General features: G+C 44.3%; 50 protein-coding genes (1 of these 50 running past the window's edge). 34 read left to right on the top strand and 16 right to left on the bottom strand.

Translation table 11 applies throughout. From position 1 onward, the window contains the following. A protein-coding gene (locus tag FS628_RS00255; protein WP_145317389.1) for an ABC transporter substrate-binding protein crosses the window boundary here: on the bottom strand, positions 1-532 show its 5' portion. The gene continues 779 nt to the left of window position 1, outside the view; only the first 532 of its 1,311 coding nucleotides appear in the window; the start codon lies at positions 530-532; its stop codon lies beyond the left edge, outside the window. A 207-nt stretch (positions 533-739) separates the two neighbouring features. On the opposite strand from FS628_RS00255, the gene FS628_RS00250 reads away from it, so the two are divergent. The 3 genes from FS628_RS00250 to FS628_RS00240 all read left to right on the top strand — a co-directional run bounded on the left by FS628_RS00250 (position 740) and on the right by FS628_RS00240 (position 6,436). Then, positions 740-2,503 carry a sensor histidine kinase gene (locus tag FS628_RS00250; RefSeq protein WP_145317386.1) on the top strand — a complete coding sequence of 588 codons (1,764 nt, stop codon included), beginning with the start codon at positions 740-742 and terminating at the stop codon, positions 2,501-2,503. Between the two features lie 178 nt (positions 2,504-2,681). Next, complete coding sequence (locus tag FS628_RS00245) at positions 2,682-4,208, top strand: response regulator (protein ID WP_145317383.1); 1,527 nt, start codon at positions 2,682-2,684, stop codon at positions 4,206-4,208. 242 nt (positions 4,209-4,450) lie between these two features. Beyond that, positions 4,451-6,436, top strand: coding sequence for a methyl-accepting chemotaxis protein (locus FS628_RS00240; protein ID WP_260870885.1), 1,986 nt, complete (start codon positions 4,451-4,453; stop codon positions 6,434-6,436). A gap of 89 nt (positions 6,437-6,525) precedes the next feature. Here FS628_RS00240 and FS628_RS00235 read toward each other — a convergent pair whose 3' ends face one another. Further along, positions 6,526-7,398: a helix-turn-helix transcriptional regulator gene (locus FS628_RS00235; RefSeq protein WP_145317380.1), complete on the bottom strand. Its 873-nt coding sequence runs from the start codon at positions 7,396-7,398 to the stop codon at positions 6,526-6,528. 243 nt (positions 7,399-7,641) lie between these two features. Between FS628_RS00235 and FS628_RS00230 the strand changes: the two genes are divergently transcribed. Beyond that, positions 7,642-8,841 (top strand): MFS transporter, encoded by a 1,200-nt coding sequence (locus tag FS628_RS00230; RefSeq protein ID WP_145317377.1) that lies wholly within the window; start codon positions 7,642-7,644, stop codon positions 8,839-8,841. Positions 8,842-9,047: 206 nt separating this feature from the next. Further along, positions 9,048-9,803 (top strand): gamma-glutamyl-gamma-aminobutyrate hydrolase family protein, encoded by a 756-nt coding sequence (locus tag FS628_RS00225; RefSeq protein ID WP_145317374.1) that lies wholly within the window; start codon positions 9,048-9,050, stop codon positions 9,801-9,803. A 95-nt stretch (positions 9,804-9,898) separates the two neighbouring features. On the opposite strand, the gene FS628_RS00220 is transcribed toward FS628_RS00225, so the two are convergent. Both FS628_RS00220 and FS628_RS00215 read right to left on the bottom strand, forming a co-directional pair. Further along, a complete protein-coding gene (locus FS628_RS00220) occupies positions 9,899-12,223 on the bottom strand; it encodes an MMPL family transporter (protein WP_145317371.1) in 2,325 nt (774 codons plus the stop codon). Between the two features lie 20 nt (positions 12,224-12,243). Then, the gene (locus FS628_RS00215) at positions 12,244-12,867 is read right to left on the bottom strand and encodes a TetR/AcrR family transcriptional regulator (protein ID WP_260870884.1); all 624 of its coding nucleotides are present in this window, start codon (positions 12,865-12,867) and stop codon (positions 12,244-12,246) included. A 282-nt stretch (positions 12,868-13,149) separates the two neighbouring features. Between FS628_RS00215 and FS628_RS00210 the strand changes: the two genes are divergently transcribed. The 4 genes from FS628_RS00210 to nspC all read left to right on the top strand — a co-directional run bounded on the left by FS628_RS00210 (position 13,150) and on the right by nspC (position 18,710). After that, positions 13,150-14,019: a TetR/AcrR family transcriptional regulator gene (locus FS628_RS00210; protein ID WP_260870883.1), complete on the top strand. Its 870-nt coding sequence runs from the start codon at positions 13,150-13,152 to the stop codon at positions 14,017-14,019. Positions 14,020-14,225: 206 nt separating this feature from the next. Then, positions 14,226-15,485 carry a cytochrome P450 family protein gene (locus FS628_RS00205; protein WP_145317362.1) on the top strand — a complete coding sequence of 420 codons (1,260 nt, stop codon included), beginning with the start codon at positions 14,226-14,228 and terminating at the stop codon, positions 15,483-15,485. 857 nt (positions 15,486-16,342) lie between these two features. Next, positions 16,343-17,581: a saccharopine dehydrogenase family protein gene (locus FS628_RS00195; protein WP_145317360.1), complete on the top strand. Its 1,239-nt coding sequence runs from the start codon at positions 16,343-16,345 to the stop codon at positions 17,579-17,581. Position 17,582: 1 nt separating this feature from the next. Beyond that, positions 17,583-18,710: a carboxynorspermidine decarboxylase gene (nspC, locus tag FS628_RS00190; RefSeq protein WP_145317357.1), complete on the top strand. Its 1,128-nt coding sequence runs from the start codon at positions 17,583-17,585 to the stop codon at positions 18,708-18,710. Between the two features lie 168 nt (positions 18,711-18,878). On the opposite strand, the gene FS628_RS00185 is transcribed toward nspC, so the two are convergent. Further along, on the bottom strand, positions 18,879-19,652 hold the full coding sequence (locus FS628_RS00185; RefSeq protein ID WP_145317354.1) for an SDR family NAD(P)-dependent oxidoreductase: 774 nt from the start codon (positions 19,650-19,652) through the stop codon (positions 18,879-18,881). 112 nt (positions 19,653-19,764) lie between these two features. On the opposite strand from FS628_RS00185, the gene FS628_RS00180 reads away from it, so the two are divergent. From FS628_RS00180 to FS628_RS00155, 6 genes are all read left to right on the top strand, one after another. Then, complete coding sequence (locus FS628_RS00180; protein WP_145317351.1) at positions 19,765-20,121, top strand: MerR family transcriptional regulator; 357 nt, start codon at positions 19,765-19,767, stop codon at positions 20,119-20,121. Positions 20,122-20,211: 90 nt separating this feature from the next. Beyond that, a complete protein-coding gene (locus FS628_RS00175) occupies positions 20,212-21,084 on the top strand; it encodes a YitT family protein (RefSeq protein WP_145317348.1) in 873 nt (290 codons plus the stop codon). Between the two features lie 369 nt (positions 21,085-21,453). Next, positions 21,454-21,675 (top strand): small acid-soluble spore protein Tlp, encoded by a 222-nt coding sequence (gene tlp / locus FS628_RS00170; RefSeq protein ID WP_145317345.1) that lies wholly within the window; start codon positions 21,454-21,456, stop codon positions 21,673-21,675. Positions 21,676-21,712: 37 nt separating this feature from the next. After that, a complete protein-coding gene (locus tag FS628_RS00165; protein ID WP_145317342.1) occupies positions 21,713-21,901 on the top strand; it encodes a hypothetical protein in 189 nt (62 codons plus the stop codon). 188 nt (positions 21,902-22,089) lie between these two features. Then, entirely contained in the window at positions 22,090-23,223 is a 1,134-nt protein-coding gene (locus tag FS628_RS00160; RefSeq protein WP_145317339.1) for a serine hydrolase domain-containing protein, read from the top strand. Between the two features lie 297 nt (positions 23,224-23,520). Beyond that, positions 23,521-24,663, top strand: a complete 1,143-nt coding sequence (locus tag FS628_RS00155; protein ID WP_145317336.1) for a DUF4309 domain-containing protein — start codon at positions 23,521-23,523, stop codon at positions 24,661-24,663. Positions 24,664-24,763: 100 nt separating this feature from the next. Here the strand turns inward: FS628_RS00155 and FS628_RS00150 are convergent, their stop codons facing one another. Together FS628_RS00150 and FS628_RS00145 are read right to left on the bottom strand one after the other, a co-directional pair. Continuing rightward, entirely contained in the window at positions 24,764-25,732 is a 969-nt protein-coding gene (locus tag FS628_RS00150; RefSeq protein WP_145317334.1) for a DMT family transporter, read from the bottom strand. A 320-nt stretch (positions 25,733-26,052) separates the two neighbouring features. Further along, positions 26,053-26,532, bottom strand: coding sequence for a TetR/AcrR family transcriptional regulator (locus tag FS628_RS00145; RefSeq protein ID WP_260870882.1), 480 nt, complete (start codon positions 26,530-26,532; stop codon positions 26,053-26,055). 236 nt (positions 26,533-26,768) lie between these two features. On the opposite strand from FS628_RS00145, the gene FS628_RS00140 reads away from it, so the two are divergent. Continuing rightward, positions 26,769-27,188 carry a cupin domain-containing protein gene (locus FS628_RS00140; RefSeq protein ID WP_145317328.1) on the top strand — a complete coding sequence of 140 codons (420 nt, stop codon included), beginning with the start codon at positions 26,769-26,771 and terminating at the stop codon, positions 27,186-27,188. A 191-nt stretch (positions 27,189-27,379) separates the two neighbouring features. On the opposite strand, the gene FS628_RS00135 is transcribed toward FS628_RS00140, so the two are convergent. Further along, the gene (locus tag FS628_RS00135) at positions 27,380-28,240 is read right to left on the bottom strand and encodes an SDR family oxidoreductase (RefSeq protein WP_145317325.1); all 861 of its coding nucleotides are present in this window, start codon (positions 28,238-28,240) and stop codon (positions 27,380-27,382) included. A gap of 187 nt (positions 28,241-28,427) precedes the next feature. On the opposite strand from FS628_RS00135, the gene FS628_RS00130 reads away from it, so the two are divergent. Continuing rightward, on the top strand, positions 28,428-28,991 hold the full coding sequence (locus tag FS628_RS00130) for a TetR/AcrR family transcriptional regulator (RefSeq protein WP_145317322.1): 564 nt from the start codon (positions 28,428-28,430) through the stop codon (positions 28,989-28,991). Between the two features lie 71 nt (positions 28,992-29,062). Here FS628_RS00130 and FS628_RS00125 read toward each other — a convergent pair whose 3' ends face one another. Beyond that, entirely contained in the window at positions 29,063-29,920 is an 858-nt protein-coding gene (locus FS628_RS00125) for a helix-turn-helix domain-containing protein (RefSeq protein ID WP_145317319.1), read from the bottom strand. Positions 29,921-30,017: 97 nt separating this feature from the next. Here FS628_RS00125 and FS628_RS00120 point away from each other — a divergent pair, with 97 nt between their 5' ends. Further along, positions 30,018-33,197: a sugar-binding domain-containing protein gene (locus FS628_RS00120; RefSeq protein WP_145317317.1), complete on the top strand. Its 3,180-nt coding sequence runs from the start codon at positions 30,018-30,020 to the stop codon at positions 33,195-33,197. Positions 33,198-33,345: 148 nt separating this feature from the next. Here the strand turns inward: FS628_RS00120 and FS628_RS00115 are convergent, their stop codons facing one another. Continuing rightward, complete coding sequence (locus FS628_RS00115; RefSeq protein WP_145317314.1) at positions 33,346-33,915, bottom strand: TetR/AcrR family transcriptional regulator; 570 nt, start codon at positions 33,913-33,915, stop codon at positions 33,346-33,348. 186 nt (positions 33,916-34,101) lie between these two features. On the opposite strand from FS628_RS00115, the gene FS628_RS00110 reads away from it, so the two are divergent. From FS628_RS00110 to glyA, 10 genes are all read left to right on the top strand, one after another. Further along, positions 34,102-34,536, top strand: coding sequence for a nuclear transport factor 2 family protein (locus tag FS628_RS00110; RefSeq protein WP_145317311.1), 435 nt, complete (start codon positions 34,102-34,104; stop codon positions 34,534-34,536). Positions 34,537-34,783: 247 nt separating this feature from the next. Further along, complete coding sequence (locus tag FS628_RS00105; RefSeq protein ID WP_145317309.1) at positions 34,784-35,773, top strand: LacI family DNA-binding transcriptional regulator; 990 nt, start codon at positions 34,784-34,786, stop codon at positions 35,771-35,773. Continuing rightward, the gene (rbsK, locus tag FS628_RS00100) at positions 35,766-36,644 is read left to right on the top strand and encodes a ribokinase (RefSeq protein ID WP_145317306.1); all 879 of its coding nucleotides are present in this window, start codon (positions 35,766-35,768) and stop codon (positions 36,642-36,644) included. The genes FS628_RS00105 and rbsK overlap by 8 nt, the downstream gene beginning before the upstream one ends. Then, on the top strand, positions 36,644-37,045 hold the full coding sequence (gene rbsD, locus FS628_RS00095) for a D-ribose pyranase (RefSeq protein WP_145317303.1): 402 nt from the start codon (positions 36,644-36,646) through the stop codon (positions 37,043-37,045). Before rbsK ends, rbsD begins: the two co-directional genes overlap by 1 nt. Before the next feature lie 14 nt (positions 37,046-37,059). Next, complete coding sequence (locus FS628_RS00090) at positions 37,060-38,541, top strand: sugar ABC transporter ATP-binding protein (protein ID WP_145317300.1); 1,482 nt, start codon at positions 37,060-37,062, stop codon at positions 38,539-38,541. Between the two features lie 10 nt (positions 38,542-38,551). Beyond that, positions 38,552-39,514 (top strand): ABC transporter permease subunit, encoded by a 963-nt coding sequence (locus tag FS628_RS00085; RefSeq protein ID WP_440131255.1) that lies wholly within the window; start codon positions 38,552-38,554, stop codon positions 39,512-39,514. A 14-nt stretch (positions 39,515-39,528) separates the two neighbouring features. Continuing rightward, complete coding sequence (gene rbsB, locus FS628_RS00080; RefSeq protein ID WP_145317294.1) at positions 39,529-40,461, top strand: ribose ABC transporter substrate-binding protein RbsB; 933 nt, start codon at positions 39,529-39,531, stop codon at positions 40,459-40,461. A gap of 237 nt (positions 40,462-40,698) precedes the next feature. Next, on the top strand, positions 40,699-41,442 hold the full coding sequence (locus FS628_RS00075) for a YggS family pyridoxal phosphate-dependent enzyme (protein ID WP_145317291.1): 744 nt from the start codon (positions 40,699-40,701) through the stop codon (positions 41,440-41,442). Positions 41,443-41,461: 19 nt separating this feature from the next. Continuing rightward, complete coding sequence (locus FS628_RS00070; RefSeq protein WP_145317288.1) at positions 41,462-42,664, top strand: benzoate/H(+) symporter BenE family transporter; 1,203 nt, start codon at positions 41,462-41,464, stop codon at positions 42,662-42,664. Positions 42,665-42,692: 28 nt separating this feature from the next. Further along, positions 42,693-43,937: a serine hydroxymethyltransferase gene (glyA, locus tag FS628_RS00065; RefSeq protein WP_145317284.1), complete on the top strand. Its 1,245-nt coding sequence runs from the start codon at positions 42,693-42,695 to the stop codon at positions 43,935-43,937. 117 nt (positions 43,938-44,054) lie between these two features. Here the strand turns inward: glyA and FS628_RS00060 are convergent, their stop codons facing one another. Together FS628_RS00060 and pdxR are read right to left on the bottom strand one after the other, a co-directional pair. Next, positions 44,055-44,675 (bottom strand): NAD(P)-dependent oxidoreductase, encoded by a 621-nt coding sequence (locus FS628_RS00060; protein WP_145317281.1) that lies wholly within the window; start codon positions 44,673-44,675, stop codon positions 44,055-44,057. Positions 44,676-44,720: 45 nt separating this feature from the next. Beyond that, complete coding sequence (gene pdxR, locus FS628_RS00055; RefSeq protein ID WP_145317279.1) at positions 44,721-46,151, bottom strand: MocR-like pyridoxine biosynthesis transcription factor PdxR; 1,431 nt, start codon at positions 46,149-46,151, stop codon at positions 44,721-44,723. Positions 46,152-46,422: 271 nt separating this feature from the next. Here pdxR and FS628_RS00050 point away from each other — a divergent pair, with 271 nt between their 5' ends. The 3 genes from FS628_RS00050 (at position 46,423) to FS628_RS00040 (ending at position 51,044) form a co-directional block, all read left to right on the top strand. Next, positions 46,423-48,528 carry a serine hydrolase domain-containing protein gene (locus tag FS628_RS00050; protein WP_186327677.1) on the top strand — a complete coding sequence of 702 codons (2,106 nt, stop codon included), beginning with the start codon at positions 46,423-46,425 and terminating at the stop codon, positions 48,526-48,528. A gap of 346 nt (positions 48,529-48,874) precedes the next feature. Continuing rightward, a complete protein-coding gene (locus tag FS628_RS00045) occupies positions 48,875-50,323 on the top strand; it encodes an amino acid ABC transporter substrate-binding protein/permease (protein WP_145317273.1) in 1,449 nt (482 codons plus the stop codon). Beyond that, positions 50,316-51,044, top strand: coding sequence for an amino acid ABC transporter ATP-binding protein (locus FS628_RS00040; protein ID WP_145317270.1), 729 nt, complete (start codon positions 50,316-50,318; stop codon positions 51,042-51,044). Before FS628_RS00045 ends, FS628_RS00040 begins: the two co-directional genes overlap by 8 nt. A gap of 68 nt (positions 51,045-51,112) precedes the next feature. Here the strand turns inward: FS628_RS00040 and FS628_RS00035 are convergent, their stop codons facing one another. Next, positions 51,113-51,931: a MerR family transcriptional regulator gene (locus FS628_RS00035; protein ID WP_145317267.1), complete on the bottom strand. Its 819-nt coding sequence runs from the start codon at positions 51,929-51,931 to the stop codon at positions 51,113-51,115. Between the two features lie 221 nt (positions 51,932-52,152). Here FS628_RS00035 and FS628_RS00030 point away from each other — a divergent pair, with 221 nt between their 5' ends. Next, positions 52,153-52,515, top strand: a complete 363-nt coding sequence (locus FS628_RS00030; protein ID WP_145317264.1) for a hypothetical protein — start codon at positions 52,153-52,155, stop codon at positions 52,513-52,515. Between the two features lie 88 nt (positions 52,516-52,603). Continuing rightward, positions 52,604-53,641, top strand: coding sequence for an NAD(P)-dependent alcohol dehydrogenase (locus FS628_RS00025; protein WP_260870881.1), 1,038 nt, complete (start codon positions 52,604-52,606; stop codon positions 53,639-53,641). 96 nt (positions 53,642-53,737) lie between these two features. Here FS628_RS00025 and FS628_RS00020 read toward each other — a convergent pair whose 3' ends face one another. The 3 genes from FS628_RS00020 to FS628_RS00010 all read right to left on the bottom strand — a co-directional run bounded on the left by FS628_RS00020 (position 53,738) and on the right by FS628_RS00010 (position 56,647). Then, entirely contained in the window at positions 53,738-55,018 is a 1,281-nt protein-coding gene (locus FS628_RS00020) for a glycoside hydrolase family 27 protein (RefSeq protein WP_145317261.1), read from the bottom strand. A 108-nt stretch (positions 55,019-55,126) separates the two neighbouring features. Next, positions 55,127-56,008, bottom strand: a complete 882-nt coding sequence (locus FS628_RS00015) for an AraC family transcriptional regulator (protein ID WP_145317258.1) — start codon at positions 56,006-56,008, stop codon at positions 55,127-55,129. 27 nt (positions 56,009-56,035) lie between these two features. After that, positions 56,036-56,647: a TetR/AcrR family transcriptional regulator gene (locus FS628_RS00010; RefSeq protein WP_145317255.1), complete on the bottom strand. Its 612-nt coding sequence runs from the start codon at positions 56,645-56,647 to the stop codon at positions 56,036-56,038. Positions 56,648-56,785: 138 nt separating this feature from the next. Between FS628_RS00010 and FS628_RS00005 the strand changes: the two genes are divergently transcribed. Continuing rightward, positions 56,786-57,547, top strand: coding sequence for an alpha/beta fold hydrolase (locus tag FS628_RS00005; RefSeq protein WP_145317252.1), 762 nt, complete (start codon positions 56,786-56,788; stop codon positions 57,545-57,547). The last annotated feature ends 124 nt before the right edge of the window (positions 57,548-57,671 follow it).

The following is a 57,671-nucleotide window of genomic DNA, read 5'->3' as shown; positions in this document are numbered from 1 at the left end:
CTTTGTAGTTGGTTGGAAGCGACAATCCGAGCTCTTCAAAGATTTGTTTGTTATAAACGACCCCTTGCATGCCTGTATCTTGGCTAACATGGAAACTGTAGAGGTGACCACCAGAAGAGAGGACGTCTTTGTTCACGATTCTGCTCGCCCAAGGTTCGTTATCGAGAATCTCGAAGTTACGTTCAAGGTTCAGGTCCGTGACTGCGCTCGCCAGATTATATTGAATAATGTCAGGTGTTTCATCTACAGCCAGTTTGGTTTGCAATACCGTTGTTGTTTGTTCCGCTGGAATCAGCTGCAAATTCACGCGAATATTCGTTTGTTTTTCGAATTCATCGAGAATGTCTTGCTGAATGAAGGCAGAGTCCTGAGAACTTTTAGAGATCGCAAGTTCCAGTGTGACCTTACCACTCTTGTTGTCTCCGCCAGCAGCGCCGGAATCCGTACCTCCTGATCCACAAGCGGTTAACGAGATCGATAATAGACTAGCCAGAATAATGGATACAGCCTTTTTTCTTTTTATTGTCTTCAATGCAAATCCCCCTCTAAAACATTTGGTGAATCCGTTTACAAGTCCGATTATAGTTTCTTTTATCGCCCCGGTACATGTCTGTGCTTGAACGTTGATGTGTAAAATACTGAACTTGAAATCGCTATCATTTCATGGAGTACCGTGATACAGTAGGACATAAATCTAAGGGATTTCACATCATGTCAGAACAGGAGGGTAACTCTGAGAATGGCGAAGCTCATACATAAGGCAACTCAATTCAGTTTGCAGACGAAGGTGCTTTTGACCTTTCTGGCCCTGCTTTTGTTCGTGCTGGGCTGTTTTATCGTGTATGTCAATGTGATTGTTATTCGCCCGCTCAAACTGAAAACGGAGCAAGATACGCTAGTGACTGCTACGAAGGTGCGAGAGCAGGTTGATCTATACGTAGAACAACAGAACCAAATGTCACAGCGAATATTGTCCAGCAAGAATATTTTTGCAGCCATGGACAAGAGCTCCTCAGCTCATAGTAACTATGAAAGACTGAAGCAAATTAGGATTATCAAAGACATCATGTTTCAGGCGATCGGGCCCAGCATGAATATCAAGGACATGTCCATCTATGACAGGCAAGGTGTTCTTCTTACGTCATATCTGGGTTCAGGCAATCCTCCGGCGATTTTGAACACGATGATGGAGAGTAGCCAGATCGGGCGGGATTGGACGGAAAGCGGTTTTGTCTTGCTGCGACAAGTCGATACCATCTCCTTTGTGCGGACGATCAATGATCAGAACGGCAAGGTGTACGGTTATCTTAGCATTCAGATGGAACAGGCCTATATACAGAATCTTACGGAAGGCATTACCGCTGGAGATGTCTATATTCTGAATGAACAAGGGGAGCAGATGACAGGTTCCGAAGCGGGGGTGACATTTGCCAATTGGTCGAAGCCTGCATCAGACGAGGGATTAGTGGTCGACAAAGACGACAATTATATCACGCATTCCACATCACCCAGTACAGGTTGGATCACGTATATCATAACACCCAAAAAATCCGTTCTGGGCTCGATCCATTCGGTTCAGACCATGTCCATCCTGCTTATTACAGCGCTGATGCTGGTTTCTTTTGTGTATATCTTCCTGTCAACGCGTAACCTGCTGCTTCCAATCCGTAAGCTCCGCAGTCAAATCTGGCGTATGAACTACAGCAATATGAATCTGAAAGTGGATGAAACGCCGAAGAACAACGATCTGTTATTGCTTAACGAAGCCTTTCAGGATCTCATGGAGCGGCTGCAGCAATCCATTGACCGTGAAAAATCGGCACTTCATGAAGAAGTAAAGGCGCGTAATTCAGCGCTGCAAGCCCAGATCGCTCCACATTTTATTCATAACGTTCTGTATCTGATCAGTATTGCTGCACAAGAGGGGAAGACCAAAGTCGTATCGGATATGTGCAAGCATCTCTCGGACAGTCTGCGTTATATCGTCTCTTCACCCTACGCCCATGTGACCTTGGCTGATGAGCTTCAACATACGAGGCATTACCTGTCGCTTGTACAGCAAAAGTACGAAGAGGATCTGGAGTGGGACATCCGTGCGGACGAGCTGGCGAGCGAAATTAAGTTGCCGCGGTTGGTCATCCAGCCGTTTGTGGAAAACTGCATTGAACATGCCTTTGCCAACACTGTACCTCCTTGGCGTATCCGGATTACCGTGAAGCAATATAACGGATTATGGGCTCTGGAGATCAAGGATAACGGGGAAGGCTTTCCACCGGATAAGATCCAGGAGATTTTAGCCAATATCCAGTCATCCGGATCGGGAATGAATTCAACGTCCAATCGACCAACAGCCCTGGGTAACATGGGGATTCTCAACAGTGTCAATCGACTCAAACTCATGTATAACAACCGGCTTTTTATTAATATATTTAACAATCATGCGGAAGAGGAACATGGAGCAACGATTCAGATCATCGGCTCACTGACGAGAGATTTTTACTAGGGCGTGTCTGAAAACTCCGAAGGAAGCAGATTTTGCCGAATTTTCGTTCCAAGCAAGGAAGTTTTCCGCAGGCGTGCCGGGGCACGTCAAGGGAAAGTGACGTAGCAGGGGGCGAAAAGGCGGAAAAAGATGCACTTCAGTGAGTTTTGAGATACGACCTAACGAGGAGGGACAGACGATGTATAACGTTATGATCGTTGAGGATAGCAAACCGATATTACGCAATATTAAAATGCTCTTGGAAACGCTCAACTTACCGGTTCGCGTAGCGGCTACGGCAACCAATGGAGAGGAAGCCTTGGTAGCGATTAAGCAGGAACCGATTGATCTACTGTTGACAGATATTCGGATGCCGAAAATGGATGGCCTATCACTGATCGAGCAAGCCAAGCTTGCCAACCCAGATTTGAAGGTCATTCTGATTAGTGGTTATAGTGATTTTGAATATACGAGAAAAGCGTTGAACCTGAAAGTGTTTGACTATTTATTGAAACCTGTGGAGCGAGAAGCATTAGAGGAGGTTATGGGTCGGATAATTGAGCAACTCGATCAACAGATGTCCAAGGATCTGCTGGATTTGCAAGAATTCATTCATCCCCAATGTGACACTACACTGAAACAAGGGGGTGATTTTCCTCCTTTATTCAGCCAGATGATGATCATCATGAACAAACAACCCTTCACCGCAGGGCATGAACGATGGGTACAGGTGGAGCTTGAGGCTATCATGCAGGATTTTTTTACATCCCATGCATGTCGTGTGTACACAAGTCAAACCTCTTATCAATATGTCATTTTCGTCAACAAGAGTGCACTTGACTTGTACTCTTCCGTACATGAATGTCTTGAATCGTTGCGTCGGCATCTGCTTGCACATCACTATGATGCGATAATCGGAGGACAGTTACTTTACGCTGAATCCGGTAATCTGCCAGAACTCTATCACCGCATGTCGTCCATTGTGTCTGAGCAGCAACGGTTGAAACAAGGCTTAGCGCTCGATACCGGGAATCCGGTGTCGATGGCGAGATTCGAGACAGGCTGTCTGGATTCGGTGCTGGAGTCTACTTTTGTACAGATGATACAGGATCGGCGTAAAGAGCAGTTTGCTCTCAAGCTGTCTGAGCTGCTGGACCGATGGGCGGAGGACAATGTACTTATGACCGAGGTGGAGCGATTTATCGGACTGGTCGTAGACACGTTTGCACATCTGTACGAGGAACAAGGGTCGGGCATGAGATTGGGTCTGGAACTTCGGGCAAGACAATTAACTCAGGCACAGTCCTACGCTGATTTTTGCCGGGAACTGACGGAATGGACGGGGCAGTGCTTCGATATGCTGCAATCCCACGTTCGAAAAAGCAAGGCGATTCTGTTCGAGCAGATTGACGATTACGTAAAACTGAATAAATACTCTCAATTATCGATTAATGACATTGCAATAAAGTTTCACGTCAGCCCGTCGTATGTCAGCAGAGTTATCAAGAATGCCACACAAATAACGTTTGTTCAGTATTACACCCGGCTTCGCATTCAGGAAGCATGCAGACTGATGGAATGCCAACCGGACATGAAGTTCAAGGAAGTATCCGATTTGTTGTCGTTCAGCGATCAGCACTATTTCTCGAAGGTGTTCAAGGAATATACGGGTTTCAGTCCTACGGAATATAAACAACAGCTTCCTGGTATTATGACCCAATCATAGCTAACAACCCCTTTTTATTTATGGTATAATACAAAACAAATACGGCTTGTTACTGAATTCGTTCAGGCAATACCTATGTATATACATGCTCAAAGTCTCTTTGGGTGTGTGTATATATGGGTTTTTTTGCGTTTACTTGCCGATTGATTCCACCAAAAATGAATAAAGAGAGGGCGATTCATTTGAAAAAGGCAAAGAAAGAAAGTTCATTTTTGAAGAAAGGAGGAACCGTTTTACGTTTAATGAGTACCAGACTGATTGCAGCTTTCCTGACCGTACTTATTATCCCAACTGCACTTATTGGATATTTTTCTTATCATAGTGCCAAAGATCAGGTACAACAAAAAATGACAGATCCCATCAATACCATTTTAACGATGACTGGGCAGCACATTAACAATCTGGTGGGGGAAAAAGCAGAATTATTGAGTTATATCGATAGCATGTATGGCTCCTCTCCCAGTCAGGCGAACAACGAAGCACTACAACTAGGAATCGACCAGTTAGCTGATACATATCCTGATATTCTCTCCATAACCGTGGGTAATGACCAGGGCAGTGTTATTAGTTCCCCAGCAGTAGAGGACGCAACATTCGATCCTCGCAGCACAGAATGGTACACTCATGGTGTAAGTAACAATGGATCACTCTATTTTTCGAGTATTATGAAAGATCCGGTCTCCGGGAAGATATATGTAGAGATCTCCAAGGCTCTCACAGATGATCAAGGTGTGGCGAGTATTAAACTTGATCTGGAACGATTAGCAAATGAAATATCTTATGTGGATGTTGGAGGAAATGGAAGTCTGATTGTAGTTGACTCCAATCGAACGATCGCGGCTTGGTCGGGGGCAATTGTAAAAGGTGGAGGTGGAGAGCTCGGCGGAGCACTCATTGACGGAATTCCGGTCCATCCGAATACGGCGTCAAGTTCCGATGAACCGATGGCATTCTCCCAATTTGTCAGAACGGATCTGGCGTATGATCTGGAAGTGCATTCGGGTGTTAATGCTTTAACAGGCTGGAATGTCATTGCTTTGATGGGCCATGAAGACTTTATCGCCGCAGCGAAACCCATCCTAGTCACTAGCTTTACGGTAATTATTATTTCTGTATTGATCGCGGCAGTAATCATATTCTTTATTCTGAGATCCTTTATCGTACCTATGCAAAAACTGCGAAAGGCAACCCGCAGCGTAAGAGAAGGGAATCTGTCGGAACGAGTGAATCTTAAAACCGAAAACGAATTTGGTATATTGGCAAATGATTTCGACCAAATGACCATTTCTCTTCAATCGGTTGTTGCTGAACTTCATCAGACATCATCGTTGTTGAGCCACTCTTCCCAAATGATTCAGGAAAGTACAGAACAAACCACCCAATCGGTTCAACATGTGGCTGAAACCATGCAACAGACTGCTGAATCAGCTATTGTAGGGGCGGAGAATTCGGAACAAACCGCGAATGCCGTAGAAGAGATGGCCAGAGGCATCAGTACAATCGCAGAATCTGCCAGTGCGATTGTGGATTCGGCTGAAGAGACGGAGCGCGCTGTTGCTAACGGTGGAAAAACCATAAATCAGGTCGGAGAACAAATGGAACACATTCTGGGAGCCATTGAAGAGACTTCCGCATTGATTAACGAGCTGTCCAGTCTATCCGCCGAAGCCAATCGAATGAATGAAGCGATTGCGGATATCTCTCGGCAAACCAATCTTCTGTCACTGAACGCTTCTATTGAAGCATCCAGAGCAGGAGAACACGGAAAAGGTTTTGCTGTCGTTGCTGGTGAGGTACGCACGTTATCCATGCAATCCAAACAAAGTGCAGACGAGATTGGTGCTACCATTGGCAAAATGCTCGATCTGATTGCCAAATCCACATCCCTTATGAATGATAACGTTCGTCATCAAGTCGGCGAAGGAATGCGGATCAGCCAAGAAGCTTCTGCAACCATATCGAACATTGAACAATATACAACGCATATCGTGGATCAAATTCAGGATATTTCCGCTGTCTCAGAACAGTTGTCAGCAAGTACGGAAGAAGTCTCGGCTACGGTTGCCGCGATGAGTCATATCTCTAAAGTGTCGGCTGATAGTGCCCAGACGACTTCAGCAGCAGCCCAAGAGCAAATGGCGGCGATGCAAGAGATATCCGCTTCATCAGCACAACTATCCAAGACAGCTGAGAATATGCAAGAACTCGTTCGCCGGTTTAAGCTTTAGAGTAAGTTAGTATGTGTGTAAAGAAATATGTAAAGTACCAGGCGCTCCCCCAATGGAGCGCCTTTTTGCGTTTAGTGATATTAGTGAGATTAGTAAGAATGTGACGCCTCATCCCCGAACATATCCTTTTGATTCTTTTTTCGGAAACTTCGTGGTGATTCACCGACGGTTTTTGTAAATAAAATCGTAAAGTAATTGGGGTTATCGTACCCGACCAGTTTGGCTATTTCCCATATTTTTTTGTTGGTTGAGACTAATAATCGGGTAGCTTCACCCATTCTTCGTTGAATCAGGTAGTGATAAGGCGAAGTGCCATAGTGATTTTTGTACATATGAATTAAGTAATAAAAATCGATATGAAATTGATCTGCCAATTCCTTAAGTTTAATGTTCTGCCGATAGTGGGTATCCAGATAGTCCTTAATGCTCTCAGCAAGGGTATTGCTCCCAACGCTCTCCCCATTAGGAAGTTGTTGACGGGACTGTCGATCGATGATCAGAAGTATTGCTTTCAGCACATGCCCAGAGATCGACTCGTATCCATGTTCTCGGATTGAAAATTCATTGAAGAGAGTCTGCATCAACGAATGGAGTTCATCGGAATATCGGTTGGCTCGAATGATCGGTTTGTTATAGGGAGGGATGACCCAATCCTCAAGGGAGTGGGTACCTTCTGTAAAACGAAAGCCACAATAAAAGGTGGATAACGGGAATTCAGGGTTGGACTTCTCCTCGTGAAGAGTACCTTTGTTATAAATGAGCAAATCCCCTTTTTCAGCCCAGTGTTTGGTACCGTCAATGGTGAACAATCCTTTGCCTTCTGTTACGTAAATAATCTCATGCAGATCGTCATGTTTATGCGTCGGAAAACTCCAATGGGGATTGTCTGCCAGCTTTCCTACATAAATAATGGTGCAATCTCGATTTGGATACAGTTGGCCGGATTCGTGGTGTGTATTCATCTATGTCTTCCCTTCAGAATTCTAATGATAGTCTGTGCTGAAATGACAACATACATAATGTTTTGAAATAAAAGCACAACAACCTTGATTGTCGCCATGGCGTATCTGACAGTACAATTTCACTATCCAAAATGTACTATATATCGAAAGTGAAGGGATGGGAAAGCAGAAAATACATGATTACTGTTCGTAAAAAGAATTGAAGCGCTTGCAACAATAGAAAGGATTAGTGAGTATTGATTTATGACTAGAAATAGAGAGAACCTACTTATTTTAACGCTTACGCTTGTTAGCTTTGTGCTGGGAACAACCGAGTATGTCATCGTGGGTGTGTTGAAGGAAATTGAAAGTTACATGAAAGTATCGCTTGCTGCCGCAGGCATGCTCGTCTCCGGTTTTGCTATTGCATACGCAGTGGGTACCCCATTTGCCGTAGCCTTCTTGGCCAAAATATCCAGAAGAAGCTCCATATTGATTGGATTCGCGATCGTGTTGGCATTAAATCTATTGACCGTGTTCTCAACAACGTTCTCTTCTCTGATGGCCATTCGCATCGTTTCGGCCGTTGCTTGTGGACTTACGATATCGCTTTCGATCTCGATCGTAAGCGACGCAGTGAACCGGGAGCGAAGAGGGGAAGCTATCGCCTGGATTCTGGGTGGATTTTCAATCGCGAATGTACTGGGTGTTCCGCTCGGTACATTTATCGGACAACATCTGAGCTGGTCCATGACTTTTGTCGTTACGGCATGCATAGGTTTTGTGCCTTTGGTATTTATGTTCCGTATTCTGCCACGCCGAACAACAACGATTGCCGGTTCGTTCAGTGATCAGATGTCTCTCTTTTTGAAGCCGCGGATATTGCTCGCCTGTCTGATCCCGGTACTGGGAAACAGTTGTATTTTCGTCGTTTTTACGTACATTACGCCACTCCTAAGTGAGACAATGGGGGTGCCTGTACAGTGGATTAGTGCCATACTCCTGATCTATGGTGCCTGCAGCATCCTGAGTAACTGGATTGGTGCCAAAATAGCCAAGGGTGATTTCCTACCCAAGCTCAAGGGGCTTTTCGTAATCCAAGCGATCCTCTTCCTGGGCATGAGTTTTGCCGTTTCCAATCAGTGGATCGGCTTGGCATTCCTGTTTCTGATTGGATGTGTGTCATCCTCCATGAGTGCGGCTTCCCAGTTATATTTGTTTGATGTGTCTGGAGCGATCGCGCCGGGATCCAAAGCATTCGCATCTACACTGCTGCCTGTGGCGGCCAATGTGGGGATAGCGCTAGGCTCTGGTGTCGGGGGGATTGCCGTCAATATAGGTGGTGTACAGTGGGTACCTCCAGTTGCTGTAATGCTTGCCTTGCTGGCTTATGTCATTACCCGGATATGCCAACGTTCGATTCAATTGAATTCGGACGAAGTGACCACTGTGAACGCAGCCTAGATCAGATGTTTTTTAATAAATGGATGAATCCAAATAGATGGTAATAGAATTACAAGCAAAGTCGCTGTTCCAGCGGCTTTGTTTTTTTAGTTTCCAGCACTCCGGATGAAACGTCTTCGCAGATTAAAGAGGTAGGAAAATGCAACAATTTAGTGAGTTTATATATAAGGAGATCTGATAAAATGAATCCATTAGGAGGGAAAGCCATGAAAAAGCCCATGATCGGTGTACTGCCTTTATATGATACTGACAAAAAAAGTTACTGGATGCTTCCGGATTATATGAACGCAATCGAGGGTGCGGGTGGGATTCCAATCATGCTACCTCTGACAACGGATGTCGAGATCCTTGCTGCGTTGGCTCATGAGTTCGATGGGTTCCTGTTCACCGGGGGACATGATCTCAATCCTGAGCTGTATCATGAGCAGACAGAGGATACCTGTGGGGAGTTATGTATTGAACGCGATCTGATGGAGTCGATATTATTACAAAAGGTAATTGAGCTTGATAAGCCTGCCTTTGGCATATGCCGTGGATTACAACTATTTAACGTTATTTTGGGTGGTACGTTGTATCAAGATATTCCTACTAGCCTTCAACTTGATGTGAACGAGATCGTTAATCATAAGCAAAACCCGCCGTATACGAATCTTGTACATGATGTACATATTGAGAAAAATAATCTATTATACGATATCTTGGAAGCAGACACGATAAAAGTGAATAGTTATCATCATCAAGGGATCAAGATGTTATCCGATAAGTTAACTGCCGTGGCAGTTGCCGAAGATGGACTCGTTGAGTCGGTGGTTATGCCGAACCAGACATTTATTTTGGCGGTACAATGGCATCCGGAGTACAGTTACACTGTGGATCATTATAGTCAAAAGTTATTTGCGGCGTTTGTTCATGCTGCTCAATCCTCACGCTATAATGTCCATATTGAAGACATAACTGCATAAGATTTGGAGCAGAAAAAAAGACCTCCTGTATATACAAACAGAGGAGGTCTTTGTCGTGGTGAATGGAGTCATGATATCACCATGCTAGCGCAGTATTATTTTATCCCGGACTTGGTGTTGGCTTGATCTTTTGCATTAAGGGAAGCAATCAGTTTCTCGCCTTCAACATCCAGATTGGGTAGAATACGATCCAGCCATTTCGGGAGAGACCAAGCTTTGTCACCGAAAATAGCCATGATGGCTGGAACCAATCCCATCCGGATAATGAACGCATCAATCAGGATGCCTACCGCCAAGGTAAAGCCAATCTGCTTGATCATGACATCATCAGTGAAGATAAATCCTGCAAATACAGAAACCATGATCACTGCTGCGGCAACAACCACGCGACTTACCTGATTGTACCCATGAACAACGGATTCAGTTCCGCGATGACCATGAACATAGGATTCGCGCATGGAGCTGACCAGGAAGACCTGATAGTCCATCGCAAGGCCATACAGAATACCTGTCACGATGATCGGCATGAAGCTAAGCAGCGGACCGCCGGTATCGAAACCAAAGAGCGAATGCAGCCAGCCCCATTGGAATACAGCAGTAGTGATCCCGAATGTAGCGAGGATACTAAGCAGGAACCCGATGGTGGCTTTAATTGGAACGATGATCGAACGGAATACGAGTAACAGGATGATCAGCGAGAGCAGGATGATGATGCCTACATAAATAGGGAATACCTGCGCCAGTTTGGCTGACATATCAATGTTAACAGCTGTAAGTCCCGTAACTCCGAGTTTCACATCATAGCTCTGTGCGATGCTGGAATCAGCCGCGCGCAGATCAGTGACCAGTGTTTTAGTAAGATTATCGTTAGGACCTGTTTTTGGAATGAGACTGAAAATAGCCAAATCTTCTGTCATACCAAGCGGTGTGACTTGTGCAACGTTATTTTGACCTTGGAGTTCCATCACCAGACCGCCCAAGAGCTCCGGTGTAACTTTTGCAGAAGATTGATTAGGCTCTGCGACCAGAATAAGGGGTCCGTTAAATCCTTCTCCGAAGCCTTCGGAGATGGCGTCATAGCTTTGTCTTGCGGTTGTATCCAGATTCGCTGAGGAAGCGCCAGGGATACCCATTTCCATTTTGGTGATCGGCGTTGCGACGAACCCAAGAATGACGATGATGGCAATAATGGTAGCCCAACGATTTTTGATAACGAATTTCACCCATTTGTCTGCAAATCCACGATTAGCGGTTTTGGCATGTTGTGCGCCTTTCTCACGAGCTTTGGCGGAACAGATCCGTTCTCCTACCAATCCCAGCAAAGCTGGCAACAGGGTTAAAGCAACGAACACGTTGATGAGCACGGTAGCTGCTGCAACCAAAGCCATCGTGGACAAGAATGTAAGACCAATGACAAGCATACCGCACAGTGCAATAATGACGGTTAATCCGGCAAAAAATACTGCGCTGCCCGATGTGCCAATGGCTCTTGCCGTCGCTTCTTTTGCGCTCAAGCCCTGATCAATAATCATTCGGCGCTGGCGATTAACAATGAAGAGAGCATAATCGATTCCAACCGCCAATCCAACCATGAGAGCCAGGACGGAAGTGACACTAGGCATTTCGATAAATTTGGAGATGGAGAATGCTCCACCTACTCCGATCGCAACACCAAGGAGTGCAGTGAGGAGAGGAAGACCTGCGGCAACAACGGAGCCAAGAGTGATCAGCAATACTATGACAGCAATGACCAATCCGACAATCTCAGCCGAGCCGACCCCAATGGATACCGTTTTGAGCGTTTCGCCCGGCAATACCGTAATATGAGTTCCTTGCTCAACCGTCATAACGGATTGAATAACGGAATCAAACACATCTTGGGTTATGGCAGATTGCTCAACTGTAAATTGGAATTGGAACAGTGCAATGCTTCCATCCGAAGAGATCAGCATGCCTGGCACTGGAACACCATCCACCATCAAAGGTCCATAAGGTGGAGGAGTGGTTGTTGCAGATTGCGCCATATCGGTAGCCTTAGCATTCTGAGCCATCTCAGCGGCAGCACCCGAATTGCTTGCTTCAGTTGCATAGTCTGCAGGGTTAATGACTTTATCTAATCCGTAAACCTCAGTAACACCTTTCATCATAGCAGCCATATTTTCAGGTGTATCCAGACGTTCGTTGTCTGGTGCCTTGAACACGACACTTCCTTGACCCCCGGAAGCGGCTGGCAGTTCTTTTGCTAATTGATCCAGGACTTTCTGTGACTCGGTGCCTAAAATCTTCATTTCAGAACTGATGTGAATACCATTGATGCTGATCATGGAAATGACAATTCCCAGAATTAATACCCAGCCAATGATGAAGGTTGCAGGTTTGCTAAAAGCGGTTTTCCCCACTCTGTATAATAATGTAGACATTTCTCTATTTTACACTCCCTCTAAGATGAATGTGGATGGTTGGCATGTTCGAATCCTGCCCGCAAATGACCAAACGTAGTCTCCAAAAATTGATCGAAGGTGATAGCGCCGGGCTGGGTATCTTCAGTAATGACTTGTCCGGGCAGCAACACATTGAGTCTTCCATCAATTAATGGCAATATCGTTCCATATAGTGCGTTGATCAAAAGATAAGTATAGATCTCGTCATACTTCCCGTTAGATAGGTCTAATAAGGTGTCTTGTGCCTGCGTCTGCATTCTGTGCATGGCTCCAAGATAATGTGGTTCTAACACGGGATAGGTATGAGATAGTGATAATAGTTGGTGAAGCCTTCCTAAGAGTTCTGTTGTAAGCTGCATCTTGATCAGGCTATACAGTACGTCAAGCAAAGAGGCATTGTCGGGCATTTCGGTAAGTAAATCTTCGAGTTCCGTTGTATTCTGGACAGATATTGCGCCTCTGGCTACAGCCTCTTCCTTACATGTGAAATAGTTTGCAAATGTTCTGCGGGAACATCCCACTTGATGCACGATATCTTCGACGGTAAAACCATCGAGTCCGTGTTCAAGAGTCAGTTCAAATGCAGCACCAGCAAGTGCTTTTTCAGTCGCTTCTTTTTTCAAATGTCGCAAGTTTCGTTTGATCATTATTCTCCGCTTATGCGTTCACCTCCAGCACCAATGTCTATGGTCATAGTAGTTTAATAAAGAACATACTCGTAAGCATACAATCTGTGAGGTTTATCATAACAACAAGTTGCTCATTGTGCAAATTTACTCATTGTGCAATTATTTATAAGGCGGCCATACTGCGAATCAATGCTTCAACTGCAAAGGAATGAATGTTAAAATCAATAGAAAAACTTGGGGCGATGACGGGACATGAGTAGTCGGAAACAAAGTTTATTGGAGACAGCACTGGCTCTATTTTTAGAACATAGCTATGCAAATACAACAATCCAGATGATTCTGGATCAATCGGGTGTATCCAAAGGCACATTCTACAAATTCTTCAGCTCGAAAGAAGACTGTTTATATTCGATTATTGATCAGCGTATGCAAGAAGATGTTTTCATTCGCAAAGAGCTTGAACAAAATCACTATACATCCGATTATGACCTGCTCGTGGATCAGATTGCTATCCCTATGTCTGTGCCTAATAAAGAGCGAGTATGGGAATTATATTGGACTGGCTTTTATTCAGGAGAGATCAACTCAGCCAAACTGGCTACTGTTCAGTTAAAATGGTTGTCTACACGATTGATTCAGATATACGGAAAAGACATCAGCTTATATGCCAACGAAGGTGCCATATTGTGCTATGGCATATTGCATCAGATTGCCAACACAGCAAGAAGTCTAAATACGCAAAAACCGGTATGGAGTGAAGTGGTTCCAAAAGTTTTAACATATATTGAAGTGATATTAAAAACAATGCACCAAAGAAACGAACATATTTTTGACTTTCAGTCTCTCTATTTCCTGAATGTGGATGAGCGTAACCGTGATATTGGTATGGACGTCAACACTCTATTGGAAGAATTTGATGAGTTCAACAAACGTGTTCAAAAATCCAAGGAATCTGCATCATTGAAACAACTATCGAAAGGGCTCCTAGCGTTATTACAAAATCAAGAGGATTTGAATATTCCTGTGATAGAAGTGGTACTTCAAGCATTTCACAAAGAGTACAAATCCAGTGCTTTTCACTCGGAAGCGAATAGGCTGACTGAAACCTGTTGGTGGTATTTGGAACTTGTAAAACAACGTGATTAAATTGGAGGTTGGCCTAAAGCCGGCCTCTTTTTATTTCCATATAAATTATTAATATACTATCCGTTTATTAGTTATAAGTTGTTATAACGGTTGTTTATTGCAATTTAAATAGTGAAATTTGATATTAAATATACGAGTAGTATATAATCGAAATGCACATAAATTTCCATAGATTTGAATAATTTCACTTCGAAAGGAAGATTTCTATGAATCATTCGAGTAACCAAACATCCGAAAAAGCAGAATTTAATTTGTTTAGCGAAGAAAATATTACTGATCCATTTGCCATGTTTGCACAGATGCGTTCCAAAGGCTCCGTTGTCCCTATTCCTAATCCTATGGGTGGAGCAGGGCAGACCTGGATTGTTACCCGTATGGATGTAGCCATGGAAGTGTTGAAAGATCACTCTCGATTCACGGTAGATATGAACTCTATGGATAGTGGCAATGATATTCGAAAGAATCTCTCAGACGATCTTGGTTCATCGGAACCCCAGACCTTTTTTACCGGAAAGTCGATGCTCTTTGTTGATGAACCGGATCACCGGAGGTTGCGTAGTCTGGTTTCCAAAGCGTTCACGCCAAGATATATGGAAAGCCTGCGTCCACGTGTCCAGGAGATTGCCGATGAATTGATCGATCAGATTGAAGGGAAAGGAGAGATGGATCTTGTAAAAGACTATGCCTATCCATTCCCAATCAACGTCATTTCCGAGATGCTGGGTATACCTCAGGAAGACCGACCTCAGATCCATGTATGGTCCGAAGCCATTGCCAAAGGTCTTGGTTTTGGTAAACAGGACCCTGCAGTAGCGCAGCACTTGCGATCATTCGCAGAGTACACCTCACAGCTTGTGGCGAACAAACGAGAGGAACCCTCCGATGACCTTATCAGTCAATTAATTGCGATTGAGGAGGAGGGAGATCGACTGAATGAAGATGAATTAATATCCATGATCACATTATTAATATTTGCTGGACATGAGACAACTTCCAACCTGATTGCAACCGGCTCTTATCTTCTTCTGACACATCCCGAACAACTGGAACAACTTAAACAAGATCTTAATCTGGTTCCTTCTGCGGTGGAGGAGTTGCTACGTTATAACGGACCCGCCACTTCTTCAGGTCCTCGTTATGCAACGCAGGACACGGAACTGGATGGACAATCGATTCAAAAGGGAGATGTCGTGATTCCTCTTTTGAAATCAGCGAACAGAGACGAGCGGCAATTCAGTGATCCGGAAGAATTGGATATTGAACGCAAAATAAAACGGCATTTGGCCTTTGGGCACGGTATCCATATGTGTCTTGGCGCTCCGCTTGCTCGGGTGGAGGGGGACGTGGCGTTCACTACGCTTTTACGTCGGCTTCCCGATCTTCAGCTCAGTGTTCCTCAGGAAGAGATTCATTGGCACTCCGCTTTGTCATCACAGGGTTTGGCAGCATTGCCGGTAAAATTCTAATCGTTTATCTGAATATGACTCACTGGAGTATGACGAATTTTCGTCATACTCTTTATTTGTAATGATCATAGAATGTAATGAATAAGAGGCACGAAAAGGAATTAATAACGCTTAATACGAGGTTAAGTTGGATACATAATTTTAGTTGTGAGAGGTAAAGCTAATGAATAAAGATGAACTTTTTATGCATAAAGCCATTGAAATTGCCCTGCAAGCTCGCAAAGAAGGAAACGAACCATTCGGCCCATGATCAATTAGGGGAAATTGCTGGCAGCAACATTATGATCGCGTGTGAAGAAGTATTTGAGAGAAGTCCTCATTCGGACAAAAAAATTAATTTTTAATTATTGCTTGATTTTTGTTTCAACGTCTGATAGTGTAAGACCTGTGATTTTGGGAAGTTGATTTATCAATATGAATTAGAGCTTTCCAGCAGATAATTTTGACCACTTCACCAAGAAGTTAAGGCCATACGGACAGCCGGGTCAAACGCCGATTGGCAACTTATGTTGCTTTATTGATTGAGTTCAAAGCTCAAATTTTATAAGTTGGTTACTTTACAACCAGTGCAATTGCACATCAACTTGTGAAACGGTCAATAAGAGTGGTAAAGGCGAATTATTTGCTATATAGACTCTGATCCAGTATTGATATACATGAAGGAGCTTTCCGCCAAAGGAATTCTTATGAATTTTATTTGGTCATGGAGACTTCACGTCTTTTTTATGATGTATATCAACAAGCAAGTGTGATGATGCGCGATTGCGAGCATTTTTCACCTTGCTTTTTTTGTTGTCTTGTTGTCACCGTATTAATCCAATTAAAAAAAACTACATATTGGGATAGGAGAATGTAAAATGGGAAAAGCACTAATCATCGGCGCCGGCGGCGTTGCTTCCGTGGCAGTACACAAATGCGTTCAAAACAGCGAAGTTTTTGAGGAAATCTGCATCGCGAGTCGTACAAAATCCAAATGTGATGAACTCAAAGCCAAGCTGGACGGCGGAAAAACAAAAATTACGACAGCACAAGTAGATGCTGACAATGTTGACGAACTGATTGCTCTGATCAACGAAGTTAAACCGGATATCGTAATGAACTTGGCTTTGCCGTATCAAGATCTGACAATCATGGATGCTTGCCTTGCAACCAAAACAAATTACATGGATACTGCGAACTATGAGCCACATGATACAGCGAAGTTCGAATACAGCTGGCAGTGGGATTACAAAGAGCGCTTTGAAAAAGCAGGCATTACTGCATTGCTCGGTAGTGGATTTGACCCAGGCGTGACAGGCGTATTCTCCGCTTATGCCCTGAAGCATTACTTTGACGAAATTGAGTACATCGACATTCTCGACTGCAATGGCGGCGACCACGGATATCCGTTCGCAACCAACTTCAACCCTGAGATCAACATTCGCGAAGTTTCTGCGAACGGAAGATACTGGGAAAATGGTGAATGGATCGAAACGAAACCGATGGAAATCAAACGTGTCTACGACTTCAAAGAAGTTGGCGAGAAAGACATGTACCTGTTGTACCATGAGGAATTGGAATCTTTGGCGAAAAACATGCCAGGTCTGAAACGTATCCGTTTCTTCATGACATTTGGTCAAAGCTACCTGACTCACTTGAAAGCACTTGAAAATGTAGGCATGACTTCAATTGAGCCTATTGAATATGAAGGTAAACAAATTATTCCACTGCAATTCCTGAAAGCAGTACTGCCTGATCCAGCATCTCTTGGACCACGTACTGTAGGTAAAACAAACATCGGTTGTATTTTCAAAGGTAAAAAAGATGGTCAAGACAAAACATATTATGTATACAATATCTGTGATCACCAAGAGTGCTACAAAGAAGTGGGTTCCCAAGCGATCTCTTACACAACAGGCGTTCCAGCTATGATTGGTGCGGCAATGGTCATGACAGGCAAATGGAACAAACCAGGCGTATTCAATGTAGAAGAGTTCAACCCGGATCCATTCATGGAAGAGTTGAACAAATGGGGCCTCCCATGGGTAGAAGACTTCAACCCGGTACTCGTTGATGAGCTGCCAGAAGAAGTTAAAGAATCGGAGCTTGTTCGTTAAAATGCGGTTCGAGCAATTACCGACGCCATGTTTTGTTGTTGACGAGGGCCTTATTGAGAAAAACCTGAAAATCCTGAACGGTGTTATGCAGCGTACAGGTGCCAAAATCGTGCTCGCTCAAAAAGCATTCTCCATGACTGCGATGTATCCGCTGATTGGAGAATACCTGAGCGGTGCAACGGCGAGCGGCTTGTATGAAGCACGCCTGGGCCACGAGGAAATGGGCAAAGAGAATCATGTTTTTGCTCCGGCATACCGCGCAGAAGAGATCGACGAGATTCTCTCCATCTGCGACCATATTATTTTCAATTCATTTTCACAGCTTGCGAAATTCAAGGATAAGGCGCTTCAGGCTGGCCGCAAGGTTGGCTTGCGCGTCAACCCTGAATGTTCTACCCAGGAGGGGCACGAGATATATGATCCGTGTTCTCCAGGTTCCCGTTTTGGCGCGAAGCAAGAAGATTTCCAAGCAGATCTGCTGGAAGGCGTCTCCGGGTTGCACTTCCACACACTGTGTCAGCAAAATTCCGATGATCTGGAGACGACGTTGAACGCAGTTGTCGAGAAATTCGGACAATGGCTGCCGCAAATGGAATGGATCAATTTCGGCGGAGGTCACCATATCACGCGTGAAGATTATGATATTCCAAGACTGGAAGCATGCATCAAGCGTATGCAGAACGACTATGGCCTCGAAGTATATCTGGAGCCGGGAGAAGCAGTCGCGCTGAACGCGGGTTATCTGGTGACATCTGTACTGGATTTCCATAAAAACGGTATGGACATCGCCATTCTGGATACTTCTGCAACGTGTCATATGCCGGATGTGCTGGAAATGCCATATCGCCCGCCGCTGATCGGTTCGGGAGAAGTGGGCGAGAAAGCCCATCTGTATCGTCTTGGTGGACAAACCTGTCTGTCTGGTGACGTGATTGGGGATTATTCATTCGATCAGCCTTTGCAAGAAGGCGATCGTCTGGTATTCGAGGACATGGCCATTTACTCTATGGTGAAAACCAACACGTTCAACGGCATGCCGCTTCCAGCGATTGCTGTTAAAAGAAAAGACGGGGATTGCGAAGTTGTTCGCGAATTCGGATATCAGGATTTCAAAATGAGGCTGGCATAATACTTCATTATATAGTAAGCATTTAATAAAGAATTGAATATAAAGCATTGATTATAAATGCAAAGAAGGGAACCTGGAGACAGGTTCCCTTTTTAACGTTCAATGATGTGTAGCCGATAAGTTAGATAATATTTACCGATAATCAGGCAACTCGGTTTCGATTACGGATTAATTTTGCGGTTTCGATGCTGCCCTTGCAGCGTAAGGGAAGAGGGGTTCGCGCAGTTCAAAATCATACGTTAATCCATCTACAATGCCGACTACGCTCTCACTGTCATACAACTCAAGTAAAAATCCAGCCATTTGTTCCGCCGTATGGAACTTGGGAACTCTGCCCTCATATTGAAACTCGTCTACATTAAAGGAATGCTTCGCAAACTCCGTTTCGGTTGCAGCCGGAGCGAGAACCTTGGCCTGCATCGCTGCGTTCTTGCCTTTTAACTCTTGCGCCAGTCCTTCCGTAAAGGCACTTACATAGAACTTGGTTGCGCAGTAGGTAACTGCATCGGCTACGATTGTATATCCACCACCAGAGGAGATATTAATAATCTGTGTGCCATCGACATCTGCATAATCACGTACATACAGGGAAGAAAGAATCGTAAGAGCTTCTATATTAAGATGAAGCATCTGCTCAATCTTGGGCAGATGTTGTTCGCCAACGGAAGCGAAATTCCCAAATCCGGCGTTGTTAATCCACGTCTCAATGGAATAACCCTGAAGACTTTCATAGAATTCATGCACATTAGCGGCAATCGACAGATCCACTGTACGAATGACAATATCCAGATTAGGATTGATTTCAGCTACTTTTGCTTTTAACTTGTCCAATTCATCGGTTCTGCGTGCTGCCAGGATCATATTTTTGCCACGAGCTGCAAAAGCTAAAGCTGCTTCATATCCAATGCCTGAACTGGCACCAGTAATCACTGTGTATTTCATGGGAATTCCTCCTGGATCTGAATTCATTATTTATTGTGATATGACTACGAGTTGATTATACTGATTAGAGCTTACTCTAAGTCAAGGGTGAAAATAGGAGGGGAAGTTGAACATGCATACCATTGGTGAAGTAGCAGAATTGCTCCATATTAGTGCACATACGTTACGTTATTATGAGAAGGAACAGATTATAACTCCTCTCCGAGATGCGAGTGGAGACAGGCGATACAACGAGTCACATCTGAAATGGCTGCAATTTGTGATCAAATTAAAAGAGACTCAGATGCCCATTGCTACCATTAAGAAGTATGCGTCCTTGTTTCAGGAGGGGGAACATACGGCGGCGGATCGTTTGAAGCTGCTGGAGGAGCATAAAGAGTCGATTCAAAAACAGATGCACATACTTAACACAGCAGATGAGATGCTTGAGCATAAAATTTCGTCGTATCGAACGCTCATCGGACAATGATATAACACACACCAATGACGATCTATTGCCAAAACAGTGATTTTTATTATAGACTGTTTTTTATCGGTTGTTCATCAAGGGGGAAATGGAATGAGTCAAATCAGGAAACAAAAATCAAACAAGCTGAAGATACTCTCCAAAGTATTATTAATTATCATTGGGGGATTTATAACGGCATATGGCCTGGAAGCCATATTGATCCCGAATAATGTCTCAGACGGTGGTGTCACTGGTCTGAGTATCGTCGGTTCACAGCTGTTCGGCTTACCATTAGGAATGCTTATCGGGATTATTAACATCCCATTTGTATGGCTAGGGTATAAGCAAATCGGTAAAAGTTTCGCGTTATATTCGATTATCGGTATTGCTTCACTGGCAATCAGCACCAGTCTGATGCACCATGTACCAACTATCATTGAAGGCGATACCTTGCTCGTTACGGTTGTCGGCGGGATTATCATCGGTTTTGGTATGGGACTTGCATTGCGTAACGGCGGAGCATTGGATGGTATAGATATGTTAGCAGTACTCCTTTCGCGAAAAGTACCTTTTGGAACCAGTGATCTCATCCTGTTCCTTAACATGTTTGTATTTATTGTCGTTTCTACCGTGTTCGGTCTGCAAGGTGCGATCTTGTCAGGACTTGCGTATTTCATTGCTTCCAAAGTAATACATATTGTTGAAGAGGGCTTGAGCGGATCCAAAACGTTTAAAATTATTACGAATCAACCAGAAATCATGGTTGAAACCATTCGTGACCGATTAGGTCGTGGAGCAACGTATACCGATGCATATGGTGGCTACTCTAATGAGCAATTCAAGGAAATCACTTGTGTCATTAACCGGATGGAAGAGAGTAAAATTAAAGATATCATTCATGAAATTGACCCGACTGCTTTTGTAGTTGTATACGATGTAGCTGAAGTAAGAGGCGGCAATTTCAAAAAGAAAGATATTCACTGAGTAACTCATTACTCACTACAAAAAAACGCGCTAGAGAGAGTTACTCTCTAGCGCGTTTTTTATACAGGTTATGTTTGTGTGAGAAGGGAAACCTAATGGCGATTCCAGAGTGCATCAATAAACAAGGCCCAGCATAGACAACACCGATGTCTGATCAGCTTTGGTGATCCGTTCATCATCACTTTTGGGAATATCGATGATTGTTGGATGAGTAATAATTAGTCGTCTATATGAAATATCACTTAGCTTTTTACCTTGTGGATCATGGAAAAAGGCTGATTTTGATCGAAATGCATAAGCCAAGCTTACTTATGGAAAACTTCTGTAGTGCAGATATATTGCATGATTCCATTTTGGGAGGTGACTGTTATGAGCAAACCGGATAATCGCAAGGATAACGTGGATCATTTGCAGAATGCAGTGGTGAACACAATCGAGAACTACCGGGAAGCAGAAGATTATCTTGAGGAATTTGGAGATGAAATCCCGGAACGCGAAAAGACTCAAATCGAGGAAAAAAATGAACGACGCAAACATAGTATTTCCGGCTTTCGTGAAGAAATTAAAGATGAAGCAAAACATCAACAATAAACTCGGAAGTTATTTTTGATTTCAAGGAGGTTAATGGATGCCACAACAGGACCCACAAGAGCTTTTGAAACAAAAACACGAGTTAGATGAGCACAAAAAGCAATTCACCCAGTTCTCCCGAAATGTTTCCGGACATGGAGAGGTAGAAGCAGGGCAGGAATTTAGTAATGATCGGTTAGATGATGATCAGAACCGTATGAAGTCCGTTGAGAACAAACGAGCTTGAGGATTGAATAATTGCAAAGTAAGCTGATCCTTTCATGGATCGGCTTATTTTGCGCAAAGCATTTTGAAGCAGTTTAGGTGGTAGTCAATAGTTGTAAAAGGTCGTATATTATTAGTATGTGGATTGTGGGAGGAACATGGACCACATCGCAAAATGATAAACGATTTTACATAGAAGGACGGGAAAATATGGATTTCAAACCACTTGCTTCATTTATTGACCGCATTACATCCTGGCGCATTCCATGGGCAGAGGTGCTGGTGATGCATCGAAGTGATACCGTTTTCCATTATCGTAATGGATACGCCAATCTGGAAGAGAAAACACCGATCGGCGATGGAGCGATCTTCAATCTATACTCCATGACCAAAATTATGACTTGCGTGGCAGGGCTGCAACTGGTGGAGAGAGGGGAGATGCTGTTAAGCGATCCGTTGTCCGATTATCTGCCAGAATATGCTGATATAATGGTAAAGAAAACGATGGCGAACGGGGAGATTCGACTGGAAAAGGCGACAAGAGCCATTACAGTGCGCGATTTGTTCACTATGACTGCCGGGTTCTCCTATGACGTCGGTTGTCCAAGCATTCAGGAAGCTGTAAAAAGCACCGACGGGACATTATCGACCCGTGATTTCGCGAAAGCGCTTGCGAAGGAACCGCTTCTTTTTGAGCCAGGTACGCATTGGAACTACAGCATGTGCCACGATGTGCTGGGGGCCTTGGTGGAAGTTGTAAGTGGTAAACGCTTTGGCACATATCTGCGTGACGAAATCACCGGACCACTTGGCATGAACGATACAGCGTTCCATCTGAACGAGGAACAGCAGACACGCTTGATTCCGCAGTATGCTTATAATGATGAGCTTGAGAAGGCTGTACGTATGGACGGCAACGGATTTCAAGTAGGTACAGAGCTGGAAAGCGGCGGTGCAGGCTTGCTGTCAACCGTTAGTGACTATGCTCTTTTCTTGAACGCACTTACTGGGCGTGGTACCAGTCCCGAAGGCGTGCGCATTCTGTCACAAGCTTCAGTGGAACTGATGCGGACGGATCATTTGAACGAGATGACTCGTGCGGATTATTCCTGGGATCATATGTATGGATACGGCTATGGACTGGGTGTTCGCACACATATCTCCAAAGCAGGAAGCGGCTCGCTGAGCCCCATTGGTGAATTTGGATGGAGTGGCGCTGCTGGTTGTATGGCTATTATTGATCCGGATTCAGAGCTTACGGTCATGTATGCGCAGCATCTGCTGAACAGTCAGGAGCCGTACGTTCAACGACGTTTACGTAACGTGGTGTACTCCTGCCTGTAAATCATATCGTATTCAAAGTTACTTTAAGAGCCGCTAAATAGCGGCTTTTTTATGTTATATGAGTCGAAATCTATTCATTAGATTGTTATTTCTTTATTAGAAAGGGTATGTTATCATTCTTAGGAAAATAGTACTAGTGGGAGGATGTGCTTATTGAACATGAACTTAAATTAATTACATAGTTTGATCAAGATTACACGCTAGCAAGTACCTGTTTGAATGTTGAGATTGTGCACGATTTAAAATTAGAAAAGAACTGTTAGATTGTTATTTTTTTTACTCAAAGGAGAGTCAACGATGATACACCCTAAACACAATGCAAAATGGGCTTCTCTGGCCTTACTTACCTTAATCGCCTATGTTCTGAGCGCAGTGCTTCTGCTACCACCCAATGCTGCTGCCAAAGGAGAGCAAATCTCCGCCAAACAGCTCGAAAGTATGAGCCGGCTTTCATTTACGCTTCGTGATGCCAAGCAAACGGCTTACACCGTTTATATTTTTGCTTATGATGAACAGAAGAGCACGCTGACCGAAGAAAATGGTTGGACCAACAATAAAAAAGGCGACAAGAGTTATTCAGGCACGTATCGTGCAGCCTTGCTAAAAAAAGGTGCAGCATACGGAACTGTTCAGGCAGCAAAACTGGATCTGGATACGATTATTTTGCCTCAAACCTGGAACTTCGTTGTGAAAAGCAAAGAGGCTAGTACACCAGATATGCTGATGATCACCGATTGGGGAACTTCTAATTTCAATGAGGTGAAAACGTATATTGTTCGTTCCGGGGAATTGCGCCGTGTAACATATGTCGATAATAAGGGTAAAAAAATCGACGATTCCTACTCTGCGATCAGAGATGGTGGAATTCGTACTCTTTCAGGTGCCCGAGTGCAGTTCAAAAATTACAACAACCTTCAATTCGTCTATGGAGTTGATACGTTTAAGCTGAATGTGAACAAATTGGAATTGCGGTTGGAAGATACACGTAACCTCCGTTCAGACGCTTGGCCGAACTCGGGTGTTGGCGATCGCGCTTACCTGAAAAGCCTGAAGGAAGCTGCTTTAAAGGGTGTATTGCCAGGTCGGACGGACATCAAGATTGGCATGACGCTTCAAGCTATGCAAAAAAAGTTGGGGAAACCCAATTCTCGTTCAAACGGTGAATGGGGAGCGTACTATTATTATTCTAAATTCGGCATCGGGTTTGATTCATACATGCACGAGCTTAGCAAGAAATCACGTATTGCGGTTATCCAGCTGTACAATGAAAAGCAGTATCTCTCACCATGGAATGTGAAACGATGGATGGGAAAACCCACCTCGGAATATTATAATGAAGTTGTGGGTGGTTATGAGATGGTATATGAGCTGGGTAAGCACACTATAGTTTTTAATTATTTGGAAGAAGAAGACTTAATTGACTTTACAAATATATATTAAGGTATAACATCGCGAGAACTGAACGTATTCGTATACGAACTTACAAAAAAAGCCGCTAATTAGCGGCTTTTTTTGTTATCCATCGAAGTGGACGGGTAGTCTATTTTATTGGAGTGTTATTAGAGCTTTGCACAGAACGCACACGATTGACTAAGTAAATGCCAACCGACACGAACAGTAATGCGGCCAGATTTTTCAGTTCCAGAATCGTTTCGCCTAAGAATAAAGCCGATAACAATGCGCCAAACACAGGGATTAGGAAGTTGTATACAGACACTCTTCCGACCTTGTTGTACTTGAGAAGCATATTCCATAGACAAAATGCGACGGATGACAGCAAAGCCAGGTAGATTAAGTTACCGGTGGATTCCAGGGTGAAATGGGTGACCCGACCGCCGAGCAATAGACCTAACAGCGTAAGTACCAGTCCCCCAACGAACAGGCTGACCCCTGTTATGATCAGAACATCGATCGTAGCCGTGAGACGTTTTGCGTAAAGGGCTGTAACGGAAAAAACAAGTGCCGCTATAATAACGAAGCCTTCGCCTGTGAATGAAAAGGAAAAAGCAAGCAGATCCGTATGGAAGTTTACGATGATTACACCAACGAATCCAAGCAAGCAACCAACGATTTTATTTCTGCTTAATTTGTCGTTTTTATAGATGAAATGGGCCAGAACAACACTGAAAAAGGTTGTAGTAGCGTTCATAATGGAGCCTTTGACACCCGTTGTATTGGCTACGCCGACGTAGAAAAACATATATTGCAAACCCGTTTGCAATATACCTAGCATGATGAGGCTGGTCCACTGCGGCTTGGATAATTGGAGCTTCTCTTTTCTAACGATACGAGACAGGAGCAAGAGCAGCAAGCCCGCCAGTGTAAACCGGTATCCGGCAAATACATACTTGGAAGCAATATCTTCCGGCAGAATGTTAAACGCGATATATCCAAGTTTGATGGAAGGGTACGCACTTCCCCATAACAAACAACAAAGGCTTGCTATGAGCATGACAAAAATGGGTTCACTGAATTTACTCGGTTTCTCAAGGGTATTTCTCTCTATCACTTTCGATCTTCTCCTCGCATTTCTTGCACATATATATGTACGAATCTAGGCAGTGTCTTATAACTCCGAAAGGAGCAGATTTTGCCGAATTTTCGTTCCAGGCAAGGAACTTTTTCGCAGGCGTACCGGGGTACGTCAAGAGAAAGTGACGCAGCAGGGGGCGAAAAGGCGGTGAAAGATGCCCTTAAGTGAGATTTAAGACACGGTCTTATATCCTCACTGACCATATCACATATCGACACGCGTTGTATCAAAAAAATGAATGAACCGTTCTCCAAAAGGTAAGTTTAGATGAAGAAACGGTCCTTGAGATATCTTTGTTATAAGTTCCTTTCCAACAATATTCCTACTTGTTCTGCCATAATGTGAGGTTGTCGGGGTAACCCATTCGTGAAAAAGGATTCCACTATACCAACGATTGCTGTACCAAAGAACATGAGAATAACATCTTTATTTAGTCCTCTGTTTTTCCCTTCCGATACATTCACCTCATCTTCCAGTTCTTCGATGACCAGAGCGAGGAAGCGGTTGCGGAAAAAAGGGGCTCCTTTACTCAGTAACATAGCCGAAAAGAATGAATAGTGAAATTCAAAATAATCGAACCAAAGTACATTGCTTTCTATAAAATCCAGATCGGATGCTTGCTTACACAATCTCCTAAGTTCATTGATGTGCTCTTCAATTAGCTTATCCAACAAGTCGAATTTGTCCGAATAGTGATGGTATATTGTTCTGCGGCCGACATTTGCATAATCAGAGATGTTTTGCATCGTAATGGTATCAAAAGGTTTCTCGTTCATGAGTTTGATAAAGGCGGATTTGATCGCTTCCTGAGACTTAAGAACTCTTCGATCTAGGGTATGCTTTATACGAATCACCATTCTTTCCAGGGAGTAATCGCACGAATATCGTCACCTTGTGCAATAAGGCACAGATCAGATTCTTTTGATCCTTGCAGACGTAGTACAATTATCTTATATTATACACGAATGTGCGATATCGCACGTAGGTGTGTAATATATTGGAGGTAAATAAAATGGCAAAGCATGAGGAAGTTCAACATGGCGTTATATTCCCGGTAGGAGAAAAAAACGAAGCATTTGCGCAATATTTCATAGGGCAAAGTTATCTCCAATCTTTGGTTGCTGATCCCAAAGTGAACGTGGGTGTTGGTAATGTTACATTTGAACCGGGATGCAGAAATAACTGGCATATCCATCGTGGTGGATTTCAACTGTTGTTAGTTACAGGTGGGGAAGGATGGTATCAGGAAGAAGGCAAACCTGCTCAATTCCTAAAAGCCGGCGATGTTATTGTGACTCATGATGGTGTAAAACACTGGCATGGAGCCGCTAAAGATAGTTGGTTTGAACACATTGCAATCACTGCAGGTACACCAGAGTGGTTAGAACCTGTGACAGATGAAGTGTACGGAAATGCTACAAATAATCGGTGAATAATGTAACTGGATTATGGAAAAAAGGTGACTGAATGCCACATCATCCGGTATGCCTATATGAATTGATGTTGTTAGAAAAGCCCTACCGATTTCGGTAGGGCTTCATCTGCTTACCTGCTATAGCAGAAGGATTAGCAACACAAGCGATAAAATTTCTATAATTGCAATCCTATATATAAGCGCAAAGGTTAACTCAATAATTGTTGTAATGCTTCTTGGACAGAAGTTGGTTTACGACCAAGGAGTATCTCCAAATCGGAATGAGCATTCTCAAGTCCGCCTGCGCGAATCCCTTGTTGAGTCATCACGAGGAGTGCTGCAACGTCCTCTGGTACATTCGCACCTTTTAACATGTCACTGTAGGAAGCATCATCAACAGTTAACAGCGGAATATGGTTACCCGTAACTTCATTAATCGCATCTACGAACTGCTGCTGGGTTAAGTTCTCACCGGATAATTCGTAAGCTTTATTATCGTGACCTTCACCTGTGAGGACGTGTGCTGTTGCTTCAGCCAGATCGGGGCGATACACCCAGCCCACTTTACCTTCACCCGCAGAAGTCACCCAAGGAGCACCGTTCAAACATTGCTGAATCGTTGCTAATTCATTTTCAACATACCAGTTATTACGGACAAAGACGTACGGGATACCAGATTCCTTCATAATCTCCTCACGTACACGGTGAATACCCGCCAAGAAGAAATCGCTCACATCCGCACGTGGGGCACTTGAATATACCATCTGAACAACACCGGTTTCTTTTGCTGCTTCAACAGCATGGGTCTGCTGACGAATAGAAGATTCAACATCCCCGAAGGTTGACACTATAAATACACGATCTATGCCTTGAAATGCTTGAACTAAAGTATCTTTCTTGTCGAAGTCCGTTTCACGAACCTCAATCCCTTGTGCTGTAAACTTCTGTGCTTTCTCTGATTGGGTGTCACGGACCCCTGCAATAATATTTGAAGACGGCATGTTCTCCGCTAAATATTCTATAATCTTTGCTCCCAAATGACCGGATGCACCCGTCACTAAAATTTTCATCTCTGTCTCCTCCAATGTGGACTTGATTAACGGTTAATATCCGTCGCTAATCTCAACTTTCGGCTATACAACACTTGTTGTATAATCAAGTCTATATGGCTAGTGAGTATCGGACAATCAACAAAACCACTGAAAGATCGTATATCCGACATTTCATCTCAAGTGTCGATAAAATAGGAGGGATTAGATGGAGAAAACGTTAGATCCACGGTTTGTAAGAACACGTAAGCTGATCATGGATGCATTCATGTCGTTAGTTATGGATAAAGATTTCAAGAATATAACGATCAAGGATATCACGCAAAAAGCGACCATCAATCGAGCCACTTTTTATTACCATTTCTTTGATAAATATGACCTGATGGAAACGGTTCTACGTGAAGATATCTTGCAGGAAGTTTTGAAAGATGTGACTTCGCATGAAGCATTATCGCCAAAAGTTCTGAATGATATTTTCTTTCGTTTGATCTCATTTCAAAATGAATTGGCTAGTCAGTGTAAACGAAGTTATGAGGCATTTACAGTTAAAATAGAGACAGTTATGAAGGAAGCGATGAGCAAGGCATTTAAGGAACTGCTGAAGCAAGAGTATCCAACATGGTCTGCTGAGAAATTAGAACTGCATAGTATTATGATTAGCTGGAGTCTATATGGTATGTCTATAAAGTTCGTGAAGAATGGTGATCTGCCATCTGAGGATATAATGAAAGATACGTTTAAACTGCTTTTGAATGTAGAACAACATGTGTGAATTAGTAGCACAAAACTTACTCTTCATAACTACACAGGGAAGGTGTGCTTTTTGAGTTGCGTTAGCGCAAGTCAAAGCATGCCTTCCCTAAATTTTTTGCGATAATTCGATGGCGTAACTCCGAAATGACTGGAGAATTGTCGTGAAAAATAGTCTGGTGAATGGAAGCCAACGGCCAGAGCAATCTCAGTAATGGGCCGCAAAGTATGCTTAAGTAATTGTTCAGCTTGCCGCAGGCGATATTTCATTAAAGTTTCCATAATGGAATCACCCACTTGTTCCTTGAACAAATGAGACAAACGGGAGGGAGATAGACATACGCTCTTGCCCAAGTCTTCGATACGAATATAATCCATGTATTGCCGGGATATGATGTTCAGTACGTCCTGAACGCGTGAATCCAGTTCTCTCTTCGATTGATTCTGGCTGGCGACCAACAAGATAATCTCTTCCAATGCGTTTAACGTCAGCTCATCCCTCAGAATCGAATCTTCATATAATCTGTAGGAGATCACTCTGGAAAAAGCCGAATCTATAGCTTTCCGAGAGCTATCATTGTTGATATGGAGTTGAATTATAGGACCATCCGTATTGCTGGAAGGTATCCAATCCATCCAGGTCAAACGCGGCATGAAGTGGGCCCACATTTTTTCCCAAATATACCCTTGCTCGGTGAAGTAATCCTGTGTGGTTCCAGGAGATACGATGGTCAACGTCTCGGCTGCACAGCTCAGGTATCCATTGGCACCATTACATATACTTCCTCTTCCCGATAACGTATATATGATTAGCCAATCCTTGGTGCCCTGTGCACGATAACAAGAGTAACCGTAAGGTTGAATATAATGGTCGGACACCAGAATACCGGGAGGATGCGTGTATTGTTGTTTGGTTTCAAGCATAGCAGGATCGTCTGGTTTGTTAGCCATATCCTCATTCCTTTCACTCCCCTACATATTCTAAAATAATATACGAGAATAACTTAAAATGAAAGCGTTCTACATGTATTGGATAGGAGTGAAGCGCATGCCAGATCAACAGCAGGACAAGAGAATACTTCAACTTACGGGGGAATGGAAATACGTACTGGATTCCCAGGATAACGGCGTATCCGCACAATGGTATAAGTCGTTCGTTACCCAATCAAAGGATCTGGTAACACTCCCTGGTACGCTGACAGTTAACGGAATTGGAGACACCATAGAATGGAGCGATGAACTGAATCGGGAGTCGGTCCGTTCTCTGCGTCAGCGTCACTCATACGTTGGACCAGCATGGTACGAATATGAAACCCACGTGCCTGCTGAATGGATTGGAAAACGGGTTGTCCTGTTTCTTGAACGGATCATGTTTCAATCTACTTTATGGGTGAACGGTCAGCTTGTCGGACAGCAAGATAGCTTGTCGGTCGCTCATGAATATGATGTGAGTAACTTCATTCAACCTGGAAAAACAAATCAGTTCACCCTCAAGATTGATAATCGTGACGTTCAGAATCTGGGCAGTCATTCGAGCGCTTACACAGAAGAAACGCAGACGATCTGGAATGGAGTCATTGGCCGAATGGAGCTGCATGCTTTAGAGCCTTTCTGGGTCAATAATGTACAGATTTTTCCTCAACCTGATCTGAGCTCCGTTGTTGTGAAAGGCACGTATCATAACACAGTTGAGAGCGAAGCACATGCTAATTTGCGAATATCTGCACACATCAAGTACGGCGCGGCGCCTCATGCGAGCAAAGAGATTGAGAAAAGCATACTTGTCTCTGGCGCAACCAGTGAAGACTTTGAGTGGGAATATGAGCTTGGCGAGAATGCTTTGTTATGGGACGAATTCAATCCCAATATCTATGAGCTGAGAATTGAAGCACAAGTAGTGTTGGATGAACGCGAACCGATTCGTATCTCAGAACATAGAACATTCGGGTTGCGATGCTTTCAACGAGAGGGAAGAAATATGCAGATTAATAACAGGCCCATTTTCTTGCGAGGAACTTTGGAGTGCTGTATCTTTCCGCTTACAGGTCATCCTCCGATGGATATTGATTCCTGGCTGAAGCTGTTTCAGGCCGCAAAGGACTACGGATTGAATCACATCCGTTTTCACTCCTGGTGTCCGCCCGAAGCAGCATTCGAAGCAGCCGATCTAATGGGGTTATACTTACAGGTTGAGGCTCCCATGTGGATGGATACATGGAATATGGCTGTGGGAACACATGCGGAGCATTATACCTACTTACCTGAGGAAGCCTGGCGGATCGTACAGGCCTATGGGAATCACCCTTCATTTTGCATCTACAGTAATGGTAATGAATTGAATGGTGACTTTGACCTGTTGCACCGGATGGTAGACAACTTGAAAGCGTTAGATGACAGACGATTATACACGCTTACCACCAACTGGGATCGGCAGCTCGATCCAGCAGATGATCTGTTTATTGCCCAATCGGTAGATGGCATAGGTGTGCGCGGACAATACTTCCCGGAAGAATTAGTCTTGTCCACTCAGCTTGATTTTCGAGATGCAGTAGCTCAACGACCTGTGCCTGTTATTTCTCATGAAGTGGGACAGTATGCTGTCTATCCGGATGTACAAGAGATAGAGAAGTATAGCGGAGCATTGCGTCCGGTTAATCTGGAGGTCATCCATGCAGATCTGAAGAAGAGAGATTTACTAGGTGACCTGCGCTCATTCGTCCATGGCTCGGGGATGTTTGCGCTGCAACTATATCGCGATGAGATCGAAGCTGCCCTGCGCACACCGAATCTTGGAGGGTTTCAGTTGCTGGATCTCCATGATTTCCCTGGTCAGAGCACGGCTACAGTGGGCATTCTTAATGCATTTTGGGAATCCAAGGGCTTGATTGAAGCTCAACGATTCCGAGAGTTCTGTGGGCCAACGGTACTGTTGCTTGGCATGCCCAAACGGATCTATACGAATACAGAGTTGTACGTAGCAGATATCAACATTGCCCATTTTGGAGTAAAGGAACTTCGACGGTCCTCCATCCAGTGGAAAATTGCAGATGGGCAGGGCCGCACGCTTGATCAAGGTTCTCTGCTTACAGATCCGATCCCCTTTGGATCAGGTCAACCATTAGGTCGCTTGGTTTCAGATGTGCCACATCGAATACAGAAAAGCGACAGATTGACGATATCTTTGGAACTGGAGGGTAGCGAAGTCAGAAATGAATGGTCGTTCTGGGTGTACAAAAGCATCGATAACACTCAGGAAATTCCTGCGGGAATGATGGTGAAACGAACGCTGGACGAAGAAATGGAGCAGACCCTTGCAGGGGGAGAGAACGTCCTATTTCTGGCCAAAGATGCTGACTTAAAAAATACGACTCCTGGGAAGTTTTATCCGTTTTTTTGGAGTCCGGCCCATTTTGCAACTGAAGCCCCATGCGGCATTATTATTGATTCTGACCATTCGGCCTTGAGCGACTTTCCCACCAGGGAATACGCGGAATATCCATGGAAGGACCTGTTGGATGGATCTGTATCCATTGTGGTAAACGATGATATTGCCTTTAACCCGATTGTTCAGGTCATTCCCAACTTCGCTCACAACCGAAAACTGATGAATCTTGCGGAATATACCATTGGAAAAGGTAAGCTGATGATCTGCGGAATCGATATCGAGCATGATATGAACAGTCGACCTGTCGCAGCGCAGCTTCGCAAAAGCTTAATCGACTACATGTCCTCAGATTCTTTTGTTCCCAAAGTATCGATGGAAATTCAGGATCTCCGCCGATTGCTGAAAAAGAATGACTCGGCTGCAGTGACAGGAAGTGATCATTCCATTTTGGAATATGAGCTCGCCGGCGGGAAGTTAGCATCAAGTGACAGCGTGAGCGAGGGCAGGGATGCCATGAACGGGAATGACGGTATCGATGAGACCTACTGGCAGGCACAAGACGATCTTCCAGGCCACTGGTGGCAGGTGGATTTGTTGCAGGAACGTTCTATCACCGGAACCAAAGTGAGATTTCACGAGCAAGGTAACTTCCGATATGTGATTCAGGTTTCCAGCGATGCACTTGAATGGCGAGTGGTCTCGAACCAGACTGGACAGACCTTAACGGAACATACGCGTACGGACCGCTTTGAAGCAAACGGAAGGTATGTGAGGATCGTATACAATGGTTTACCGAAGGGAGTTAGAGCGGGACACCGTGCATTCGAAGTGTACGGCAGGTAGTTAAACCGAGGAAAATAGAGCAGATAAAGGGAGTACATGCGTAGCAATAGTTAAAAGTATTTTTGAGAATAGCTGATGAAATACAACATGGATCCAAGAAGAAAGAACGTCACCTCAAAGGACGTTCTTTTTCTTGGAGGCATACATTTTAGTTGATAACTTGGTTTCTTTTTAAAAGACTCCATAATTGTTCCGCTACCTCTTCCGATGACTGAGGCATATCATTCATAATCCACCATTCGATGATACCTACGAAGGCAGACGCCATAAACTGAGTGATAAATTCTTTATCATAGCGGCTATTGTCACCATCCATATTGATGTTCATCCGAATGTGTGTTGTCACGAGTTCCAACATCTGTTCACGAAACGCAGGAATTCCTTTGTTAGAGAGCATTGAAGCGTAAAAACGATGATTTTCTTCAAAGTAACGGACCACAGGCAGAAATGAGGATTGAATTAAGTCAATCGTTTCACCATTTGCATTCGTTGTCGTCGTTGCGGATATCATTCTGTTCAGGTTTTCTTCAATGCACTTATTTAACAGATCATACTTATCACTGTAATGAAAGTATACAGTTCCCCGATTGATGTTAGCTCCATCTGCAATCTCATTGATTGTAATGTCCTCAAAATCTTTCTCGGCGATAAGAGATAGAAAGGATTGAAAGATAGCTTGCTTCGTTTTTACTACTCTCCGATCCATTTTCGTGTTCATGTGATACCCTCCATCCATACATATCTAACACTTTGCTCTTGAACGTTGGATATCGAACAAAAAGCGCCAGATTAACGATTGTAGTTATGCTTGTACTCCCTATAATAGTCATTAAGCCATACTTATTCAACAAATGTTGGATTACAAATATTGTGGCTTAGTATATACATCAAGGAGGACAATTTTATGTCACTGGAAATTTTACAAGCAAAATCCGATTTGAGAGGTTTGGTAGACTCATATGCTACGTTAACCGATGCCAAAAGAGTTGCGGATCAAATGCTTTTATTTACGCGGGATACACGATTCAATGTATACTTTGGTGATCAACTGATGTCCGAAGTAATAGGAACCAAGCAGCTGGAAGAAGAGTTTAACGGTCATGTGGCAGCAGTGAAACGCTATTTCACCACAAACGCACAGCATGTCGTTAACGTGGAAGGTGATACTGCAACAGGGGTAGTATTTTCTCAAATTAAAATGGTCAGGGACGAAGAGGGAAGGGAAGTTCTTACGGATTATAGTGTTCAATATCATGATGTTTATGTCCGTCAGGACGGAAAGTGGTTGATACAAGAGCGTACCTCGCACTATATCATCATCGAAGTAAGGTCACTGTAGGAAAATGATTTTCTAGAATGAATGGTTAAAGAAATGACGAGGGCGTTATCTGACGATCTCGTCATTTTCTATGTTTGACAGCATGAAATTTTGAGACGTCTAATAGGCATTAAAGCTTGGATATGCCTGTATTTCAGTACATTTGGCAATAGACTTGGAGAAATTTCCAGAATGAAAACGCTTGTCAAACTGAAAAGAATATGATAATTTAAGTCTGTAACCGGTTACACATAGAGGAGAGCATCTTATGACAACAATAAAAGACGTAGCTCAGCTGGCTGGCGTATCTGTAGCCACCGTATCAAGGGTCATTAACGATAGAGGTTATGTTCATGCGGACACACGCAAGAAAGTGGAAGATGCTGTGAAGGCGCTTAACTTTTCACCGAATGAAGTGGCCCGCTCATTATATAAGCGCAAGTCCAAACTGATTGGCCTATTGCTCCCGGATATCGCAAACCCATACTTTCCGCAGTTAGCTCGCGGCGTAGAGGATCGAATGCAGGAGCAGGATTACAGATTAATATTCGGAAATAGTGATGAGGATGAACGGAAGGAGCAGGATTACATCCAGACGTTTATCCAGAATAACGTGGTCGGTGTAATCTCTTCAACGAACTACCCTCATTCTCCAATATATGAAAACCTGAAGATTCCCGTGGTATTTCTGGACAGAACTTCACTGGATCGTCCATCCGTGTACGCGGATGGCAGGGAAGGTGGAAGACTAGCTGCAAGGGAGATCATCAACCGCGGTAGTCGCCGCATTACGGTTATGCAAGGACCATCACAGATCAGACCAGCTCAGGATCGATTTGAAGGATCGATTGAAATCATCCGTGAAGCCGGGCTAGACTACCGGGTAATCCAGACGACCTCATTTTCAATTAACGAGGCAAGTAAATGGGCTGAAGAATTATTTAGGAAGTATGCTGACACAGACGGGGTCATTGCCAGCAATGACATCGCAGCCATGGCAGTACTGCACGAGGCATCACGAATCGGAAGGAAGGTTCCTGATGACGTCCAAGTGATTGGTTTCGATGATATTCCGATGAGCAGCCTGTTATCGCCGGCATTGTCCACCATCCATCAGCCAGCATACGAGATGGGAAGAGAAGCGGCGGGATTACTTATCCAGCTTGTGGAACAAGCTTCAATAGAGAACAAAAACATACAGTTGCCCGTAAGTTTCATCGAACGGGGCACTACGAGAAAGGTGAGATCAGATGGCTAAAATATGTGTAATAGGAAGCAGTTCAATGGATCTGGTTGTTACTTCGTCAAGACGGCCGGGGGCGGGTGAAACCGTTCTTGGCGACAGCTTCAAAACGGTCCCTGGCGGTAAGGGAGCCAATCAGGCTGTTGCTGCTGCACGACTGGGTGGCGAGGTTACGATGATCGGCCGGGTAGGCGACGATGCCTTTGGCAAAGATATTTTAGAGAACTTTAGAGCAAATGCTGTAAATACGCAAAATGTGAAACCGGTTACACATTTAGAAAGTGGAACGGCTCATATCATTCTGGCAGAAGGTGATAATAGTATCGTAGTGGTTGAAGCGGCGAATCGGGAAGTCACTCCTGCATATGTCGATGAAGCAGCTGAAGTGATCCGCGATGCAGATATCGTATTAATTCAGCAGGAAATTCCGGAGGAAACGGTTATTCATGTGAGTGCATTGTGTGCAGAATTCGGAACACCGCTGCTGCTTAATCCCGCTCCGGCGAGAACATTGCCGCAAGAAGTGATCGACAACGCCGCATATATCACGCCGAACGAGCATGAAGCCGAGATTTTGTTTCAGAGCATGAGTCCGGCACAGGCATTGCGTCAATATCCGAACAAGTTATTCATTACGGAGGGCAGTAAAGGTGTACGTTACTTTGATGGTACAGAAGAAATTCTAGTCCCAACTTATAAAGTGGAGGCTGTCGATACTACTGGGGCAGGGGATACGTTCAACGCCGCATTTGCAGTCGCTTTGGCTGAAGGCAAACCGCTGCAAGAGAGTATACGCTTCGCCAATCGGGCTGCATCTTTGTCGGTGACCAAGTTCGGAGCACAGGGCGGCATGCCAACGCGTGATGAAGTAGAGGTGAGCTTGTAATGAAAAAAAATGGCATACTGAATAGTCACATTTCCAAGATTTTGTCTGATCTGGGTCACACGGACATGATTGCGATTGCGGATGCGGGTCTACCCGTACCAGACGGCGTGCTCAAAATCGATCTGGCCCTCAAACTGGGCACGCCAAGTTTCCGCGAAGTTGTGGAGTTGATTGCTGAAGATATGGTCATTGAGAAAGTCATTGTGGCAGAAGAAATTCATGAAGGAAATCCCGTAGCCATGCAATTCATTACGGAGAGATTCGGTGGAGAAGCAATCGATGCTTCCATCAACCACGAACAATTTAAAGTATTAACCCGGCAGGTGAAGGCGGTTATTCGCACTGGCGAAGCCACACCCTATGCCAATTGCATTTTACAATCGGGAGTCCATTTCGGTTAAAAGGAGGTTGCATGATGCACATTCAGATGCAAAACATTCATAAGGCATTTGGCACCAATCAGGTGCTGAGCGGAGTGGATTTTGAACTAAAAGATGGTGAGGTTCATGCCTTGATGGGGGAGAATGGAGCCGGAAAATCCACATTGATGAACATTCTGATTGGTCTCCATCAGCGAGATCAGGGAACCATCACCATAGACGGTGAAGAAAACTATTTTGTAAGTCCGAAGGAAGCAGAGAAGCTGGGTATCACATTTATACATCAGGAGCTGAACGTATGGCCTGAAATGACGGTGCTGGATAATCTATTCATCGGTAAAGAACTGACGTCATCCTTCGGATTGCTCAACACGAGACAAATGAAAGCGCTCGCCAAAGAACAGTTCGCGAAGCTTTCCGTAGACATTCCGCTCGAAAGTCCTGCTGGAGAGTGTTCCGTCGGGCAGCAACAGATGATCGAAATCGCAAAAGCACTCATGACGGATGCCAAGGTCATCATTATGGACGAACCAACGGCAGCTCTCACGGAGCGTGAGATACAGAAGCTGTTTGGTGTAATTACTTCGCTAAAGAAAAACGGAGTATCCATTGTGTATATTTCTCACCGCATGGAGGAGATATTCACGATCTGTGACCGGATTACCATTATGCGAGATGGCAGAACGGTAGACACCCAGCCCATTCCACAGACAAGCTTTGATGAAGTGGTGCGAAAAATGGTAGGTCGTGAACTTACGGAGCGTTATCCCGTTCGGAAACCTTCTTATGGTGATGTCGTTCTGGAAGTAAGGAATGCAAGCAGCAAAGGGTTATTCGAGAATATCAACTTCACTGTAAGAGCAGGGGAAATACTCGGTTTCTCAGGACTTATGGGTTCTGGACGGACAGAGATTATGAGAACAATCTTCGGTTTGGATACGTTGGATAGCGGTGAAATCTTCATTCGTGGCAAAAAGGCGAACATCCGTAAACCAGCCGATGCCGTGAAACATGGTATTGGGTTTATCACAGAAGACCGCAAGGATGAGGGCCTGGTATTAGATTTCTCGATTCGCGAGAATATGGCGTTGACGAATCTGTTCAGTTTCTCAAGCAAAGGCTTCATATCTGCTCCAAAAGAACAAGAATTCGTAGATACACTGATCAAACGTCTACAGATCAAAACACAATCCTCAGAAACGGCAGCAAGGAATCTGTCCGGAGGCAACCAGCAGAAGGTGGTTATCGCCAAATGGGTTGGGATCGGTCCAAGTGTACTAATTCTGGATGAACCTACTCGAGGAGTGGATGTCGGCGCGAAGCGAGAAATCTATGAATTGATGAATGAGCTGACAGACCGAGGTGTCGCCATCATCATGGTATCGTCAGAGCTGCCTGAAGTGCTTGGCATGAGTGACCGAATTGCGGTCGTACATGAGGGGCACATCAGTGGTGAGGTTTCGAGGGAAGAAGCAACACAAGAGAACATTATGACATTGGCCACAGGGGGACAGTGATATGACAACAATGCAGGAAAACAAAACGGCTAAAAGCAGCTTCCGTTTCTCAAATGTGATACAAAAATTAGGACCGCTACTCGGCTTGATCATTCTTATTCTCATCGTATCGGTGTTGAATCCAAGTTTCTTGGAACCGCTTAATATTTTGAATTTATTACGGCAAGTTTCGATTAATGCACTGATTGCCTTCGGTATGACGTTTGTTATCCTGACGGGCGGAATCGATCTGTCGGTCGGCTCGATCCTGGCTTTATCCAGTGCTTTTGTAGCGAATATGATGTTGTCCGGCCTGGATCCAATCTTGTCCATCATTATCGGTGTAGCACTCGGTGGTGTCATGGGTATGGTGAACGGACTGATGATTACCAAAGGCAAAATGGCTCCGTTTATCGCTACACTCGCTACCATGACCATATTCAGGGGATTAACATTGGTGTACACGAATGGTAATCCAATTACAGGACTCGGCGATAATCTGTTGTTCCAACTGTTTGGCCGCGGTTACCTGCTGGGCATTCCGGTCCCTGCGATCACCATGCTGATTACCTTTATGATACTGTGGATTATTTTGCATAAAACGGCTTTTGGCCGCAAAACGTACGCTATTGGCGGTAATGAGAAAGCTTCCATTATCTCGGGTATCAAAGTAAATCGCGTGAAAATTATGATTTACTCCCTGACAGGTATGCTCGCTGCTCTGGCGGGTGCAATTCTGACATCGCGTTTGAACTCAGCACAACCAACAGCAGGCACATCCTATGAGCTGGATGCCATCGCAGCCGTTGTATTGGGTGGCACAAGCCTCGCTGGAGGACGCGGACGTATCGTCGGTACACTGATCGGTGTTCTGATTATCGGCGTATTGAATAACGGATTGAACTTGCTCGAAGTAAACTCCTTTTACCAAATGGTTGTGAAAGGCGTCGTAATTGCTATTGCTGTCCTGTTGGACCGCAAGAAAACAGCATAAGGAGAGAAGCGAATATGAAAAAGTGGACTTTAACACTCGTAAGCATGCTGATGATCATTGTTCTGGCTGGATGCTCTCTGGAGCCACCCGAATGGGCGAAACCTGACCCTTCCAAAAGTAACGGACAGAAGAAAATAGGTTTGTCGATATCAACACTTAATAATCCATTCTTCGTATCATTGAAGGACGGGGTAGTTGCTGAAGCTAAAAAACAAGGAGTACAGGTCATCGTGGTTGATGCCCAGAACGATTCTGCCAAACAAACGAATGATGTGGATGATCTCATTCAACAGGGAGTTAGTGCACTTCTGATTAACCCTGCAGACTCCGCAGCGATCTCTACAGCGGTTCAATCCGCCAACAGTGTGGGCATTCCCGTAATCACGCTGGATCGCTCCGCAGATAAAGGCGAAGTAGCGGCATTAGTGGCGTCTGATAATGTTAAGGGAGGACGTATGGCAGCAGAATACTTCGTGGAACAACTGGGTGAAGGAGCAAAAGTTATTGAACTTGAGGGTGTGCCTGGTGCTTCCGCAACAAGAGAGCGGGGTAAAGGCTTCCATGAAGTGGCTGACCAGAAACTCGATGTGGTTTCCAAACAGTCTGCTGATTTCGATCGGTCCAAAGGATTGAATGTCATGGAGAACCTGCTTCAGGGTAATCCTGACGTACAGGCTGTATTTGCTCATAATGACGAGATGGCACTTGGTGCGATTGAAGCGATCCAAAGCTCGGGTAAAGACATTCCGGTCATCGGATTTGACGGCAATGACGATGCAATCAAATCCATTCAGGATGGAAAGTTGACGGCTACGGTCGCTCAGCAGCCCGTACTGATTGGCGAATTGGCATTGCAAGCTGCTCTGGATGTGCTCAGTGGTAAGCAGGTGGAGCCATCGATCCCCGCTGAATTGAAACTGGTAACCAAGGAAAATGTTAACGAGTAAATCATCTTATAGCATGTTTCTCACCTCGTGGAGATGAGCATAGGACTAAACCAAGCCGCTAAATTAGCGGCTTTTTTACATTTGTTTTGGATTGCTCAATTATAGAGTCTTTGGATATTTATAACCAATCCATCCGTTGATATACTAGCATGACGTTCTACACAGTCTTCACAATACATAAGGAGGAGCTAATCTCAATTATCCATTCCTGTGCGGAATAGAAAGAAGGCAGATGACATGAAGCATCTAGTTGAAGAAAATCTCCAATCGATAAGACAGCAAATAGCCTTGGCCTGCCAGGCTTCGGGGCGTGACATAACGGACATTACATTGTTGCTCGCCACCAAAACGGTTCCGTTAGAGAAATTACAAATCGCTATTCAAGCAGGTGAGGTCCTATTCGGAGAGAACAAAGCTCAAGAACTCCGAGACAAATTCCCGCTCATGGAACAAAGCAAACAAGTGGAATGGCATTTTATCGGACATCTGCAAACGAATAAAGTAAAGGACGTTGTTAAATATGTTACTCTCATCCATTCCGTAGATCGTCTGAAACTGGGTCAGGCATTACATAACCAGCTTCTCAAAGAGAATAAGACCCTAGACATTCTTGTGCAAATTAACACGTCCTACGAAGAAAGTAAATTTGGCGCCTCTCCAGAAACTGCCGTTGAGCTTGTAGAACAGTTAACTCAATTCGAAACGTTGAACGTGAAAGGCTTAATGACCATTGGAAAACTGAATGCGACAAACGAAGAAACACGGCATTGCTTTCGTTTGTTAAACCGTATTCGCACTCAAATTAAAGAGAAAAACATCCCGCGTGTAGAAATGGATATTCTATCGATGGGCATGTCCGGTGACTTTCAGGTCGCTATTGAAGAAGGAGCTACATTGATACGTGTAGGGACAAGTGTATTTGGCCCACGCTATTTACCGGACGAATATTACTGGAATGAAAACACACGCATCGATGATTAAGTGAGAGGTAGTGTTAAATATGAAGACAGCATCCCCTTCGTTACGTGGTCGCGATCTGATCTCACCGGTTATCGCCGCTTTAATATCCGTAATTGTTAATTACGGAGGTACATTTATTCTTGTGTTTCAAGCTGCAAAAGTGGCTGGTTTAAGCCCGGAAATGACTGCTTCCTGGATTTGGTCCATCTCGATTGGGGTAGGAGTAACGGGGATCTGGCTCAGTTATCGATACAAGGAACCGATTATTACAGCCTGGTCTACACCGGGTGTGGCGTTTCTTGTTTCAGCATTAGCGGTAACCCCTTATCCAGAAGCTATTGGTGCTTACATGATTTCGGCAGTTGGTTTTATTATTTTGGGTTGGTCGGGCATGTTTGAACGTTTCGTTCGACTGATTCCCCCAGGCATCGCCTCCGGATTGTTAGCAGGTATTTTGCTACAGTTTGGAATATCGGCCTTTGGAGGGGCGAAGGTTGATCCTTTGCTTGTTACTGTGCTGTTTGCAGCCTACATCGTGCTAAGAAGATTTACTTCCCGTTATGCCATTGTTGGTATATTGGCAATCGGTTTGATTTATTTGATTTGCATGGGGAAAACAGACTTCAGTACGATCCAATTGGCGGTCGCATCGCCTGTATTTGTTGTTCCAGCATTTTCTTTAAAGGCTTTACTTGGCGTTGCGCTCCCGCTGTTCATTATTACCTTGACAGGGCAGTATATGCCCGGAATGCTTGTTTTGCGTAATGATGGATTCAAGACAAGTGCCAATCCCATTTTGGCCGTAACAGGTTTGGGATCACTTCTTGCAGCTCCATTCGGATCACATGCTTTTAATGTGGCAGCTATTACAGCAGCGATTTGTACAGGAAAAGATGCACATGAAGATTCAACGAAACGGTATATAGCAGGTATTGCTTGTGGAATTTTTTATATTTTTGTCGGCATTTTTGGCGTAACATTGGCTGCTCTGTTTTTGATTCTTCCTGCTACCTTTATTGCAACATTAGCGGGATTGGCCTTACTTGGAACCATTGGTGGCAGTCTTGCCAATGCATTAACGGACCCTAAAGGACGTGAAACCGCATTGATAACATTTCTAGCGACCGCAGCCAATGTGACCTTGCTTGGTGTCGGTGGTGCATTTTGGGGACTTTTTGCAGGAATGATGGCACATCTACTGATGAATAGCAAATTTCCAAAAAGACAATTTGGATCGAATTGATAACTGTTATGTTGAGAGGAAGATGTTCATGAAACATTTGGAGAAGCAAGATAAAGTCGTGGCAAATACTATCCAGCAAGAGCTTGGTAGACAGCGGGATACGATAGAATTGATTGCATCAGAGAATTTTGTAAGTCAAGCTGTGATGGAAGCAACCGGCTCAGTATTGACCAATAAATATGCGGAGGGGTATCCGGGCAGAAGATATTATGGCGGTTGTGAGCATGTAGATACAATCGAGGAGATAGCGAATCGCCGCCTTAAAGCACTTTTTGGAGCTGAACATGCGAATGTGCAGCCTCACTCCGGTTCTCAGGCCAACATGGCTGTGTATTTTGCCTCGGTTGAGATTGGTGACACAATACTTGGCATGAATCTATCCCAAGGTGGTCATCTAACACACGGAAGTCTTGTTAATTTTTCTGGGAGATTTTATAATTTTGTTCCATATGGTGTTGATGCACAAACAGGCCGCATTGACTTTGACGAAGTACGTAAACTGGCTTATAAGTATCGTCCACGCATGATTGTTGCAGGTGGAAGTGCATACCCGCGGACCATTGAGTTTGAATTATTCGCCCAAATTGCCGCCGAAGTGGGAGCCCTTTTCTTTGTAGATATGGCGCATATAGCCGGAATAGTTGCAGCAGGTTTGCATCCTAATCCGGTACCGCATGCCCATTTTGTTTCAACCACCACGCACAAGACTTTGCGAGGACCACGAGGGGGAGCCATTTTGTGCCGGGAGTCGTGGGCACAGGCGATCGACAAAGCTGTATTCCCGGGAACTCAGGGCGGGCCTTTCATGCATGTCATAGCAGGGAAGGCGGTGGCGTTAGGTGAGGCATTGCAATCCGATTTCACAACATATATTGAAGGTGTTCTGAATAACGCCAACGTATTGGCAGAAACTTTAATGAATGAAGGACTCACCCTTGTATCGGGTGGGACAGATAATCATATCGTGTTGGTTGACTTACGAACTATGGGCCTTACAGGCAAAGAAGCCGAAGCTTTACTTGATGAGGTGGGGATTACAGCGAATAAAAATGCAATCCCTCACGATACGGTAAGTCCTTTGGTCACGAGCGGTATTCGTTTTGGAACTCCGGCTATGACGTCAAGAGGACTTGGAGCCAGGGAAATGAAAGAAATTGCTCAGCTTATAGGGCTTGCTTTTAAAAATCCAAAGAACTCGGATGTAAAAAAACAGATATTAGGCAGTGTCCGCGAAATTACTTCGCAATTCCCGCTTTATGAAGGTTTTAAATAGTTCAACAGCAGACACATATAGAGCCTGCAATTGTTCCTGATGGATAACAATTGCAGGCTCTTATTTTGCTTGCTATGTTGAAACTTACTTTTATGAACAGAAGAGTTATACCGTAAGTTAGTAGGCTATACCTACACGTGACTGCACATACTCCCCACACGTTATTTGCTGATAAGCAAACTCCGCAGTATCCATGACGGATATAGAAGTTCCGCCATCAGGCAAGTAGTCGCGCTCAACTCGGTACTTACCGAGCGATTCTCCGTCATACAAGTAGGTAGGGCACACAATGGTCCATTCTAGCTCAGAATGCTTGAGAATGTTGTACACCTCGAGATGCTCCATTGCTGCTCGCGTTGACTTACGTTTGGATTCGGAGGATTGAAAACGAAGCAACCCAGGCTCAGTTCGACTTTCCAATATTCCAGCCGTACCAATCGTAATAATTCTTTTAATGCGCTCCTGAGCCATAGCTTCAACAATCAGTCTCATGGATTGCGATAATGTAGTCGTTCCATCGGTGCCCAAGGCACTAACAACGAGATCAGCCCCATGCATGGCGAGATGAATATCTTCTTTGACTAAAGCATTCCCTTGATGCAGAATGAAATTTTTATCACTAATTTGTACCTTCTCCGGGCTTCTAACCAGTGCGGTTACTTGATGATTGGAACGTAATGCATGAGAGACGAGATGACTTCCAACTCTCCCAGTGGCACCTAACACGGAAATTTTCAAAATACAATACTTCCTTTCAGACCGGATTGGCAAAAATGTCCTTCATTATAATAGAGTCTGTGCAAGGCGATGTATACCTTCCTCAATTCTATCCTCATCCACTTTCGCAAAACCTAATATCCATCCTTTACGATTACTTTCCAGGCAATATTTACTAAGCGGGTATACGCGTACGCCTTGATCAAGGGCAGCATTGGTCATCACTTCTTCGTCAAACGACGTTTCAGATTCAAGAAGCATATGCAATCCCGTTTCCACACCACTTAATGTAAATCGTGAGCCTAGCCCAGAAGCAACAATGGCTTTGGTCATGACTTCGTGTCTGCGTCGATATATGTTCCGAACTCTTCTCATATGGCGCATAAAATGACCACGCTCAATAAAATGAGTTAGCGTTAATTGTTCCATAATCGGCAGATGACGATAGGTTAATTCATGAACTTGGGTAAGGCGATCGATGGCTATTTTGGGGCCGATGATAGCGGATAGTCGAATGCCTGGTGCAACCATTTTGGAAAAACTCATCATATAAAGCGTATTTTGAGGTTGCTGACTAAATATAGTTGGAAGTGGATCTCCACGGTACCTAAATTCGCTATCGTAGTCATCCTCAACAATCCAATATCGATGATGAGCTGCCAAGTGCATCAATTGTTGCCTGCGTGGCTCCGACATAATAACACCAACGGCGCATTGATGAGAAGGTGTGACAAATACGAGTTTTGTCTGTGGGTGAATATGATCTACACATAATCCATACTCATCGACTGGAACGGGATCGACTTGCATCCGGCGGTATTTCATCGCCATCCAAGCGGCAGGGAAGCCGGGATCTTCTACGGATACTCTGTCTCCCTCACTTAAAAGTGCCTGGGCAATTAAATCAATGCTATGTTGTGCACCTGAGGTTAACAAGATTTGATCAACATCGATATGAATGCCTCGTTCAAGTGACAAATAACGCTGAATCTGTTCTCTTAACGCCAGTAACCCTCTGGCATCGCCGTAAGCCCAAATATCCAGATTGGGTTCAGTGGAAGCTTGTATAAACGATTGCCTCCAGGATTTCGTGAAATTTTCATCTAGATAAGGCTCGTGGGGAGTAAAATCAATGTCTACTTTTCGGTTATCTCTATTGCCGAACCAACTGTGCAGATGACCAATCGAATCGTTTAGTATAGGCAGCTCGGGAGGGGTAGGTCCCTGGATCGCGACATCCTCCGATGAACGAGGCGCATATGTCCAATCACTAACCCTTGTCCCGGCCCGACGGGAGGTTACCGTATACCCTCTGCTGAATAGTTCCTCGTAGACAATTTGTATGGTTGATCGTGAAACGCCAATTAATTGCGCGAGTTCCCGTGATGGAAGTAGCAATTCGCCCGGCGGCCATTTTCCGGTTGTAATATGTTGAATAGCTTGGTCAAGAAGTTGCTGCCAGATCGGGCGATGGTCATTGCGATTGACTTTTAGCATGGATTCAACTCCTGTGGTGATGCTGAGATTATGGATTGCATGTTCTTATGTAGTTATGGATGCTTCTGGCACTCCACTGAATACTATCATGGCAGAAGTTGAATTGGCAACAAAGCGAAGTAAAGACTGGATTGATATTTCCCGTGTAACGCACCTGCTTGGGTTGGTTCATACTCGGTTCATATTGAAGCAACAGATAGTTCATCTTCTTCGGTTACACTACGGGAGTACTAACACAGAGATTCCTAATCCATAGACTAGACAGGAGAAGATGAGATTGACAGGAAAGAAACGAACGTCTATCGCCGCCATAACCTTGGTGTTTGCAATGATGTCGCCAATGTCGGCCATGGCCACACCCGCTACCAGTAACGGTAGTAGCCCTACGTATGATCTAACTAAAAAGGCAGTAAGTGCAAAGGCCAAGGTACTCACTGAATCATACGCTACGACAAGTGTGCAGTACGCACTGATGGATGAGGGCGAGATTGTGATCACCGGTCAGGCAGGCAAAAATGATCTGAAAAACAACATCCCGCTTTCTTCAGATACCATGTATGGCATAGGTTCAACCAGCAAAATGGTGCTCGCAACTGCCGTAATGAAGCTAGTTGACCAAGGCGAGATCGATCTCGATGAGCCTGTAGTGAGCTATATCCCGGATTTTAAGATGAAAGATAAGCGTTACCAACAGATCACACCACGCATGCTGCTGAATCATTCATCCGGGCTTCTTGGAACGTCGAGTAATAGTGCAATACTGTTCGGGGACAATGATACCTACGCACATGATACGTTACTTGAACAATTGGCGACGCAACATCTGAAGGCAGATCCTGGTGCATACTCGGTGTATAGCAATGATGGTTTTACCTTAGCTGAGATTCTGGTTGAGCGGGTCAGCGGCATGAGTTTTACCACTTTCATACACCGGTACATAACGGAACCTCTTGGTATGGACCATACCAAAACACCGCAGGACGATGTGAATCTTAGCCAGATGGCAGCAACATATTCCCCGTCGCATGCGGAGCAGCTTCCCTTAGAGACTACAAACATGATAGCTTCCGGTGGCCTCTATTCCACCGCTGAAGACCTGGTTCAATTCTCGAAAATCTTCACAGGTGAGGTTGAAAGTGTTCTTTCACAGGAATCTGTAGAGGCTATGGAGCAAGAAGAATACAAGAGAGGTATGTGGCCGGAAGATGGCGATTCGTCCGTTGGCTATGGCTTGGGCTGGGATAGCGTAAACTTGTTTCCTTTTAATGATTATGGCATCCAGGCAGTAAGCAAAGGCGGCAATACGATAACCTATCATTCCTCATTGATTGTGCTTCCTGAATATAATATGGCTGCTGCCGTAACTTCTTCGGGAGGTCACAGCTCAACGGATCAATTGCTGGCAACCGAACTGTTGCTTGGTGCGCTCGAGGAGAAGAATATCATTCCGGAGCGTAAGCCGGAGAAGTCACATGGCTCGCCAGTAAAAGTAACCATGCCGAAGGAACTTACACAGCATACAGGTACGTATGGCGGTGGTGCTAACATGTTAATGAAGATGGACGTAAAAGATGATGGGCACTTAACGCTATCTAATCTGTCGTCTCCTAACAGTCCTGATCAGACATACACGTATGTCGCTGATGATTCTTTTGTTAATAACACAGGTACGGAAAAGTTGAAATTCGTTCAGGAAGTCAATGGAAACACATATTTGTGGTCTCGCTCGTATCAGTCCGTGCCGGGTCTTGGGCAGATCGCTTCCTCGGAATACAAGGCAGAAAAACTTGAAACTAACGAATTGGCTGAAGATGTGAAAGCCGCATGGCAGAAGCGGGAAGGCAAAGCCTATGTGTTGGTCAACGAAAAGTTCACATCAACATTGTATAACACAGCTATGCCGATGATTCCGATTCATAGCTTCAACGAACTGCCGGGTTATGTCTACACGAATAAAATCATTGGAGCGAACCAAGCCTTGAATCAATTACAAATTCCTGGATTGGCGGGCCGTGACACGATGGAGTTCAATTTCTATCAGGAAAATGGTGTAGAATACGTTACAGCTGGAGGCAATGTCTATGCTGCTCAGGAAATTGTAAAACCGATCTATACAGGAAGACAGTCGAAGACAACGATTCAAGCGAATGGTCATGCCACATGGTTCTCGATTCCGGCATCCGTTGCAGGTAAAGAAATGACGGTCAAGATGTCTTCAAACAGCGCATTTGCTGTATACGACGAAGCGGGCGTAGGCATGAATCATACAGTGGTCAGTGGACAAAACGAAATTGTATTGCCTGAGAACGGAACCATTGTGTTTGCGGGTGAAGCTGGTTCGGAGTTTGAGATTGTATTGACAAGTAAAGCGAATTAATAGAAAATAAAAAAACTGTACTTCAAAAAGTCGCGGAAAACGCGGCTTTTTTGATTTCTTAAATTTTAAAAGTAACGTTTTAAAGTAAATGTACCTTTTTTCTGATTTACGATGTAATATTGGGTTTCGTAAAGCTCACCTTAAGGGTAAGTATAAGAGGGCATTTACTGGTAGGGAAAAATTTTGCGGAGGAAAATGTTGCAAGTGGAAAGGCAGAGCATTGATTGTTAAAATACAGTAAATAATAACAATCAAATGTGCAAAAGATCGATTAAAAGCAGGGCAGTAATACCTATACCAAAGAAAATTATGAATTATTCGGACAACACCGAGACGGGGAGGACACATGAAAACAACGAAGATCTCATTTTTTATACTTTCACTGATGCTGCTCCTGGTGAGCGGTCTATCAGGATGGGCAGGGAACGCTGCTGCAGCGTCCGATTCCGGTAAAACCTATGTTATCGGAACTGATGTCACATTTGCTCCATTCGAATATGAAGATGAGAATGGCGATTTTGTTGGTATCGACATGGATTTACTGGATGCAATCGCCAAAGATCAAAATTTCAAGTATCAAATCAAAGCCCTGGGATTTAACGCAGCTGTACAGGCACTTGAGGCGAATCAAGTCGATGGTGTGATCGCAGGGATGAGTATTACGGATGAGCGAAAAGCAAAATTTGATTTTTCTGATACTTATTTTGAATCAGGTGTCGTTATGGGTGTTAGTGCCAACAATGACACAATTAAGAGTTATGAAGACCTTCGTGGACAGAAGGTAGCCGTGAAAACCGGAACAGAAGGGTTTAGTTTTGCAGAGTCCATCGCTTCAGAGTATGGATTTACGATCGTTCCGTTTGATGAGTCATACCAAATGTATGAAGATGTAAAAACCGGTAATTCCGTAGCCTGTTTTGAAGATTATCCTGTACTGGCCTATGGGGTTAATCAGAACAACGGTTTGAAAATTGTTACCGACAAAGAAGATGGCGCTCCTTACGGTTTTGCAGTAAGCAAGGGGAAAAACCAAGAGCTTCTGGAGATGTTTAATACAGGTCTCGCCAATATCAAAGCTAACGGTGAGTATAAGCGCATTACCGAGACATATCTTGGTGAGAACGCTCCGACTGTTGCTAATCAAGGTCGCTGGGAGTTAATCCAGAAATCTCTTCCTGCCCTGTTTAAAGGTCTGGGAAACACACTTTTATACACGATTGTGTCCCTGTTCTTCGCGTTTATCATCGGTCTGATTTTCGGATTTATGAAGGTAGGACAGAACAAATTCCTTCGTGGTGTTGCCACCGTATTTGTGGATATCTTCCGCGGCATTCCGTTGATTGTCCTGGCATTCTTTATTTATTTCGGGATACCACAGGCTATGGGCTTCACGATGCCATTGTTCCTGGCAGCCATTCTGACACTTAGTCTGAATGCAGGAGCGTACGTAACCGAGATTATCCGAGGCGGGATTCAATCGATTGATCGTGGACAGATGGAAGCTGCCCGTTCATTGGGTCTTCCTTATCGCAAAGCGATGATCAAGATCGTCATTCCGCAGGCGGTACGGGTTATGATTCCTTCTTTCATTAACCAGATGGTTATTACATTGAAGGATACGTCAATCTTATCCGTCATTGGTCTCGTAGAGTTGACACAATCGGGTAAAATCGTAATTGCAAGAACGTTCTCCTCTTTTGACATTTGGTTAACGGTTGCGATTATGTACCTGATTGTTATCATCACATTGACCAAAATTGCTGATTATCTGGAGGTGAAGGTTCGTCGTGGCTAAAATAAAAGTTGAAGGTTTGAAAAAAAGTTTCGGCACGAATCAGGTCCTGAAGGGAATTGATGTGGCGGTCAACGAAGGAGAAGTCGTCTGTGTCATCGGACCTTCCGGTTCAGGGAAAAGTACTTTCTTGCGCTGCATCAACCAATTAGATGCCATCACGGCAGGCCGAGTGATTGTGGATGATCAGGATCTGAATGACCCTAAAACCAATTTGAACAAAGCTCGTGAAAATATTGGCATGGTATTTCAACATTTTAACTTGTTCCCTCATTTCAGTGTACTTAAAAACATCATGTTTGCACCGAGAGAACTTGGGATATTAAATGCACAGCAGGCGCGTGATACAGCACTCCAATTACTTGACCGTGTGGGTCTGTCTGACAAAGCAGACAGCTATCCAACGCAACTGTCAGGTGGACAAAAACAACGTGTAGCTATTGCTCGTGCACTTGCTATGAATCCGGATGTCATGTTATTTGATGAACCGACTTCAGCGCTGGACCCTGAAATGGTAGGAGAAGTTCTTGGTGTTATGAAGGACCTCGCGAGCGAAGGCATGACGATGATGATCGTTACCCATGAGATGGGTTTTGCCCGTGAGGTAGCTGATCGCGTGATCTTCATGGATGGTGGTTATATTGTCGAGCAGGGTACTCCTGCAGAGATATTTGGGAATCCGAAGAATGAGCGGACGATCAGCTTTTTAGAAAAAGTACTCTAGCACTGATATACAGGTATAACATTGAAAGTCGCTATTAAAGCGGCTTTTTTTGTTTTATGGTTTACTCCTTATTTTGAAATGCGAACAGAAATTTTAATCGTATATTGCTCATAACCTCTCACTGAAAGATCATCTAGCAAAACATCCTCATAAAAATATCCAATAAGGTTTAAACCCTCACGTTCACTGTGTTGTAGCATTCGATCATAGGTTGTCTCTACACTGGAATACCCATCCGTATGATAGGCAATTAAGTAAGTACCGTTCTCCTTTTTGAAATTGGCATGCGTTGAATCGCTACTGATTCGGGTATACAGATAATCGTAATTAAATGCTTCATTGGCTAATACCGCTTTGGTATCTCGCATCCAGCCTACCGTATGAGATGTATCCAGATGATGACTCTCTAAATATTTGTCATGCTTAAGCATTGATTCATAGAAGCTCTCGTCATTGGTGTAAGGGTCGGCCGCGGTAATAACCAGGGCTTCCGCCGACATGTCTTCCAACCCAATGAAGGCTGGATTGATTTTCAACGCAGAAGCAGTGATTTCTTTTTTCTCTGAGATTAGTTTTTTCATTTTAATCAGTTTATTAATTTTCACTTCGAGCAGAGCCTCTTCATCCTCAAGCAAAGTGATTAGTTTCTCTGGGGATCTTTGATCCAGATAATCCTTGATTTCCTTCAAAGGCATATCCAATTCTTTTAGAATGGTGATTACTTTAAAGACATCCATCTGATTCATTGAGTAGTATCTGTATCCATTATCAGCTTTGATCTCAGGAGAAAGAATACCCAAACGATCATAGTGAAACAGAGTGTCTTTGCTGATACCCATCAATTTAGCAAATTGTCCTGACGACAGATGTGTTAGAGAATAATTCATAAAACCCTCCTTGAGTATGGTGTTACACCATACTTTATTGTAACGAAGTACCTTGAGTTTAACAACCGAAGAGGAACGATCATAGCTAACTGGCTCTGAATAGTGGATTGTTGTTCTAATTGCTCAATCTCTCTAAGTGGCGTAAGATCATATTCAATATGTGAAATGAATACAAGTATTCAACGGGAATCGTTCAGGAGAAAAAGAGAGGTCAGTACTCCATGGAAAACGTGTCATATGAAGAACAATTACAATCCATCCAAGCCTTTGAATCAACAATCCGCAAATCAGAAAATGCCTTAGCGAATATGACTCAGAAAGGTAATAACACGACTCTAGTGCAGAAACGCCTCAAAGCTTTATACATCGGCTTAGCCATGTTGGAATTTGTCTGGAACCGAAAATCTCATCCGTACACCGAAGAAGATATAGCAGGGGCTCGCCTCGTTTTGATTGGATTGTTCCCATCTCTTGAGAGCATGTATGCTAAATCCAAAGAAGGTAGCCCTCAAAAGACTCTTCTGGAAAGAAGAATTAAAGCATTTCATCTGGCTGTTCAAGCCATGGATGATATGGAAAATTAATTAATCATTACTGCATTCTGCCTACTTTGACGGGAACACTGGGTAAATGACCATGGATACACATACGTCTATCGAATGGAGAATGATCATGGGAGAAAAAACGAATGATGCTGGATTGCCCGGCGAACAAAGTAATCACGCCATGAATGCGTTGGTATATGATACCTACGGAACGCCAGAAGTCCTTCGATTAGAAAAAGTCGCCATCCCTGTGCCCAAGGATCATGAAGTATTAATTGAGGTCCATGCAACCTCGGTAAACTCCTGGGATTGGGATCTCCTTCGCGGTAAACCATTCGTAACCCGCATCGGCGCGGTCCGGAAGCCTCGTTATCGAATTCTTGGGGCAGATGTAGCGGGTCGGGTAATTGCCGTTGGAGCTGCTGCCACACGATTCAAACCAGGAGACGAGGTGTTCGGAGATCTTTCCGGTTGCAACTGGGGCGGATTCGCTGAATATGTATGTGCTACGGAAAGTGCCTTGACATCAAAACCTGCGGGTATCAACTATGCGCAGGCAGCAGCCATCCCTCAGGCAGCCGTTCTGGCACTGCAAGGCCTGCGTGATCGGGGAGATCTGCAAAAGGGGCAACGTGTTCTGATTAATGGCGCCGGTGGCGGAGTCGGAACATTTGCCATCCAATATGCCAAATTGCTTGGGGCAGAAGTGACTGGCGTTGATAGCGCTGACAAGCTGAGTATGTTAATCGCTGTTGGAGCTGACCATGTGTTGGATTATAGGAAAGTGGATTTTACTGCAAGGGGAGTACAATACGACCTGATTCTGGATGTCATCGGTAAGCATTCGGCTTTTGCTTTGAAGCGTGCATTAGTCAGCGGAGGCATATATGTGATGGTCGGAGGTCCAATGCGGCGCATTATTCTCAATTTGCTGTGGGCACCGATTATTGCGCGGCTTGAGCATAAGCAAATAAAACTTCTCGTTCATAAACCGAATCATGAGGATCAAGAGGTATGGAAAGAACTTGTTGAATCAGGTCAAGTCTTACCAATTGTTGATCGGGAGTACTTATTAAGTGAAGGAGCTCAGGCCATTCAAGATCTTGGAGAAGGTCGTGTGAAAGGAAAAGTCATCGTTTCCATCAAAAAAGGGACGTTTAAATGATAGAAAGATATCTTTTGTAACCGATCTTAACGATAAAACTGAAATGAAAAAGAGATCTGTCTAATTAATGACAGATCTCTCTTTTTCTTTTTAAGCCTAGGTAAACCGATAGAGGCGTACACCATGTGCCGGTACAGTAGTAACTAAGGAGTTCTCTGTGAAACCAGCTGCTTCTCCGCTCCATAATTCGGTACCTTCGGTAATACCCGAGAGGCTGATTTCCTCTATATTGAGATCCACGGGCAGAGGTTTCTCGCCTGTATTGAATACAGCGACGTAGGACGAGCCATCACCATGTTGAGCTGTCCATACGATAAGTTCTTCCTGACGTAAGGCTTCTCTGGCTCCATAGCTCTCACGATGCATTCGAAGAACCTCTCGGTTGGTTAACAGCGACAGTGTCCAATCATCGTTATCTCGAAGTTCACCACCGAAGATAAGCGGGGAACGGAAGATGCTCCACAGCGACATCATCGTCAATTGCTCGTCAGATGTGAACCGAGTCCAGCGGTCTGCACCACCTCCGTCTACAGAACGGATACCGATATGACCTAAAGGCAGCATATCACAGTCTGGCCAGCAGCCCGCTTGGGGAACACCTTGCCATGTCCGGCAGCGGTCGAACATATCCAATAACAGCGGCCAAAGATCCCAGAAGTCATCCGTAACACGCCACATATTCGCATGTTCAGCTAAGAATTCCGAGTATTCCACAGGAGCAGGCCCAGGAGATAGACTCAGGACCATAGGCCGACCGGAGCGGTCAATTGCTTTGGATATCATTTCGATCTCGGGCTGATGGGTGTCGTAGAGCCTGGAAGCCGCAATATCGTCTACCTTCACCAAGTCAACGCCCCATTGTGCATACAGTTCAAAGAGCGAATCATAATAGGCCTGTGCTCCTTCTTTCGAGCTATCGACACCATACATATCTGTGTTCCACGGACAGATGGAGTTCGGATGAGCAATATCGCGTGCAGTGGCGGTTGTGCCCAGGATCGGAGTCCCGGCATGTGCAGCTTGACGTGGAATACCGCGCATGATGTGAATGCCAAATTGCAGCCCAAGACTATGAACGTAGTCGGCTAATGGCTTAAATCCCTGTCCTTTCGCAGCAGAAGGAAAGCGGTTCTCGGCAGGCATAAGCCGTGAATATTCATCCATTATTAATGGAACGAACGGACGGTATTGAGAAGAATTGGCATAAGGCTCGTACCATTGAATATCAACCGTAATGTAACTCCAGCCGAAGTCTTTAAGATGTTCTGCCATGTACTCGGCGTTGCCACGAATTTCATCCTCTGTAACGGCCGCGCCATAGCAATCCCAGCTATTCCAGCCAAGCGGTGGAGTTGATGCTGCAAGCGTATGATTCATGGGAATACTCCTCTACTGATTAATTATTGCTCTCGCTAAATTCATCTTAATAAAGGATTTTATTAATATCTACAGTAATCTTACATGTGGAATAGCATAATATTGCGGTTAGTCAAAGAACAATTTACGATACACGAGGCTTTCGCCACCACTGCGGAATTCACCTGGCGTAAAGCCAGTTATGCTACGAAAGGCTTTGATAAAATAACTTCCACTGGAATACCCGACTTGTTCGGCAATGACTTCAATGCTAAGAGCAGTTCCACGCAGCAATTCCATTGCTTTCTCAGTGCGCACGCGGGTCAGATAAGCGCCCGGGGTCAGACCTGTACTGGAAGAGAAGCGACGTATGAAGTGATATTTGGAAAGGCACACATGTTCCGCAAGATGATCCATACTGATCATCTTAGAGTAGTTGTTTTCTATGTATTCAACGGCCCGTTGTATGTTACCCGACCAGTTTTCTCTGTTGCTCAGCGTTGTTTTCTGCAATCTAACCAGTTCTGTCATGAACTGATACACACTGGATGATGCAATTAGAGGATCGGTGATTCTGCCTGCCGCCGCATCGGTCACGATCATTCGCAACAACCGGATTGGTGTACTGTCAGCGGGGAGATAGGGGGTTTCTCCAACTTCGCGAAGGAATTTTCGCCAATGGGGCAGGACAAGTGTGGGCCGGAACAACAGGAAGAGAAACTCCCAAGGCTCTTTCGATTCTGAATGATAGTAATAGCGATGTGGACCTGGGATTTCGGCCAAAAAAGCTTGTCCTGCAGTGACATGGTGGATGTATTGATTTGACTCAAATACACCTTCACCTGAGATCGTATACTGGAACAACAGGAGAGGCCCATCCGTACGTTCGAGTCCATCCCAGAGATAAGAAGGGTCGGTTATAGAATCAGATCCGGCCGCAAATAGTGAACATAGTTGGAGCTCCTTGTCTTCAGCGAACCGAAAACCATAGGTTCCTCTGGGAATAGTCATATCCATTCTCCTTGTTGCCCTGAATTTTTACTGCGCTCCACGAAGGAAGAGGTCTACTAGTTTTTTTCCTAATGAAAGATTGGAACCATATTTGTGGTGGTTATCTTCCCGATTCCCCATGAGCATCATGGTGGAGAATGTTTCGGCCAAGAAATACGGATCATCCGTCTGCAGTCCATTTTGATCCATTGCCCGCTGGAAATGGGTGGCTAACACTTCGTGAATACCATGCTCCGCTGCACGTATGTCCTGAATCTGAGCGGGGTCAAGAAAAGGCTCAGCCTCTCTAAGCATAGTTTCAATCTCCGCATGCGGATTTCCCAATCTGGCTTCGGCCAAACATACAAGTCCTGATTCCAGATCTTCAGCTTGATCAAGCATATGCGAGGTTAAACGGCTGACATTCTGTAACATGGTTGTAAAAGCAACTTTGAATAGCTCGGGTTTGCTGGTGAAATGATAATAGATGGTCGGTTTTGATACGCTACAACTTTTTCCAATTTGCTGAAGTGTAACCGTTTCGTAGCCATATTCCATGAATAGCTTGGAAGCCGTTTGAATGATGGTTTGTTGAATAGAGATATCTTCTTCAGCATGTTTGGGTCTTCCAGGTAAACGTTTCGTTGATTTTTCTGTCATTGGACTTCCCTCCATGAATATTTTATGACAAATAACGATAGTAAGCAAAATCATCTTGTAATTATACTTACCGGTAAGTATAATTATTGAGAGTTGAAAAGAACTAAACATTATCCTCATGACAAGGTGGTTTTAGAGTTGAAAACAGCACAACGTACAAACAAATGGAAAAAGATAATCATGTGGACAATTTTGGCCATCGTTATCATCGTGGCCGGAGTTTTCGTATATCTTCAATCGGTCACGTATAGTCCGTCTGAGCGAGCGGAAGCAGCGTTTACAAGTGATGGTCAGGTTAATGTCACGGAGATTAAGGACGGTTACCGGTTTGAACCCGTGGGTACAGAGGTAACAAAGCCAAATATTATTTTCTATCCCGGCGGCCTAGTCGAACCTGAAAGCTATTCTCCATTTGCCAGAGAACTGGCAGAAGAGGGTCATCGCGTATACATCGCGAAGATGCCAATAAACTTGGCCATTTTCGGTCAGAATAAGGCTGATTCTTTTATCGAGGAACATCCTGATGAATCATTTGTTATTGGCGGACATTCACTGGGAGGATCATTTGCATCACGGTATGCTGCCGAGCACACGGAGAAGTTGAAAGGCGTCTTTTTCCTGGCATCCTATGCTGATGAAGGCGGTAGCTTGAAGAATACAGACTTGTCTATCTTACAGATTACAGGCTCGGATGACGGAGTGCTTAACAGGGAAGACTGGGAGAACTCCAAAGCAAATCTGCCGGAAGATACGACATATGTGAGTATTGAGGGTGGGAATCACGGTCAATTTGGCTCATACGGCATGCAAAAAGGAGATAATCAACCTGCCATTACGGAAGAAAAGCAGTTGGAAGAGGTTGTCGTAGCATTGGAGAAATGGATAGATACACTGAATTAATGTATTGGAACGATCTTATAATCGACTATGACGGTTATCATCGGAAATAAAGTCGCTAAAATGGTATTATCCCCTTTTAGTAGACAAGAGAAAAAAGACATCTGTTAAGATGGACTTAATCTTG

The organism is Paenibacillus xylanexedens (assembly GCF_007676705.1).
Lineage (GTDB): Bacteria > Bacillota > Bacilli > Paenibacillales > Paenibacillaceae > Paenibacillus > Paenibacillus xylanexedens_C.
This window is presented reverse-complemented; position numbering and strand designations above follow the sequence as displayed.

Excerpts from the sequence above, each read along its gene's own strand:
- FS628_RS00175 (WP_145317348.1), top strand. The coding sequence starts at position 20,212 with ATGAGTCAAATCAGGAAACAAAAATCAAACAAGCTGAAGATACTCTCC.
- FS628_RS00180 (WP_145317351.1), top strand. The coding sequence starts at position 19,765 with ATGCATACCATTGGTGAAGTAGCAGAATTGCTCCATATTAGTGCACAT.
- FS628_RS00090 (WP_145317300.1), top strand. The coding sequence starts at position 37,060 with ATGCACATTCAGATGCAAAACATTCATAAGGCATTTGGCACCAATCAG.
- FS628_RS00070 (WP_145317288.1), top strand. The coding sequence starts at position 41,462 with ATGAAGACAGCATCCCCTTCGTTACGTGGTCGCGATCTGATCTCACCG.
- FS628_RS00250 (WP_145317386.1), top strand. The coding sequence starts at position 740 with ATGGCGAAGCTCATACATAAGGCAACTCAATTCAGTTTGCAGACGAAG.
- FS628_RS00125 (WP_145317319.1), bottom strand. The coding sequence starts at position 29,920 with ATGGCTAACAAACCAGACGATCCTGCTATGCTTGAAACCAAACAACAA.
- nspC (WP_145317357.1), top strand. The coding sequence starts at position 17,583 with ATGCGGTTCGAGCAATTACCGACGCCATGTTTTGTTGTTGACGAGGGC.
- FS628_RS00165 (WP_145317342.1), top strand. The coding sequence starts at position 21,713 with ATGCCACAACAGGACCCACAAGAGCTTTTGAAACAAAAACACGAGTTA.
- FS628_RS00105 (WP_145317309.1), top strand. The coding sequence starts at position 34,784 with ATGACAACAATAAAAGACGTAGCTCAGCTGGCTGGCGTATCTGTAGCC.
- FS628_RS00045 (WP_145317273.1), top strand. The coding sequence starts at position 48,875 with ATGAAAACAACGAAGATCTCATTTTTTATACTTTCACTGATGCTGCTC.
- rbsK (WP_145317306.1), top strand. The coding sequence starts at position 35,766 with ATGGCTAAAATATGTGTAATAGGAAGCAGTTCAATGGATCTGGTTGTT.
- FS628_RS00020 (WP_145317261.1), bottom strand. The coding sequence starts at position 55,018 with ATGAATCATACGCTTGCAGCATCAACTCCACCGCTTGGCTGGAATAGC.
- FS628_RS00030 (WP_145317264.1), top strand. The coding sequence starts at position 52,153 with ATGGAAAACGTGTCATATGAAGAACAATTACAATCCATCCAAGCCTTT.
- FS628_RS00235 (WP_145317380.1), bottom strand. The coding sequence starts at position 7,398 with ATGAATACACACCACGAATCCGGCCAACTGTATCCAAATCGAGATTGC.
- FS628_RS00185 (WP_145317354.1), bottom strand. The coding sequence starts at position 19,652 with ATGAAATACACAGTGATTACTGGTGCCAGTTCAGGCATTGGATATGAA.
- FS628_RS00075 (WP_145317291.1), top strand. The coding sequence starts at position 40,699 with ATGAAGCATCTAGTTGAAGAAAATCTCCAATCGATAAGACAGCAAATA.
- FS628_RS00160 (WP_145317339.1), top strand. The coding sequence starts at position 22,090 with ATGGATTTCAAACCACTTGCTTCATTTATTGACCGCATTACATCCTGG.
- FS628_RS00035 (WP_145317267.1), bottom strand. The coding sequence starts at position 51,931 with ATGAATTATTCTCTAACACATCTGTCGTCAGGACAATTTGCTAAATTG.
- FS628_RS00140 (WP_145317328.1), top strand. The coding sequence starts at position 26,769 with ATGGCAAAGCATGAGGAAGTTCAACATGGCGTTATATTCCCGGTAGGA.
- FS628_RS00220 (WP_145317371.1), bottom strand. The coding sequence starts at position 12,223 with ATGTCTACATTATTATACAGAGTGGGGAAAACCGCTTTTAGCAAACCT.
- FS628_RS00015 (WP_145317258.1), bottom strand. The coding sequence starts at position 56,008 with ATGACTATTCCCAGAGGAACCTATGGTTTTCGGTTCGCTGAAGACAAG.
- pdxR (WP_145317279.1), bottom strand. The coding sequence starts at position 46,151 with ATGCTAAAAGTCAATCGCAATGACCATCGCCCGATCTGGCAGCAACTT.
- rbsB (WP_145317294.1), top strand. The coding sequence starts at position 39,529 with ATGAAAAAGTGGACTTTAACACTCGTAAGCATGCTGATGATCATTGTT.
- FS628_RS00245 (WP_145317383.1), top strand. The coding sequence starts at position 2,682 with ATGTATAACGTTATGATCGTTGAGGATAGCAAACCGATATTACGCAAT.
- FS628_RS00155 (WP_145317336.1), top strand. The coding sequence starts at position 23,521 with ATGATACACCCTAAACACAATGCAAAATGGGCTTCTCTGGCCTTACTT.
- FS628_RS00195 (WP_145317360.1), top strand. The coding sequence starts at position 16,343 with ATGGGAAAAGCACTAATCATCGGCGCCGGCGGCGTTGCTTCCGTGGCA.
- rbsD (WP_145317303.1), top strand. The coding sequence starts at position 36,644 with ATGAAAAAAAATGGCATACTGAATAGTCACATTTCCAAGATTTTGTCT.
- FS628_RS00230 (WP_145317377.1), top strand. The coding sequence starts at position 7,642 with ATGACTAGAAATAGAGAGAACCTACTTATTTTAACGCTTACGCTTGTT.
- FS628_RS00010 (WP_145317255.1), bottom strand. The coding sequence starts at position 56,647 with ATGACAGAAAAATCAACGAAACGTTTACCTGGAAGACCCAAACATGCT.
- FS628_RS00120 (WP_145317317.1), top strand. The coding sequence starts at position 30,018 with ATGCCAGATCAACAGCAGGACAAGAGAATACTTCAACTTACGGGGGAA.
- FS628_RS00225 (WP_145317374.1), top strand. The coding sequence starts at position 9,048 with ATGAAAAAGCCCATGATCGGTGTACTGCCTTTATATGATACTGACAAA.
- FS628_RS00240 (WP_260870885.1), top strand. The coding sequence starts at position 4,451 with ATGAGTACCAGACTGATTGCAGCTTTCCTGACCGTACTTATTATCCCA.
- FS628_RS00085 (WP_440131255.1), top strand. The coding sequence starts at position 38,552 with ATGCAGGAAAACAAAACGGCTAAAAGCAGCTTCCGTTTCTCAAATGTG.
- FS628_RS00130 (WP_145317322.1), top strand. The coding sequence starts at position 28,428 with ATGGAGAAAACGTTAGATCCACGGTTTGTAAGAACACGTAAGCTGATC.
- FS628_RS00025 (WP_260870881.1), top strand. The coding sequence starts at position 52,604 with ATGGGAGAAAAAACGAATGATGCTGGATTGCCCGGCGAACAAAGTAAT.
- tlp (WP_145317345.1), top strand. The coding sequence starts at position 21,454 with ATGAGCAAACCGGATAATCGCAAGGATAACGTGGATCATTTGCAGAAT.
- FS628_RS00135 (WP_145317325.1), bottom strand. The coding sequence starts at position 28,240 with ATGAAAATTTTAGTGACGGGTGCATCCGGTCATTTGGGAGCAAAGATT.
- glyA (WP_145317284.1), top strand. The coding sequence starts at position 42,693 with ATGAAACATTTGGAGAAGCAAGATAAAGTCGTGGCAAATACTATCCAG.
- FS628_RS00115 (WP_145317314.1), bottom strand. The coding sequence starts at position 33,915 with ATGAACACGAAAATGGATCGGAGAGTAGTAAAAACGAAGCAAGCTATC.
- FS628_RS00110 (WP_145317311.1), top strand. The coding sequence starts at position 34,102 with ATGTCACTGGAAATTTTACAAGCAAAATCCGATTTGAGAGGTTTGGTA.
- FS628_RS00205 (WP_145317362.1), top strand. The coding sequence starts at position 14,226 with ATGAATCATTCGAGTAACCAAACATCCGAAAAAGCAGAATTTAATTTG.
- FS628_RS00145 (WP_260870882.1), bottom strand. The coding sequence starts at position 26,532 with ATGAACGAGAAACCTTTTGATACCATTACGATGCAAAACATCTCTGAT.
- FS628_RS00050 (WP_186327677.1), top strand. The coding sequence starts at position 46,423 with ATGAGATTGACAGGAAAGAAACGAACGTCTATCGCCGCCATAACCTTG.